The organism is Modestobacter italicus (assembly GCF_000306785.1).
Taxonomy (GTDB): Bacteria; Actinomycetota; Actinomycetes; order Mycobacteriales; family Geodermatophilaceae; genus Modestobacter; species Modestobacter italicus.
Genome location: NC_017955.1, coordinates 1,412,100 through 1,468,054, shown reverse-complemented (window position 1 = coordinate 1,468,054; position 55,955 = coordinate 1,412,100). Strand labels below are relative to the sequence as shown.

Here is a 55,955-nt window from a genome sequence, read left to right as displayed (position 1 = left end):
TCGACGGCATCCGGGCCCTCAACGAGCTCGGCGTCGGCGTGCACAACCCGCACCAGTGGAACGTCGACTTCCAGCTCGCCCGGACGGTGGAGACGGCGCGGCGCACCGACCCGCAGGGCCTGCTCAACCCCGGCAAGCTCAACCCCGACTACGCCGGCCCGACCAAAGGCGCCGTCTCGTGAGCGCGGCGGTGGAGCTGTTCGACCTGCACGCCGACGGCACACCGCCCGCCGACCCGCTGACCCTGGCCCGCGAGTGGCTGCCCGCCGACGACGAGCCGGACCGCCCGCAGGTGACCCTCGGGACGCTGGGGACCGACGGCTGCCCGGACGCCCGCACCGTGCTGCTGACCGCGTTCGACGAGACCGGGTTCGCCTTCCACACCTCCGCGGCCAGCCGGAAGGTGGCCGAGCTGGCCGCCCTCCCCCGGGCCAGCATGGTGGTGCTCTGGCCCGGGTTCACCCGCCAGCTGGTGCTGCGCGGGGAGGTGGTGCCCGATGCCGCGGAGTCGGTCGCCGCGGCGTGGGCCGCCCGCTCGGACCACCTGCGCCGGCTGGCCTGGTGCAACACCGACGAGCTGGCCGCGCTGAACCGCGACGAACGCCTCCGCCGGTGGGCGGCCGCTCCGGTGGGGCCGCTCCGGACGCAGGCACCCAGCTGGGTCGGCTACCGGCTGCAGCCGGTGGAGCTGACCTTCTGGGCCGGCGGCGTCGACTCCGCGAGCCGCCGGCTGCAGTACCCTCGGACCGCCGACGGGTGGCGCTGGCGGCACCTCGCCGGCTGACGGCGGTGTGGCGGCCAGGGACCCCGGGTAGCGGACCCCAACGGCCGAGCCAAGGCCCGGCGAGCAGCGTGACTGCGACCGACGCCAGGAGCAGCAGTGCCCGAGAGCCCGCCCACGTACCACCCCGGCCAGATCGTCCCGGCGAGCGGCATCTACCGCTGCGACGACGCGTGCAGCCACAGCTACGAGTCCACCGACGTGAAGGGCCACCGGTTCCCGCCCCTGCCGCACGGGTGCGGCGGCACGGGGTGGGTGCTGGAGCGGGCGGCCGGCCACCGCTGAGGGCTCGGTAGCGTCAAGCAGCGTTGAAGTTCAGCGTCTTGATGTTGAAGGCGATGGCGTTGGGTGGGCGTAGGGACTGGGTCAGTGTGGTCCACGCCGGGTGGTCGGTCATCTGGGCCAGCTTCACGGTCAGCAGGTCGCGTAGGCCTTCGATGGACCAGCGGCTGCCGCCGATGTCGGTGCGGGCGTTGAGTTCGCGCATGACCCGCTCGAGGACACCGGAGCCGAGTTCGGGTCCGCCGAGGTGGGCCAGGCGGGCGCGGAGTTCGGGGCGCAGGCAGGTGAAGACCTGGTCGCGGGCGCCGGCGAGCAGCTCACCGGCGGCGTGGTGGCCCTCGGCGGTGACACTCGCGGTGAAGGCGTCGTAGGCGGCCAGCGCCTGGGCGTGGGTGAGGCGTTCACGGGCGACCCGGTGCAGAAGGTCGGTCAGCTCGGTGCGCCTGGTGTTGGCCCAGGCTGCTGGTGCCTTGTCGGCGTAGAGGGCCCAGCGCAGTGCGCGGGGCAGGTGCCACCAGCAGCGCTGGATCGGCACGTCGGGCCACAGCGTCTGGGCCAGCGTGGTGATCGCCAGTTCACCGTCGACGACGACCATCGCCGGCGGGCGCAGGTCGCGGAGCTGGTCGGCCATCGCCGACCACGGTTGGCCCACGGTCAGCCCGAGCAGGGTCGTGGTGGCCCGCCGCCGCCGGCGCGGCCCGCCCCTCCCGGTCACGCCCAGGGCGATGTTGCCGTTGACGCCCAACCGGCGCCGCCCCGCACGCATCCCGGTGCCATCGAAGATGACCACCTGGGCACCGGCGGGCGCTCCGGGCACGTCCGGGCGCCCGACGCCATCGAGCAGCGGCGCCAGATCGGCCACCGCGGCATGCGCCCGCCCGGCCGAGCCCGGCAGCCCGAAGGAGGCGGCGACCGCACCGGCCCGGGCGAAGGACATCTGCGTGGCCAGCTCGGCCAGTTCCACCATCAGCCGGTCGGTGCGCCTCTTGCCCGACAGATCCAGCAGCAGGAGCAGTGGGGCGAACACCCGCCGGCAGGACCGGCAGCCGACGTTGGCCAGCCGGATCTCCACCACCCCCGCGGCGGTGCTGAACTTCCGCAGCCGGGTGCGCTTGCCCTTGCGCTCGAAGTCGCTCATCACCCCACACCCCGGGCAGCCGAACGGCGCCGGCAGCTCCCGCACCGGCAGCCACTTCCGGCCACACACCCGATCGATGAGCCTGTCCTGCAGCTCCTCCAACGCCGCAGCCAGGGCTGCCGCCGGCAGTTCCTCGCGCATCGCCACCGCCCATGCCTCCAGCTGCGACCAGCTCAGCGACCCACCGAGCTCAGGCAGCTCCGCGGTCAGGGCGAGAGTAGTGACCGGCATGTGATGACTCCTCGGAACCGAGAGCCATCACCTCAAGTCAAGATCCGAGAACTTCAACGCTGCCCCGTGCTACCGAGGGCTCAGCCAGCGGCGCGCTCCCCCGGCGGCACCCAGCCGATGGCCGGGGCGACGTGCCGGACGACGGTCTCCAGCAGCCGGGCGTTGTACTCCACGCCGAGCATGTTGGGCACGGTCAGCAGCAGTGTGTCGGCGTCCCGGACGGCGGCGTCCTTGGCCAGGTCCTCGGCCAGCTGGTCGGGCTCACCGACGTAGCTCTTGCCGAACCGGGCGCGCACCCCCTCCAGGAGGCCGACCTGGTCGCCGCTGCCGCGCTCGGAGCCGAAGTACTGCCGGTCCAGGTCGCTGGTGATCGGCATGACGCTGCGGCTGACCGAGACCCGCGGCTCGTGCTCCCAGCCGGTCTCGGCCCAGGCCGCGCGGTAGAGCGCGATCTGCTCGGCCTGCAGCTCGTCGAAGGGCACCCCGGTGTCCTCGCTCAGCAGCGTGGAGCTCATCAGGTTCATCCCCTGCTGCGCGGTCCACACCGCGGTGCTGCGGGTGCCCGATCCCCACCAGATGCGCTCCCGCAGGCCCGGGGACTGCGGCTGGACCGCGAGCCGGCCGGACGCCCCGCCGGTCATCCGCGGGTCGGCGTCGACCACGGTGGCGCCGCTGATCGCGGCCAGGAACAGGCCGGTCTTCTCCCGGGCCAGCCCGGCGTCGTCGCCGTCCGCCGGCGGGACGTAGCCGAACGCCTCCGAGCCGCGCAGCGCGGTCTCCGGTGACCCGCGGCTGACCCCGAGCTGCAGGCGCCCGGCGCTCAGCAGGTCGGCGGACGCGGCCTCCTCGGCCATGTACAGCGGGTTCTCGTAGCGCATGTCGATCACGCCGGTGCCCAGCTCGATCCGGGAGGTCCGCATCGCCATCGCGGTCAGCAGCGGGAACGGCGAGGCCAGCTGCCGGGCGAAGTGGTGCACCCGCACGTAGGCGCCGTCCAGGCCGAGCTCCTCGGCGGCCTCTGCCAGCTCGACGCTCTGCACCAGCGCGTCCCGCCCGGTCCGCACCTGCGAGCCCGGGATGGGCTGCCAGTGCCCGAAGGACAGGAAACCGATCCGCTTGTCCACCGCACTCACCTCTCGTCGTGTTCGCGGGCTGGAGCACCGGCGGGGCCCGCGGTGTTCCCGGACGGCCGGCGGGATGGGATCGGCCGGTGCGCGCGTTGCCCGCTGTGTCCACCGGCACACCGACCCGAGGAGCACCACATGCGCGCCACCGTCGACGGCACCGTCATCGCCGAGGCCCCGGAGTCCGAGCTCGTCCGGATCGAGGGCAACTGGTACTTCCCGCCGTCCGCGGTCGCGCCGGGCGCGCTCAGCGAGAGCCCGACGCCCTACACCTGCCCGTGGAAGGGCCCGGCCCAGTACTGGGACGTCGTCACCCCGAAGGGCACCACGAAGGACGGCGCCTGGAGCTACCCCGACCTCATGCCCTCGGCGGTGGACCGCGTGGGCACCGACTTCGCCGGCTACGTGGCGTTCTCCCCGGGCGTGACCGTCAGCGAGGGCTGACCGCGCCCGACCCGCACGGTCCCCGCGGCGGGCGTACGGTCGGTGCTCGGTCGAAGCTCCGGCCGCACGCACGCCCGCGGAGGCGTCCGCGACCCGGAGCCCACGGGTCGCCCACCCCCGCGCTGCACCGTGGGGAGCCCCCCGTGCTCGCTCTGACCGAGATCCCCTGCCCGCTCGACGAACCGGCCTCGCTGACCGTCTCCGTCCAGTGGTCCTGCGCCACCGTGGTCCTCTCCGGTGAGCTCGACCGCGACCGCGCCCACCACCTCGTCGATGCGCTCGCCGGGCTGGCCGGCACCGACCAGCCGTGCTGGGTGGTCGACGCCACCGCCGTGACCTGGTGCGACGCCGGCGGCCTGCGGGCGCTGGCCGCGGCGCACGCCCTGGCCGTGGCGCACGGTCGCGAGCTGCGGCTGGTGCGGGCCAGCCGGTGCGTCGACCGGCTGCTGCGGCTCAGCGGGCTCGACCGGCAGCTCGCCGGCTGACCGCGACACGCCGGTGCCGCGGTGCGCGGAGGGCGGGTCTGGCGTGTCGCGACCGGTTCCGAATACGGTCGGTTCCGGAGCTGAACGAGGCTCCCGCACGACCGTCCGCGCGGCCAGCACCGCCGCCGGACGCGCCGCCCCCTGCCACCGGGAGAACCGTGGTCACCTCGTCCCCCTCGACCGGGCCGTCCCCGGTCGACCCGTCGTCCCTCGCCGTCTCGGTCGACCTGCCCCACGCCCGGGTGCGGGTGGCCGGCGAGCTGGACCGGGACTCCGCCCACCACCTGCTCGAGGCCGTGGAGATCCTCGCCACGCGTGCCGACCGGAGCTGGCAGCTGGATGCGGCCGACGTCACGTTCTGCGACGCCGGTGGGCTCCGCGCGCTGACCGGTGCGCACGCGATCGCCGCCGCGCACGGGCGCAGCCTGCGGCTGGTGCGCCGCAGCCGCCCGGTCGCGCGGCTGGTCTCCCTCATCGGGGAGGACGAGGTCTTCCCGCCCGCTGCGCCGTCCCGGCGCCGTGCGGCGCGCATCCGGTGTGGCACGACGAGCACCCCGTGACCGGAGTGGTTTCTCCTCACCGTGAGTGACGGCACGAACACTTGACTGCGGCCCGGGTTCCCGGGCTGACGGCGCGGGATGGGCCACCCTGTCCCGGTGACCCTCTCCGCCCCCGAGTCGTCCGGCGCCTCCGGGCCCACCGGCGCTGCCGGGCAGCGGCTGCGTGCAGCCGACGTGCTGCTCGCCGACCGCGGTCAGCTCTTCCGCGCCCTGTTCCTCGCCGCGCCGATCGCCAAGGCCGTCGTCTCCCCCGACGGGCACCTGCTGGTCGCGAACCGGGCCATGTGCGAGCTCACCGGGCGCACCTCCGGTGCCCTGGTCGGCCGGCACCTCGACCTGCTCACCCACCCGGACGACGTGCCGGTGGGCGACCGCGCGACCGAGCACGTGCCCGGCACCCCGCTGCTCGACCCGCAGCTCGAGGTCGTCGGTGAGCGCCGGCTGCGGCGGGCCGACGGCGAGAGCATCTGGGTGCACCAGTCCCAGGAGCTGGTCCACCGCAGCAACGGCGAGCCGCAGTTCGTGGTGGTCGCGATGGTCGACGTCACCGACCGCCGGCGCGTGGAGGAGGACCTGGTCCGCCGCGCGTACACCGACGCCCTGACTGGGCTGCCCAACCGCCGCGCGCTGACCGAGCGGCTGCAGCGCGCCCTCGCCGTCTCCCGCCGCCGCGGCACCTCGGTCGGCCTGCTGCACCTGGACCTGGACCGGTTCACCGCCGTCAACGACTCCCTCGGCCACGAGGGCGGTGACCAGCTGCTGTGCCAGGTCGCCGACCGGCTGCGCTGGAGCACCCGGGTCGAGGACACCGCGGTCCGCTTCGGGGCCGACGAGTTCCTCGTGCTGGCCGAGGAGGTCGAGGACGTCGAGGCGCTGCGCACGCTCGCCGACCGGCTGCTCTCCGTCCTGGACGAGCCGTTCCACGTGCTCGACCGGGAGATCACCCTGTCGGCCAGCGTCGGCATGACGCTCGGCTCGGACCTCGCCCCGGAGGCGCTGCTGCGCCAGGCGCACAGCGCCCTCGCCCGGGCCAAGGCCAGCGGTGGCCGCGGCCGCGTCGAGGTGCACGACGACGCCGTCGGCGAGGGCTACGTCGACCAGCTGCAGCTGGAGACCGACCTGCGGCACGCGCTGGAGGCCGGTGAGCTGCGGTTGTTCTACCAACCGATCGTGGCGCTGTCCGACGAGCACCTGCTCGGCTACGAGGCCCTCATCCGCTGGCAGCACCCCACCCGCGGGCTGCTGCCGCCCGGCGCGTTCCTCTCCGCCGCCGAGGACAACCGGCTCACCTCCCGGCTGGGCGCCTGGGTGCTGCACCAGGCCTGCTGGGACGCCGCCGGCTGGGACGCCGACCTGCGCGTGCACGTCAACATCTCCGCCCGGCACCTGGCCGAGCCCGGTTTCAGCGAGCTCGTCGCCGACGCCCTGGCCGAGTCCGGGCTGGCCCCGGAGCGGCTGGAGCTGGAGATCACCGAGTCGACGGCGCTCTTCGCCGCCGACGCCACGCTGCACGCCGTGGACACGGTCACCGAGACCGGCGTGACGCTGGCGCTGGACGACTTCGGCACCGGCTACTCGGCCATCACCGCGCTGCACCGGCTGCCCATCCACACGCTGAAGATCGACCGCTCCTTCGTCGCCGACGTGGTCGCCGAACCGGCCACCGCCGCCCTGGTCCAGGGCCTGCTCCAGCTGGGGCAGGGCATGGGCCTGCAGGTCATCGCCGAGGGCATCGAGGACGGCGAGCAGGCCCGCTGGCTGCGCGAGCACGGCTGCTCGATGGCCCAGGGCTACGCCTTCGGCCGCCCGGCTCCGCTGCCCGCACGCGAGCTCGAGGAGCTGCCCGACCTCGACACCGACCGGCCGGCCGCGGTGGCCGGGACCGCCGACGTGGCCCCGGTGCCGGTCAGCGAGCTGCACGACCCGACCGAGGACGAGTGGGGCCCCGAGGCCGACACCGGCCCGAGCCTGCGCTCGGCCGCCGTCCCCCAGCTGGACGCCTTCGTCCTGCCGGCCACGACCGTGCTCCCCGCATCGCCGGCGGACACCGGCGAGCTGCCCGAGGTCGAGGACGTCGAGATCGAGGACGTCGAGGTCGTCGAGGCCGAGCCGGCCGAGGACGCGCCGGCTGAGGCCAGCGAGGCCGAGACCGTCGAGCGGGCAGCGGAGCCCGCGCCGGAGCCCGGTTTCGACCCCGGGGTCTTCCGGCCGTCCCGCGCCTTCCTCGAGCTGCGCGAGCTGCTGCGGGCCAACGGCGCCGCCGACATCGCCGGCGTGCCCGAGCCGCGGGAGCCCGTCGCGTTCGGCGACCTGCGGTCGCTGACCGACGATCCGACCGACTTCTCCGGGCTGCGGCCGTGGCTGGAGTCCTTCCAGCAGCGGCTCGGCCCGCGCACCGGCGACGTGCCGCAGGTCGGCGACCGGACCTGAACGCGGCTCGAGCCGGCCGGCGAGGACGCCGGTCGGCTCGAGCACCCGCCGCACGGGCGGGAGGGGTCCCTCTGCCGGGTCCGCGCGGAGCGCGGGGCAGAGGTCCTCGCGTTACTTGGTCTCGACGGTGATCGTCGAGGTGCCGATGACCAGGCCGCCGGCGAGGGCGTCGGTCTTGAAGGTGGAGTTCAGCAGCCCGGCGGCCTCGTCGGAGAGCTTGACGGTGGTGCCGTCGAGCACGGCGGAGCCGTCGGCGCCCATCGTCGGCGCGGACAGCGTGCTGCCGTCGAGGTTGAACAGCGGCGCGTTGGGGGCGGCCAGCTCACCGTTGACGGTCACGTCGCCGAAGAGCCGGGCGGGCTTGCCCGGGTCGATGGCGAAGTTGCTCAGCTCGACGGTGGTCCCACCGGCGGCCAGGGTCAGGCCGCTGCCGTCGTGGAAGATGACCCCCTGGACCCACGGGCGGTAGCCGGACTCGCGGTCGTACAGGGTCACGGTGCCGCCGGTGATCGGGAAGTCGACGACGCCGGTCGTGCCGTCGAGGGTGGCGGTGCCGGTGACGCCCGGGGTCAGGCCCAGCGTGCCGAGCGCGCTGACGAAGCCCGAGTCGAGGGTGACGGCGGTGTCGCCGCCCGGGATGGCGCGGACGACCGCGGCGGGCTTGGGCACCGAGACCGAGCTGCTGGTCGAGTCGGCGGCCTGGGCGGTGTCGACGTCGTTGGTCCCGCAGGCGGACAGCCCGATGACGGCGCTGAGCGCGGCGGCGGCGACGAAGCCCTTGCGAGTGGCGCTCTTGCGGTTCATGTCTGACTCCAAGTCGTGAGCGAGTGACGCAACGACAGGAGTTCGGGGTCAGCACCCGGACCGGATGGGTCCCCAGGTCACGAATCGATCACGGACGAGAAGGTGGTGTCCAACCGTTCGAGCTGCGGCCGCTTGGCCGCCCGCCCGTCGCCCGAGGACCGGCCGCGCAGCCGGCGACCGACCCACGGCACCACGAAGCCGCGCACCCAGGCCAGCTCCTGCGCCAGCACCTCGCGGGCCGGCCGCGGCGGGCCTTTCTCCAGCGGCGTCCGCCAGTCGGTGCCGTCCCCGGCCACCGGCACCCCGAGCGCGGCCGCCGCGGCCAGCGCCGTCCGCCGGTGCCCCTCGGCGGTGAGGTGGATCCGGTCGCCCGGGTCCCACAGCCGGGCGTCCTGGAGCCAGGCCGCTCCCCACTGGTCCAGCACCACGGCGCCCTGCCGCGCGGCGATCGACCAGAGATGGGCGTTGAAGACCGCGACCCGGCCTCGGGTGCGCCGGATGATCGGGGTCTGCCGGGGGTCGACGCCGGTCGCCAGCAGCACGTCGGCACCGGCCCGCCGGAACGAGACGACCGCCGCCTCCAGGTCCGCGGCGAGCCGGTCCGGGTCGGCGCCCGGGCGGAGCAGGTCGTTGCCGCCGGCCACCAGGCTCACCAGGTCCGGCCCCGCGGCCAGCGCCACCGGCACCTGCTCGGCGAGCACCTGCGCCAGCAGCCGGCCGCGGATCGCCAGGTTGGCGTACTCGACGGCCCCGGACGGCGCGGCGGCGGCGAGGTGCCCGGCCAGCCGGTCCGCCCAGCCCCGGTAGGCGTCCGGGCCGGCGGGGTCCGGGTCGCTCAACCCCTCGGTGAACGAGTCCCCCAGCGCGATGTAGCGCTGCCACGTCCGACGGTCGCTGCCCGGCTGCACGTCCCCTACTGCACCACGCCCCCGTGCCCGCACCGACCGGGGGTCCCGGCCCGCTCGTGCTCTGCTGCCTGGCAGGCAGCAGAGCACGAGCGTCCCCCCGGGTCCCGTGGCGGAACGCACATCCCCCGGTCACGCGCCCGACACGAGGGACGGCGAGGATCGGCGGTCATGCGCACCGACGTGGCCTGCTCCCTCACCGTCTCCTCCCCCGTGCCGGCGACCGCGCTGCTGCAGGTCGCCGTCGCCGCCCCGGCCGGCGAGCAGCTGACCGTGCTGACCGACGGACGGCCGGTGCCCACCGAGGAGATCGCCGTCCCCGGCGCCCGCGTGCACCGGCTGGAGCTCGGCGCCGGCGAGTCGACCATCGCCTACACCGCGCACGTCGAGTCCGGCGGCAGCCCCCGCGAGGTGACCCCGGCGGAGTGGGCCGAGTACCTGCGCCCCAGCCGCTACTGCCCCTCGGACCAGCTCGAGGGGTACGCGGGCACCGAGTTCGACCGGACGACCCCGCGGGCCCGGCTGGTCGCCGACGTCGCCGCCTGGGTGGGCCGGCGGCTGGTCTACACCTCGGGCTCCAGCCGGCCGGTGGACACCGCCGTCGACACCCTGCTGCTGGGCCAGGGGGTCTGCCGCGACTACGCGCACCTGACCATCACGCTGCTCCGCGCACTGGAGGTGCCCGCCCGGCTGGTCGCCGTCTACGCCCCCGGGCTCTCCCCGATGGACTTCCACGCGGTCGTGGAGGCCGACGTGGACGGCGTGTGGCAGACCGTGGACGCCACCCGGCTGGCACCGACGTCGTCCCTGGTCCGGATCTGCTCCGGCCGGGACGCCGCCGACACCGCGTTCCTCTCGCTCTTCGGCGGCCGGGCCACGCTGGGCGCGATGACCGTCACCGCCACGGTCGACGGCGACCTCCCCGCCCCGGACGACGAGCCGTTCCCGCTGCCCTGAAAGCCCGCCCCTCGTCAGCTCCCGGTCGGGGTGACCCCGAACATGAGCACCCGCCGGTCGATGTCGTAGTGGACCGTCGCGGTGTTCGTCAGCAGGTCCTGGAGGTTGTCGGCGTCGTCAGGGTCCAGCGTGAGCACCTCTTCCCACGCTCCCTGGTCGAGGACGAGCTGCAGGGTGTAGGTGCCCGGCTTGCCTGCTTCCCCGGCCGTCCAGCTGAACTGGTAGTGGGTCAGCTGGCGCACCTTGACGCTGTTGTCGGTGACGGGCTGCGGTACCTCCGGCATGGCTGCTCCTCCGCTCGTGGCCACCAGGGCGTGACCTGGGTCACATCCTGCACCAGGTCGGTACCCAGGCCCAGCCTGCGCTCCGAGGTCAGCCAGGCAGCCCGAGCTCGGTCAGCCGGCGCTCGAGGAAGGCGCGCTCGGCACCGTTGCCGGCCAGCTCGACCGCCGCGGCGTAGGCCTGCTCAGCATCGGCCCGCCGGTCCAGCCGGCGCAGCAGGTCGGCCCGGACAGCGTGCACCAGGTGCCCGGGCAGGCTGAGCTGCTCGACCAGCGCCAGCCCGGCCGCGGGCCCCGCCACCTCCGCGACCGCCACGGCCCGGTGCAGCGCCACCACCGGGGTGGGGGTCAGCGCGAGCAGCAGGTCGTAGAGCGCGACGACCTGCCGCCAGTCGGTGTCGGCAGCGGTCGGGGCGTCGCTGTGCACCGCGTTGACCGCCGCCTGCACCTGGTAGGGCCCGGGCTCGCCGCGGCGCAGGCACTCCCGGACCAGCGCCTGCCCCTCGGCCACCAGCGCCCGGTCCCAGCGTCGGCGGTCCTGGTCGGCCAGCAGCACCAGCTCGCCGTCGGCGGTGGTCCGGGCCGGCCGGCGGGACTCGGTGAGCAGCATCAGCGCCAGCAGGCCGGTCACCTCCGGCTCGTCGGGGAGCAGCTCGTGCAGCAGCCGGCCGAGCCGGATCCCCTCGGCGCAGAGGTCGGCGCGGCCCAGCGCCTCCCCGGCGCTGGCGGTGTGGCCCTCGGTGAACACGAGGTAGACCACCGCCAGCACCGGACCGAGCCGTGCGGGCAGCTCGTCGGCGCCGGGCACCCGGTACGGGATGCGGGCGTCGCGGATCTTCGCCTTCGCCCGCACCAGCCGCTGGGCCATGGTCGGTTCGGGCACCAGGAAGGCGCGGGCGATCTCGGCGGTGCTGAGCCCGCCGATCAGCCGCAGCGTGAGCGCCACCTGGGCCGGCGGCGCGAGCGCCGGGTGGCAGCAGGTGAACACCAGCCGCAGCCGGTCGTCGGACACCGCGCCGACGTCCACCGGCTCGTCGCGGGCGTGCAGCAGCGCGGCCTGGGCGTGCCGGTCGTCGCGGGAGGCCTCCCGCCGGAGCCGGTCGACGGCGCGGTGGCGGGCCGTGGTGATGATCCAGCCGGCCGGGCTGGGCGGGACGCCGTCCTCCGGCCAACGCTGCACCGCCGTGGTGAACGCATCGGCGACCGCCTCCTCGGCGACGTCGACGTCCCCGAAGACCCGCACCAGGACGGCGACCGCGCGGGCGTACTGCTCGCGGAACACCTGCTCGACCGCCTGCTCGACCGGCACGCCCGGGGTCACTCCCCGCCCTGGAAGGGGCGCACCTCGATCGGCAGCCGGGTGGCCCGGGCCAGCTCCGTACCCCAGCGGAGCGCCACGTCCAGGTCCGGCGCCTCGATGATCGTGAAGCCGCCCAGGTGCTCCTTGCCCTCGGCGTAGGGCCCGTCGGTGGTGAGTACCTCGCCGTCGGCGACCCGGACGACGGTGGCCGTCTTCGGGGCGTGCAGGCCGCCGGCGAACACCCACACGCCGGCCTCGCGCATCTGCCGGTCGACCTCGCCGACGTCGGCCATGATCCGGTCGAGGTCCGGCGGCAGCGTGCCGTCACCGGTGGGCTCGACGACGCTGAGCAGGTACTGGGTCATGGGGTGCTCCTCCCTGGCGGAACCGGCCCGTCGCCGGCTCTCACCCTCTGTACGAACGGCACCGCCCCGGATCGACAGCCCCGCTCACTCGGGAACGGCCGGTTGCGGCGCGTGCGGCGGCCGCAGGTCGTCGGGCACCAGCTCGACCAGCTCGTCGGGCAGCAGCGGCAGGTCGAGCAGGGAGAGCTTCACCCGGCTGCGGTCGGCGGCGCGGGAGTCGGTGATCCGGACGAGCAGCCCGGCGTCCGGGCGGGTGGTCACCTCCACCACGTCCCCGACCGCGCACTCGCCGGACCAGACGCCGTCGATCTCCATGGCCGGCCGGCCGCCGGTGATCTCCAGCGACAGCGGCTCGGCCGGCCCCACCATGACCGTGCGGCTGATCCCGCTCATCGGCGCCGACGGGGTGACCAGCACGCCCTCCGCGCCCGGGCTCATCACCGGTCCGCCGGCGGCGTAGTTGTAGGCCGTGGAGCCCATCGGGCTGGACACGATGAGGCTGTCGCAGCGGTACCGGCCGTACCGCCGTCCGGACACCGACAGCACGCCCTCCACCTGACCCTGGCCCGGCACCCGGGCGAGGACGACGTCGTTGAACGCGACCGCCTCCCAGCCCGGCCCGCGGACGACCAGGCAGCTGCGCGGCTCGATCGTCGAGCGCCCCTCGGCCATCGCGGTCAGCGCGCCGTCCAGCTCGCGCGCCTCCACCTCGGTGAGGAAGCCCAGCCGGCCGAAGTTGACCCCCAGCACCGGCACCGGCTTGGCCGCCACCAGCCGCATCGCCCCGAGCAGCGTGCCGTCGCCGCCGAGCGCGATCAGCCCGTCGACGCTGCCGGCGAGCTCCTCGACGTCGACCGGGGTCACGCCGCGCAGCCCGAGCCGCTCGACGTCGGCGGCCGCGGCGACCAGCTCGACCTCGTGGGTCGAGGTCCAGGCGGCCACCTGACCCACCGCCCCGCCGCAGTTGCGGACCGGGTGCAGCACCAGCCCGATCCGGCTGCCGTCGTGCACCGGTCAGCCCCGCCAGGTCTCGAGCAGGCGCAGCCACACCTCGCTGATCGTGGGATAGGAGGGGACGGCGTGCCAGAGCCGGCTGATCGGCACCTCGCCGACCACCGCGATCGTCGCCGAGTGGAGCAGCTCGGCCACGCCCGGGCCGATGAAGGTGACCCCGAGCAGCACCTCCCGGTCGGTGTCGACGACGGCGATCGCCGTCCCGGTGTAGCCGTCGGCGTAGACGCCCGCGCCCGCGACGCCGCCGATCGCGTACTCGACCACCCGGTGCGGCAGTCCCTGCTCCTCCGCCTGCGCGGCCGTCAGCCCCACCGCCGCCACCTGCGGGTCGGTGAAGACGACGCTGGGGGTGGCCCGGCGGTCGGCGGTGGCCACGGACGGCGACCAGTCGCCGAGGTCCACCTGCTCGCCGCGGGCGCGGGTCACGATGGCGTGGCCGGCCTGCCGGGCCTGGTACTTGCCCATGTGGGTGAGCAGCGCGCGGCCGTTGACGTCGCCGACGCCGTAGAGCCACGGCACACCCGCCACCTGCAGCGTCTCGTCGACCTCCAGGTACCCGCCCGGCTCGAGCCCGACGGTCTCCAGGCCGATGGCGTCGGAGTTCGCCGTCCGGCCGGTCGCGACGAGCACCTCGTCGCCGCGGACCTCCTCGTCGCCGCAGCCGAGCACCACCTCGCCGCCCTCCCGCCGGGCGGAGTCGACCCGGGTGCCGAGCCGCAGGTCGACGCCGAGCGCGCGCAGCGAGGCGGCGACCGCGTCGCCGGCGGCGGGCTCGAGGTCGGGCAGCACCCGCTCGCCGTGCTGGAGCAGCGTCACCGAGGCGCCCAGCTGCTGCCAGGCGGTGGCCATCTCGCAGCCGACGTAGCCGCCGCCGAGCACCAGCAGCCGGCCCGGCGCCTCCTTGGCGCTGGTCGCCTCCCGCGGCGTCCAGGGCTGGATGTCGGCGAGCCCGTCGACCGGGGGGACGGCGGCCCGGGAGCCGGTGCAGACCGCGACCGCGTGCCGGGCGACCAGCACGAGCTCGGTGCCGTCGGGCTGGGCGACCACGACCCGCTTCTCCCCCGCCAGCCGCCCGTGCCCCCGGACCAGCGCGATGCCGGCCCCGTCGACCCAGCTCACCTGGCCGGCGTCGTCCCAGTGGCTGGTGAAGTCGTCGCGGCGGGCCAGCGTGGCGGCGACGTCCTGCTCGCCGGTGACCGCCTCCGCCGCACCGCGCACGGCGCGCGCCGCGGCGATGGCCTCGCTGCCCCGCAGCAGCGTCTTGCTGGGCATGCACGCCCAGTAGGAGCACTCCCCGCCGACGAGCTCGCTCTCCACGAGGACGGCGGTGAGGCCACCCCGCACGGCGATGTCGGCGACGTTCTCCCCGGTCGAACCGGCGCCCAGGACGATGACGTCGTACGTCTGCTCCGCGTCTGTCACCCGGCCATCCTGTCTGTTGTGCTCCACTGACCGCCATGCCGGTCGATCCCGCGGAGTACTCAGCCGCCCTGCGCCAGTACGCCGCCGGCGTCGTGCTGCTGACCGTGCGCGACGACATCGACGACGTCGGGACGACGGTGACCTCGGTGATGAGCGTGTCCGCCGACCCGCCGCTGGTGGCGATCGGGCTGGCCGCCGACGGCTACCCGGCCGAGGTGCTGCAGTCCGTCGGGTCCGGCGTGCTCAACGTGCTGGCCGCCGACCAGGCGATCCTGGCCAGCCGGTTCTCCTCCGCGGGGCGGCCCTCGGCCCGGCACCTGCTGGAGTCGGTGCCCTGGCAGCGGGCGCCGGTCAGCGACGCGATCGCCCTCGACGGGGCGCTCGCCGCGCTGGACTGCCGGGTCGCCTCGGTGGTCGAGGCGGGCAGCCACGTGCTGGTGCTGTTGTCGGTCGAGGCGCTGCCGGTGCTCGCCGCCGAGGGCGACCCGCTGCTGCGGCTGCGCGGCCGCTGGACCGACGGCGCCGGCCACCCCCTCCGCCGTCCCTGACGCCGAAGGCGCGCCTCTGGCGGTCGTCCTAGCCGCCAAGAGCGCGCCTTCGGTGGTGGAACGCAGGGCGGGGAACGCGGGCGTCACGTGCCGGGGTTAGCGTCAGGACCGATGCCCGCCATGCCCGCTCCGTCCGAGTCCGCCCTGCGCCGCGCCCTGGTCCGCGCCGATCGCGGGGTGACCCTGGACGCCACCGAGGCCGAGACGCTGCTGCACGCCCGCGGGCTGGCCGAGGGCGAGCCGCTGGACCGGCTGCTGACCGCCGCCTCCCGGGTCCGCGACGCCGGGCTGGCCTCGGCCGGGCGCCCCGGGGTGGTCACCTACAGCCGCAAGGTGTTCATCCCGCTCACCCACCTGTGCCGCGACCGCTGCCACTACTGCACGTTCGTGACCACGCCCGGGCAGCTGCGCGCCGAGGGCAAGGCACCGTTCCTGTCGCCGGACGAGGTGCTGGAGATCGCCCGCCAGGGCGCCGCGCTGGGCTGCAAGGAGGCGCTGTTCACCCTCGGCGACCGCCCGGAGGAGCGCTGGCCGGTCGCCGCCGAGTGGCTCGAGGCGCACGGCTTCGACTCCACGCTGGGCTACCTCCGGGCGATGTCGATCCGGGTGCTGGAGGAGACCGGGCTGCTCCCGCACCTCAACCCCGGCGTGCTCAGCTGGGAGGAGATCCAGCGGCTCAAGCCAGTCGCCGCCTCGATGGGCATGATGCTGGAGACGACCGCGACCCGGCTGTGGTCCGAGCGCGGCGGCCCGCACTTCGGCAGCCCCGACAAGGAGCCCGCCGTCCGGCTGCGGGTGCTCGAGGACGCCGGCCGCTCCGCCGTCCCGTTCACCACCGGGGTGCTGCTGGGCATCGGCGAGGACTATGCCGAGCGGGTCGACGCGATCCTGCAGATCCGGGCCTCCGCGCGCCGGCACCAGCACGTGCAAGAGGTCATCGTGCAGAACTTCCGGGCCAAGCCGCGCACCGCGATGGCCGCCCACGACGACCTCGGCCTGCAGGAGTACGTCGCCGCCGTCGCGGTCAGCCGGCTGGTGCTCGGACCCGCCGCCCGGGTGCAGGCACCGCCGAACCTCTCCGACTCCACCGAGCTCGGCCTGCTGCTGCGCGCCGGGGTCGACGACTGGGGCGGGGTCTCGCCCCTGACGCCGGACCACGTCAACCCCGAGCGGCCCTGGCCCCACACCGACAAGCTCGCCGCGCTCACCGCCGAGGCCGGCTTCACGCTGCGCGAGCGGCTGGTCGCCCAGCCGGGCTACGTCCTGCAGCCCGAGCCGTGGCTGGACCCGCGGGTGCGCCCGCACGTCGTCGCCCTCGCCGGCCCCGACGGCCTGGCGGTCGAGGGCCGGCTGCCGGTCGGGCTGCCGTGGCAGGAGCCGGACGAGGCCTGGACGTCGAGCGGCCGGGTCGACCTGCACGTCGAGGTGGACACGGTCGGGCGCACCGGCGACCGGCGCAGCGACTTCGACGCCGTGTACGGCGACTGGGCGGAGCTGCGCGAGGCGACCACGTCCGCCCGGGACGGGCACTCCACCGCGATCGCGGCCGGCGACCCCGAGGTGCACGCCGCGCTGCGGCACGCCGAGACCGACCCCGCCGGGCTGAGCGACGCCGAGTACCTGGCGCTGCTGGGCGCCGACGACACCGACCTGGAGGCGCTCGCGGCGCTGGCCGACGCGGTCCGCCGGGACGTCAACGGCGACGACGTCACCTACGTGGTCAACCGGAACATCAACTTCACCAACGTCTGCTACACCGGCTGCCGGTTCTGCGCGTTCGCCCAGCGGCGCACCGACGCCGACGCGTTCACCCTGTCGATGCGGCAGGTCGGCGACCGGGTCGACGAGGCGTGGGCCGGCGGCGCGACCGAGATCTGCATGCAGGGCGGCATCCACCCCGACCTGCCCGGCACGGCGTACCTCGACCTGGCCCGGGAGGTGAAGTCCCGCCGTCCCGACATCCACCTGCACGCCTTCTCCCCCATGGAGGTGGTGAACGGGTCGGCGCGCACCGGGCTGAGCTACCGCGACTTCCTCACCGCGGCCAAGGAGGCCGGGGTGGACAGCCTGCCCGGCACGGCGGCGGAGATCCTGGACGACGACGTCCGGTGGGTGCTGACCAAGGGCAAGCTGCCCGCCGCGGCCTGGCTGGAGATCGTCAAGACGGCGCACCAGGTCGGGCTGCCGACCACCTCCACGATGATGTACGGGCACGTCGACACCCCCGCGCACTGGGTGGCCCACCTGCGCACGCTGGCCGCCCTGCAGGACGAGACGGGTGGCTTCCGGGAGTTCGTGCTGCTGCCCTTCGTGCACCACAACGCCCCGATCTACCTGGCCGGGGTCGCCCGTCCGGGGCCGACGAACCGGGAGAACCGGGCGGTGCACGCCGTCGCGCGGCTGCTGCTGCACGGCCGGATCGACAACGTGCAGACCTCCTGGGTCAAGCTCGGCGACACCGGCACGCAGGCGATGCTGAACGGCGGCGCCAACGACCTGGGCGGCACGCTGATGGAGGAGACCATCAGCCGGATGGCCGGGTCGGGCAACGGGTCGCTGAAGACGATCGCCGAGCTGGAGGCGATGGCCGCCGCCATCGGCCGCCCGGCCCGGCAGCGGACGACGGAGTACGGGACGCCCAGCGCCGAGCGGATGGCCACCGCCCGCACCGACGCCGGCCGGGCCGCGCTCACCCTCAAGCTCGTCTGAGGCCCGCGCTCAGGCTCCCAGCACCGCCGCGAGCTGACGGGTGTCGACGTACTGCTGGAACCTGACCACCTTGCCCTCCCGCAGGTCGCAGACGTGCAGCGCCTGGGCATCCAGGGGCCGACCGGTCGCGAGGGCCCTCGTCGCGCGGTACCGGCACTGCACGACCACGGTGTCGCCGTCGGTGAGGAACCGGTCGAGGTCGATGCGGAAGCCCTCGTAGGCCCGGCCGAGCGGCACGAAGACCTCGTCGACGACCTCCTGCGGTCCGCGCAGCGGCCGGCCCGGGTACCACGGGTGCCCCTCGGCCTCGTTCCACTCGACCCGGTCGTCCATCAGGGCGATCACGGCAGGCACGTCCCCACGGCCGAAGGCCTCGTAGGCGCCCCGCATCACGGTGACGTTGTCGGTGGCTGCTCGCGTCATGGACGCCTCCTGGCCCCGTGTGGGGACTCGACGGTAGGACCCGGTGAGGGTCCGTCGACGGCCTCCGTCGATGAACAGCTGGACGATCGCCGGACCACCGGCAGTCCTGACGCTCGGTGACCGGTCGCATCGCCTCGCTGGCCTGCCAGCGCCGAGCGGATGGCCACCGCCCGTCCCGACGCGGCCGGCGGGCGCACACCCGCTCGATCACCTCGGCCTGACGAGCACGCGCCCGGTCGGGCCGCCTGCCCGCTGCGCGTCCCGCGCCCTGCCGGTGTTCCCGCGCGGACTCCTCGGACGCATCGATACAGTGCCGCAATGTGAGGTGCGCCACTGCACCTCCGCTGACGCAACAGGCAGGTCTGCATGCTCTACGCCGCGTACGAAGTGCACCGTCGCTTGACCTCACCGGCGGTGGCGGTCTCCGCGAGGACCGCCCGGGTGCTGAGCGCGCTGCCCGCGCCGCTCGCCGCGCCCGGCGTCCGGCACCTCCGGGCTGCCTGCGACATCGTCGCCCATGCCCGGCCGACGCACGACCGGCCGGCGTTCGGCATCGACTCCGTGCCGGTCGGCGGCCGACCGGCCGAGGTGTCCGAGCACCCGGAGACGAGCACACCCTTCGCCACGCTGCTGCACTTCCGGAAGCCGTCGGTCACCGGGCAGCCCCGGGTGCTCGTCGTCGGGCCCATGTCCGGGCACTTCACGACGCTGATCCGGCCGGCCATCCGCACCCTGCTGTCCGACCACGACGTGTACGTCCTGGACTGGCACAACGCCCGGGACGTCCCTGTCGAGGACGGCCGCTTCGGGCTGGACGAGTACATCGAGCACGTCATGGACGCGCTCCGCCACCTCGGCCCCGGCTGCCACGTCGTCGCCGTCTGCCAGCCCGCCGTCCCGGTGCTCGCGGCCGTCGCACTGCTGGCCGCCGCCGGCGACGAGGCCCAGCCGCGCAGCCTGACCCTGATGGCCGGACCGGTCGACACCCGGGTCAACCCGAACCGGCTCAACACGATGGCCGCGACCAGGCCGCTGACGTCCTTCGAACGCCGGTTCATCGACAGGGTGCCCGCCCGGTACCCCGGCGCCGGGCGCCGGGTCTACCCCGGCGTCGTCCAGCTGACCGCGTTCATGTCGATGAACCCCAAGCGGCACCTGAGCGCCCACGCCCGTCTCTACCGGGACCTGGTCGCCGGTGAGACCGCGCGAGCCGCCAGCACCCGCGCCTTCTACGACGAGTACGGCGCCGTGATGGACGTCCCGGCCGAGTTCTACCTCGAGACGGTCGGCCGCATCTTCCAGGACAACGACCTCGCCACCGGCACCTTCACCTGGCGCGGCACCCCGGTCGATCCCGGGGCCATCTCCGGCACGGACCTGCTCACCGTCGAGGGCGCCGACGACGACATCTGCTCCCCCGGGCAGACCCAGGCCGCGCACGCCCTCTGCACCGGCATCCCGGCCGACCGCAGGCACCACCACCTGCAGCCGGGGGTGGGCCACTACGGCGTGTTCAGCGGTTCCCGCTGGGACGCCGAGGTCCACCCCGTGGTCCGCGACTTCATCGCCGGGGCCGACGAGGCCCGGCCGATGGCCTCGCCGGCCTGACCGCCCGATGCCCGACGGAGGGCGCACCGGGGAGCCGGGAGCGGCCGGGACCGCGCCGGTGACCGCGGTGGACCCGGGCGGCCCCCGCGCCGCCGAGCAGGCCTGGCGGCGGTTGCGGCCGCAGCTGGCCGCCGACGCGGAGGCCGCGCTGGGGGCGGCCGAGGCCGACGCCTTCCTGACCCGGGTCGAGGTCGCGCTGGTCGACGTGCACGCCCCCCTCGTCGCGCTCTACGGCCAGCGGGCCGACCCCGAGGAGCTGCTGGACCGCGCCCTGCGGCTGGTCCTCGCGGCCGCCGCCGAGCGGCCGGCGGAGCTGCGGGTGCTGGACCGGCGCCGGGAGATCGACCCGCACTGGTTCCAGCGCGAGCGCATGCAGGGCTACGTCTGCTACGTCGACCGGTTCTGCGGCACGCTCGGCCAGCTGCCCGCCCGGCTGGACCACCTCGCCGAGCTGGGCACCACCTACCTGCACCTGATGCCGCTGCTGCGGCCGCGCGAGGGCGAGAACGACGGGGGCTACGCGGTCGCCGACTACCGCGAGGTCGACCCCCGGCTGGGCACGATGGCCGAGCTCGAGGCGGTCGCCGCGGCGCTGCGCCGGCACGACATGAGCCTGTGCATCGACCTGGTGCTCAACCACACCGCCGCGGAGCACCCGTGGGCGCGGGGCTGGCTGGCCGGCGACCCGGCCTACGCCGACTTCTACACCGCCTTCCCCGACCGCCGGCTGCCCGACGCGTACGAGGCGACCATCCCGGAGGTCTTCCCCGACCGGGCGCCCGGCTCGTTCAGCTGGGTGCCCGAGGCGTGCGGCGGCGCCGGCGGCTGGGTGTGGACGACGTTCTGGAGCTACCAGTGGGACCTCGACTACGCCAACCCCGAGGTCACCCTGGCGATGCTCGGTGAGATCACCTGGCTGGCCAACCGCGGCGTCGAGGTGTTCCGGATGGACGCCATCCCGTTCATGTGGAAGCGGCTGGGCACCAACTGCCAGAACCAGCCCGAGGTCCACGACCTGGTGCAGCTGCTGCACGCGCTGACCCGGGTCGCGGCACCGGCGGTGGTGTTCAAGGCCGAGGCGATCGTCGCGCCGGAGGACCTGGTGCCCTACCTGGGGGCGCACACCCGGGAGCGGCCGGAGTGCGAGCTGGCCTACCACAACCAGCTGATGGTGCTGCTGTGGAGCAGCGTGGCCGCGCAGGACGCCCGGCTGGCGATCGCCGCGCTGCGCCGGATGCGGCCGATCCCCACCGGCGCGAGCTGGGTGACCTACGTGCGCGGGCACGACGACATCGGCTGGGCGGTCAGCGACACCGACGCCGCGGCCATCGGCGCCGACGGTGACGCGCACCGGCGCTTCCTCAACGACTTCTTCTCCGGCCGCTTCCCGCACTCCCCGGCGAGGGGGGCGCTGTTCCAGGAGAACCCGCTCACCGGCGACGCCCGGATCTCGGGGACGGCGGCCTCGCTGTGCGGCATCGAGTCGGCCCTGGAGAAGGACGACGCCGCGGCCCTGGACCGGGGGGTGCGCCGGCTGCTGCTGATGTACTCGGTCGCCTTCTCCTTCGGCGGCATCCCGCTGCTCTACATGGGCGACGAGATCGGCATGCGCAACGACACCGGCTACCTGGCCGACCCCGAGCGCGCCCCGGACAACCGGTGGATGCACCGCCCGCCGATGGACTGGACCGCGGTCGGACGCCGGCACGACCCGGCGACGCTGGAGGGCCGGGTGTTCGCCGGGCTGCGCGAGATGGGCGAGGTGCGGCGCGCACTGCCGGCCCTGCGCGGCGGGGCCGAGCCGAGCGTGCTGACCGCGGGCAGCGACCGGGTGCTCGTCTGGCGGCGCCGGCACCCGCGCAGCGGCTCCTTCGTGGGCCTGGCCAACTTCGCCTCGATGCCGGCGGTCGTCGACGCCGACACGGTCACCGGTTTCGGCACCTACGCGCCGGTGCTCAGCAGCGACGGGCCGCTGGAGGTGCGGGGCCGCGGGCTCGTCGTCCCCGGGCTGGGGTTCGCCTGGTACGCCGAGCCCTGACGGACCGGCCGGTGGCGGCGGTGTGGGCCGCCGCCACCGGCCGTCGCGCTCAGCGGCTCCCGCCGCCGACCATCGGGTCGTCGCCGTCGCGGCGCACCGTCTGCTCGACGCCCTCGGTGGAGGACGGCGCGGTGTAGCCCTCGGCGTCGTGCTCCTCGATCAGCACGCCGTCGCGCACCGAGTCCGGCGGGGGCTGGTCGACGACGGTCACCGGCTGGCTCGCGGCCGGCTGCGGCGGCGGGACCGTCGCGGTCGCTTTTGGGGGCTCGCCCTCCGAGCCGCTCCGCGACGCCGCCACCGCGGCACCGGCGGCTGCGGCGACCGCGGCGGCACCGGCGACGACGGTCGTCGCCGACACCCCGGCCTTGCCGCTGTCGCCCCGCGACATCGCGGCGTCCTCGACACCGGGCGTGCCGGCGCTGACGCCGTGCTGGACGGTGCCGCGCCACGCCCCGCTCTCGTAGCCGGCGTCCTCGATGAACTCCTTGAACCGGGCCAGGTCGGACTTGGCCTGGCGCCCGACGATGCCGAGCGCGTCCCCGGCCTTCTCCACCACGCCCTCGGGCTCGTACTCCAGGGTCAGGTGGACCACCGTGGCGGCGGGCCCGGCCGGGGTGAACCGGACGGCGCCGGCGTTCGTCGCTCCCCCGGTGGCGGCCCAGGCGACCTTCTGGTCGGGGACCTGCTCGAGGACGGCGGCGTCCCACTCGCGCCGGACGCCGGCGATCTCGGCCACCCAGTGCAGCCGCTGGTCGCCGAGCTGCCGGACCTCCCTGACCCCGCCCATGAAGTGCGGGAACTCCTCGAACTGGGTCCACTGGTTGTAGGCGGTGCTGACCGGTACGTCGACCTGGATCGACTCCTCGACCTTGGTGGTCACGCTGTTCCTCCTTCGTCGCAGGACACTCGCTGCCCTGCGACCTACCCCACCTGCCCCGGCTGAAGCGCGGAGGTCAGCCGGCCTGCGGCGGCCGGCACCACAGCGCCTCGACGTCGCCGTCCAGCGCGAGGGCGCCGGCCCCGTGCGGCACGAGGAGGGTCTGGCCGGCGCCGACGGTCGCCGTCCACCCGTCGTCCGCCGCCCGGAGCCGACCCTGCCCCCGGGTGACCACCACGACCCCGAAGGAGGCGGCCAGGGGGTCTCCCCCCAGCACCCGGTCCACCCGGAAGAACTCCGCGGCGCGCTCGGGCAGCACGGGGCCCGGGCCGCGACGGCGGACGACGAGTGAGTCGATGCGCTCGGGCGACCAGCCGCTGAGGTCGGCGGCCTGCAGCGCCAGGTCGAACCCGAGCCCGAGGTGCCCGTCGCGCTCACCGTCGAGCGCGAAGCCCCGCCACTCCAGCAGGATGGACAGGTCCTCGGGCTCCTGGACCTCCACGAGGAGGACACCGGCCCCGATGGCGTGCGGGAGGCCGGCCGGCACCAGGACGGCGTCGCCCGGGGCCACCTCGACGCGGTGCATCGCGGCCAGCAGCACCTCGACGTCCTGCTCCGCCACGAGCCGGCGCACCTCCGCGGGCGCCAGGTCCCGGCGCAGCCCGAGGTGCACCTCCCCGCCGCGCAGGACGACCCACGCCTCGGTCTTGCCGTGCGCACGCTGCAGGTGCTCGGCGGCGAACGCGCCGTCCGGGTGGAGGTGGACCGGGAGCCGTTGCCCCGCGTCGAGCAGCTTGGTCAGCAGCATGGTGTCGGCCCCGAACCGGGCCACGTGCGCCGCCCCGAGCCAGCCGACCGGGTCGGCGGCGACCACGTCACGGAGCAGGCGGCCGTCGGGCAGCCGGGTCAACCCGAGCTCGTGCTCGCCGAACAGCGTCGTGCTGGACCCCACCCAGTCCTCGGGCAGGTTCCCGCCCACCCACGGCGTGCCCCGGAACTCGGCGATGCGCGCACCCCCGGCGTAGAAGCGGTCGGCGGGCTGGTTGGGGTCCAGGGTGAGCGGGACGAGCGGCATGCGGCGCCTCGGGTGCTGGTCGGGTGCGTGCGGACGGTGGGCGCGGGCCCGCGGTCAGGATGCCCTGCGGGTCCGCACCGCCGGCACGTCGGCTCCGGACGGCGGCGCGACCGCACGCGACACAGGACGGGACCTGCGTCACTCCCGCTCCTGAGCAGGGCTAATGTTGCCGCGCGCTGTACCGGCTACAGCGGCGTCCCGAGCCCGTGGACCCGCCGAGCCGCGCCCCCACCCCCGAGTGCGAGTCCAACGGAGGAACCACCATGCTGTCCCCCTTCCGGGCCCGGAAGACGTCCGCGGCCCTGGTCCTGCTCAGCGCGGTCGCGCTCAGCGCGTGCAGCAACGGCGACAACGCCGGTGGCAGTGGCGGCGGAGGTGGCGACGGCGAGGTGGACAAGGTCGGGCTGATGCTCCAGGACATCTCCAACCCGTTCTTCGCCTCGATGCAGAAGAGCATGGAGGACGCGGCGAAGGAGCAGGGCTTCGACCTGAACGTCCAGGACGGGCGGCAGGACCTCGGCACCCAGAACGACCAGATCGACACCTTCATCCAGCAGGGGATGGACCTGATCCTGCTCAACGCCGTCGACAGCAGCGGCATCGCCTCGGCCGTCGCCCGCGCCCAGGCCGCGGGCATCACCGTGGTGGCCGTCGACGTGGACGCCGAGGGCGCCGACGCCGCCGTCACCACCGACAACGTCGAGGCCGGCCGGCAGTCCTGCCAGGCCCTGGTCGACGCGCTGGGCGGCACCGGCAACATCCTCGTCGTCGAGGGCACCCCGACCACGGCACCGCAGGACCGGGTGAAGGGCTGCGAGGAGGTGCTCGCGGCCAACACCGGCGTCAAGGTGGTGGCCCGGCAGGCCGGCAAGAACGACCGCGCCAGCGGGCTCTCGCTGACCACCGACATGCTCACCGCCAACCAGGACGTGAAGGGCATCTTCGCCATCAACGACCCGGAGGCCCTGGGCGCCGACCTCGCCGTCCAGCAGGCCGGCCGCACCGGCGTGACGATCGTCGGCGTCGACGGCTCCCCCGAGGCGGTCACCGCCCTCGAGGACCCGTCCTCCAACTTCGCGGCGAGCGCGGCGCAGGACCCGGGCGGCATGGCCCTGAAGGCGCTGGAGGTCGGCCAGGGCATCGTCGCCGGCGACGAGCCGGCCGAGCGCGTGACCCTGCTGGCGCCCTCCCTCGTCACCAAGGACAACGTGGCCGACTACCAGGGCTGGTGACCCGGTCCGGCTGGCAGGAGGAACTCGTGAACGAGACCGCGACTCCGCTGCTCGAGGTGGCGGGCATCAGCAAGCGCTTCGGCGCGACGCTCGCCCTGTCCGACGTCAGCTTCGACGTCCGGGCGGGTGAGGTGCACGCCCTCATGGGCGAGAACGGCGCCGGCAAGTCGACGCTGATGAAGATCATCTCGGGCAACTACCAGCCGGACACCGGCACCATCCGGATCTCCGGGACCCCTGCCGTCATGGCGTCGCCGCGCGACGCCATGACGGCAGGCGTCGCGATCATCCACCAGGAGCTCAACACCATCCCGGACATGACGGTGGCCGAGAACCTGGCCACCGGCAACGAGCCGGCGCGCTTCGGCGTCCTCGACCGCCGGACGATGGTCGCCCAGGCCCGGGAGAAGCTCGCCCGGGTCGGCGCCCACATCGACCCCACCCGGCCGATCGGCCGGCTCAGCGTCGGCATGCAGCAGATGGTCGAGATCGCCCGCGCCGTCGCGGAGAACGCGAAGGTGCTGGTGCTCGACGAGCCGACGGCGTCGCTGTCGCGGACCGAGTCCGAGCAGCTGTTCGCGCTCATCCGGTCGATGCGCGACAGGGGCATGGGGCTGATCTACATCAGCCACCGCATGGAGGAGGTCTGGGAGCTCGCCGACCGGGTGACCGTCTTCCGCGACGGCAAGCTCATCGGCACCCGGGACATGCGCGCCGACGGCCCGGACCGGACCACCCCCGGTGACATCGTGCGGATGATGGTCGGCCGCGAGATCAGCGACCTCTACGTCCGCACCCCGCACCCGGCCGGGGAGGTCCGCCTCGACGTCCGCGACCTGACCGGTCCCGGCGGGATCGGTCCGGTCTCCTTCGACGTCCGCGGCGGCCAGGTGGTCGGGATGGTCGGCCTCATCGGCGCCGGCCGCACCGAGGTCGCCCGGCTCATCTACGGCGCGGACCGCTCCACCGGCGGCACCGTCTCGCTGGACGGCACCCCGTTGGAGGTGCGCAACCCGATCGAGGGGCTGCGCGCCGGGGTCGGCCTGCTCCCGGAGAGCCGCAAGGACCAGGCGCTGTTCCTGGACCTGTCGGTCAAGGACAACATCTCCATGTCCACGCTCAAGGAGCACAGCACCATGGGCGTGCTCCGCGGCGGACCGCTGGTGCGGGCCGTGCGCGGGGTCATGGAACAGCTCAAGGTGCGGTCCAACGCGCTCGGGCTGGAGTCGCGGGCGCTGTCCGGCGGGAACCAGCAGAAGCTGGTGCTGGGTCGGTTGCTGCTGCAGCGGCCCAAGCTGCTCATCCTCGACGAGCCCACCCGCGGCGTGGACATCGGCGCGAAGAGCGAGATCTACCGCCTGATCAACGAGATCGCCGGGACCGGCGCCGCCGTCCTGGTCATCTCCTCCGACCTGCCCGAGGCGCTCGGCATCAGCGACCAGCTGCTGGTGATGCGCGCCGGCCAGATCGTGGCCTCCCTCGACGCCCGCGGGGCGAGCGAGGAGACCGTCATGCAACACGCCACCGGCGTCTACGCAGACGACGCCGCCCCGACCGAGACCGCTGGGACCGCCCGATGAGCACGAGCACCACCACGCCCGCCGACCCCACCGTCCAGCCGCCGGAGAAGCGCGGCTTCCCCGTCGCCTACTGGTGGGACCGGGTCGGCATCTTCCTGGTCCTGCTGCTGCTGATCGCGCTGATGTCGGCGATCGCGCCGAACTTCCTGTCGGTCGACAACGCGGTCAACGTCGCCCGCTCGGTGTCGATCAACGCGATCCTCGCCGCGGGGATGACCGTGGTCATCCTGACCGCGGGCATCGACCTGTCGGTCGGCTCGATCCTCGCCGTGGCCGGGGTGGGCGGCGTCCTGCTGGCCACCAACGGGGTGCCGACGCCGCTGGCGCTGCTGGGCGGCATCGCGATCGGCGCGCTCTGCGGCGCGGTCAACGGCGCGCTCATCGCCTGGCTGGCACTGCCGGCCTTCATCGTGACGCTGGGCTCGCTGACCTACCTGCGCGGCCTGGCGTACTCGATGCTCGACGGCCAGCCGCTGGTGGCCACCGACCTAGGTTTCCGCGGCATCGGCAACGGCAGCATCGCCGGCATCCCGCAGCCGGTGGTCGTGATGCTGGTGGTCTACGTGGTGTTCTGGTTCCTGCTGGAGCGGACCCGGTTCGGCCGGCACGTGTACGCCGTCGGCGGCAACATCGAGGCGGCCCGGCTGGCCGGCATCAACGTCAAGCGGGTCCTGCTGTCGACCTACATGCTCTCCGGGGCAGCCGCCGGGGTCGCCGGGCTGATCTTCTCCGCACGGGTCCTGTCGGCCCAGCCGACGGCCGGCAACGGCTACGAGCTGGACGCGATCGCCGCCGTGGTGCTGGGCGGCACCTCGCTCGCCGGTGGCCGCGGCCGGATCTTCGGCACGCTGGTGGGTGCGGTGATCATCGGGGTGCTCTCCAACGGCCTCGTGCTGCTGGACGTCCCGTTCTTCTACCAGCTGATGATCAAGGGCGCCGTGATCATCATCGCCATCGCGCTGGACAGCCTGAAGCGGTTCGCCCGGTCGACCAGTTGACCTGGCCCCCGCCCACGACGCCCCCGCCCGGCCCGACCGTGCGGGGGCGTCGTGCGTCCGTGCCCCTGGCGTCGTCCAGCGGTGGTGCGGATCATGTCGGGGGACACCCGACCCCGAGCCCCGGAGGACCGCACGTGGCCGCCTCGCAGCAGGACCTCCCCGACGACTGGCACCGCCCGCTGCGGCACGTCCGGGCCGACGAGCTGTCGGCCGACACCGGCCAGACCGCGGGCATGACCCGCCGGGAGGCGGTGTCCGCGCAGACCGTCGGCGCCCAGCGGCTGTGGATGGGCCAGACGCACGTGGCCCCGCACACCGGCTCCGGCGACCACCACCACGGTGACTCCGAGACCGCCATCCACGTGCTGCGCGGGCACCCGGAGTTCGTCTTCGCCGAGGGTGGGGTGGAGGTCCGGCTGGCCACCGGGCCCGGTGACTACGTCTTCGTGCCGCCGTTCACCCCGCACCGCGAGGAGAACCCGCACGACGACGAGGCGGTGGTGGTGATCGCCCGCAGCAGCCAGGAGGCGATCGTGGTCAACCTCCCGGGCCTGCTCCCCGAGGGCCACGGCGCCGACGACTGACCAGCAGCGGACGTCGGACCCCGGCGCTAGCGTGACCGGCGTGACAGAGCCCGTCCGCCCGCCGTCCGAACTCGACCAGCTCGCCGACCGCTTCGTCGAGGACTACGCCGCCTCGCAGCCGACGGTGGCCACCTACATCGGTGTGCCCGGGCACGACGACCGCTGGCCCGACCTCACGCCCGACGGGCACGGCGCGCACGCCCAGCTGCTGACGGCGGCGATCGGCATGGCCGGGCGGATCGAGCCGGTCGACCGCCGGGACGACGTCGCGCGCAGCGCCCTGCTGGAGCGGCTGGGCGCCGAGCTGGCCCGCTACCAGGCCGGCTGGGCCCAGGCCGACCTGAACACCGTCGACAGCCCGCTGCAGGCCTTCCGCTCGTCGTTCGACCTGATGCCGACCGCGACCGAGCAGGACTGGGCCACCGTCGCCCGCCGGCTGACCGCCCTCCCGGCGGCGCTGGACGGCTACGCGGTCGGCCTGGAGTCCGCGGCCGGCCACGGCCGCACCGCCGCCGCCCGCCAGGTGCGGCTCGGCGCGCAGATCGCCCGCCGCTGGGCCGGCACCCCTGAGCGGCCCGGCTTCTTCGCCCGGTTCGCGGCCGGCGCACCCGCCGGGTCCGCCGGCCTGACCCGCGACCTCGAGCGGGCCGCGCAGCAGACCTCCGGCGCCCTGCTCGGCTTCGCCGACCGCATCGAGGGCAGCCTGCTGCCCACCGCGCCGGAGGCGGACGGGGTCGGCCGGGAGCGCTACGCCCTCGAGTCGCGCTACCACGCCGGGATCGACCTGGACCTCGAGGAGACCTACGCCTGGGGCTGGGAGGAGCTGGCCCGGATCGTCGCGGAGAAGGAGGCCGTCGCCGAGTCCATCGCCCCCGGGCAGGGCGTCGCCGGCGCCGTGGCCGCGCTGGACGCCGACCCGGCCCGCCAGGTCCGCGGCCGGGAGGCGCTGCAGACCTGGCTGCAGGAGACCGCCGACCGGGCGATCGCCGCCCTGGACGGCGTCCACTTCGACATCCCCGGGCCGGTCCGGCGGATCGAGGGCCGGCTGACCCCGACGTCCGGGGAGGGCGTGTACTACACGGCCCCCAGCGAGGACTTCAGCCGGCCCGGCCGGATGTGGTGGTCGCTGCCCGACGGCGTCACCGACATGACCACCTGGCGGGAGACCACGACGGTCTTCCACGAGGGCGTCCCCGGCCACCACCTGCAGATCGCCGAGACGGTGCACAACGCCGCGCTGCTCAACCGCTGGCAGCGGCTGCTGTGCGCCTGCTCCGGGCACGCCGAGGGCTGGGCGCTGTACTCCGAGCGGCTGATGGCCGAGCTCGGGTTCCTCGACGACCCGGGCGACCGGCTGGGCATGCTCGACGCCCAGGAGCTGCGCGCGGCCCGGGTGGTGCTGGACATCGGCGTGCACCTGGACCTGCCGATCCCCGCCGGGCGGGCCACCGGCGACCGGTGGACCTACGACGTCGCGTTGGCCTTCCTGCGCGCCCACGTCGACATGGAGGACGCGATGCGCGTCGACGAGCTGCACCGCTACCTGGGCTGGCCGGGCCAGGCGCCGGTCTACAAGGTGGGTGAGCGGGTCTTCCTCACCTGCCGGGAGCAGGCCCAGCTGCGCGGCGGGGCGGACTTCGACCTCAAGGCCTGGCACCGCGCCGTCCTCGACCTCGGCCCGCTGGGCCTCGCCCCGCTCGCCGCGGAGCTCGCCCGGATGTGACGAGCCTGCCGTCCGGCGGTCGTGCAGAACTGCCGGACGGCGCCGGCCGGGCCGTGTCCGCCGTGTTCCGGAGCCGTCCGGGAGGCGGGTCCGGGCCACGTCGAAGTGGACGAACCGACCCGTCACCGTCGGCAGAACCTGACGCCTCTACCGGCGCGTCGAGCCTCCTCGCCAGCACTCCTGAGGTGTCTGCGGCGGGTGTGACTGCTGGGACGGGGCGTAACGCCGACGACATTTGACCCGCCTGGACGACAGCCGTGTAATTCACCCAGCAGGTCACCGACGGTGACCCACGGCAGTCGTCGAGTGACGATCGCCGAACCGAGACGCAGGGGGACGCATCGTGAGCATCGCCGACGTGACGTGGATGGACGACTACCGGGCCGCCGCCGTGGAGGCCACCCCGGTCAGCTACGGGGCCGACGTGCTGGGCCTGGCGACGGTGTTCGACGCCGGCTTCCCCGGCATGGACGCCGAGGAGCAGGGCTGGCAAGAGCAGGCGCTCTGCGCCGAGACCGACCCCGAGGCGTTCTTCCCCGAGAAGGGCGGCTCGACCCGCGAGGCCAAGAAGATCTGCACCGGCTGCCAGGTCCGGTCCGAGTGCCTGGAGTACGCGCTGGCCAACGACGAGCGCTTCGGCATCTGGGGCGGCCTGTCCGAGCGCGAGCGTCGCCGGCTCCGTCGCCGCGCCAGCTGAACCGGCTGGTCACCCACGGGTGGCCGGCCCGGCTGGCAGGGGTAGGAAGGGCTCGTGCGAGCCATCTCCTACAGCCAGCCCGGTGGTCCCGACGTCCTGCAGCTCGGTGACCGCCCCACCCCCGACCCCGGTCCCGGTGAGGTCCGGGTGCGCCTGGCCTTCTCCGGCGTGAACCCCACCGACTGGAAGTCCCGCAGCAAGACCGAGCCCGGACCCGGCGGGCAGGTGCCCGACCAGGACGGCTCGGGCACCATCGACGCCGTCGGCGAGGGCGTCGACCCGGTGCTGGTCGGCGAGCGGGTGTGGATCTGGGAGGCCGCCTGGCAGCGGCCGCACGGCACGGCGGCCGAGTACACCGTCGTCCCGGCCCGCCAGACGGTGCTGCTGGGCCCGGACGCGTCGTTCGAGCTCGGCGCCAGCCTGGGCATCCCGTTCCTGACCGCGCACCGCTGCCTGACCGTCGCCGAGCACCTCCCCGACCGGATCGGCCCCGGCACCCTCACCGGCCGCACCGTGCTGGTCCAGGGCGGGGCGGGCGCCGTCGGCAACGCCGCGATCCAGCTCGCCCGCTGGGCCGACGCCACCGTCATCACGACCGTCAGCGGGCCGGACAAGGCCCAGCTCGCCGCCCGGGCCGGCGCCGACCACGTGGTCAACTACAAGGCCCAGGACGTCGTCGCCGAGGTCACGAAGATCGCCCCGCACGGCGTCGACGCGATCGTCGAGGTCTCCGCCGCCGCCAACGCCGCGGTCGACGCGCAGGTCGTCGGCCGGTACGGCTCGATCGCCATGTACGCCGACGACGGCGGCGCCGAGGTGACCATCCCGGTGCGCGCCCAGATGGCCCCGAACGCGCGCTGGCAGTTCGTGCTCGTCTACACCGAGCCGCGGCGGGCCAAGGAGCTCGGCGTCGAGGACGTCAACGCGGCGGTGCTGGACGGCGCCGTCCGCGTCGGTGAGGACGCCGGGCTGCCGCTGCACGTCTACCCGCTGGCCGAGACCGCCGCCGCCCACCAGGCCGTGCAGGACGGCGCCGTGGGCAAGGTCCTCGTCGACGTCACCGCCTGACGCAGTGGAGTCCCAGCGCATCACTTCCCGAGCGCTGGGACTCCGCTCGGCTCGGCCCGGCTCGCCCGGGGCAGCAGGACAGCGCGCAGCAGCAGCAGCCAGACCAGGGCGAACAGGGTGCTGGCGAGGACGTCGGTGGGCCAGTGCATCCCGCGGTAGAGCCGGCTGAGCAGCACGAACAGCGGCAGCGCCACCGCCAGCGACCAGCACAGGACCCGCAGCCGGAGGCCGGGCCGGGTGCGGCTCACACCCAGCGCCAGGCCGACCCACAGCGCGACGCTGGCCGCCGTGTGCCCGGAGGGGAAGCTCGAGGTCGGTGGCGCGACGTCCAACTGCGGGATCGGCGGGCGGACCCGGTCCAGCAGGGCTGCCGCCAGCAGGAAGAGCAGCGTCTCGCCGATCACGGCCAGCGCCAGGAAGAGCGGCAGCCGGGCGCCGTGCCGCCGCAGGGCCAGCACCAGGCACCCGGCGGCGGTGAGCGCGACGACGGTCGAGGTCGCGCCGAGCACCGTGCCCCAGCTCGACACGGTGTCCCAGGTGGGCGTGCGCCGGGCGAGGACGGCGTTCTCGAAGTCGAGCTCCTCCCGTTCCACCGGCCCGTCGTCGAGCACCCGGGTGATCATCAGCCCGAGCCCCAGCAGCAGCGCCTCGACCAGCAGGAAGGCGCCGACCACCGCGGCGACCAGGGTGCGCACCCCGCCGCCGACGCGGGCGCCGGCGAGCACCCCGGTGTCTGACCGGGACCCGGCACCGCTCATGGCTGCCTCCCTGCCTCCGGCACGCACCGCGCCCCACGGCGGGTGCGTGCCGGACACCATGGCAGCCCGGGGCCCCGGAGCGGGGCTCCGGCGTCCCCGTGCGGCTCAGCCGAGACCGAGCGAGCGGGCGATGAGCATGCGCTGCACCTCGCTGGTGCCCTCGCCGATCTCCAGGATCTTCGCGTCGCGGTAGAACCGGCCGACCGGGAACTCGTTCATGAACCCGTAGCCGCCGTGCACCTGCGCGGCGTAGCGGGCGTTCTCCATCGCCATCTCCGAGCTGTACAGCTTGGCGATCGACGCCTCGCGCTTGAACGGCTCGCCGCGCAGCATCTTCTCCGCGGCCCGGTAGTAGGCCAGCCGCGCGGTGGAGGCCCGCACCTCCATGTCGGCGATCATGAACTGCACCGCCTGGTTCTTGCCGATGGTCTGCCCGAACGCCTCCCGCTCGCCGGCGTACTTCAGCGACTCGTCCACGCACCCCTGGGCCAGCCCGACGGCCAGCGCGGAGATGGCGATCCGCCCCTCGTCCAGGATCGACAGGAACTGCGCGTAGCCGCGGCCCCGCTCCCCCACCAGGTTCGCCTCGGGCACCCGGACGTCGGTGAAGCTCAGCTCCCGGGTGTCGGAGGCGTTCCAGCCGACCTTGGAGTAGCGCTTGCCGACGGCGAAGCCCTCGGTGCCCGACGGGACGGCGATCGCGGAGATCTCCTTCCCGCCGTCGGCCTTGGTGCCGGTGACCGCGGTGACGATGACCAGCTCGGTCAGCTCGGTGCCGGAGTTGGTGATGAAGGACTTGGACCCGTTGACGACCCAGTGCCCGTCCTCCAGGCGCGCGGTGGTGCGGGTGGCGCCGGCGTCGGACCCGCCCCCGGCCTCGGTGAGCCCGAAGGCCCCGAGCGCCTCCCCGGCGCACAGCCGGGGCAGCCACTGCTGCTTCTGCTCCTCGGTGCCGAACCGGAAGATCGGCATGGCGCCGAGCGAGACGCCGGCCTCCAGGGTGATCGCCACCGAGCTGTCCACCCGGGCCAGCTCCTCCAGCGCCACGCAGAGGGTGAAGTAGTCCCCGCCCGAGCCGCCGTACTCCTCCGGGAAGGGCAGGCCGAAGAGCCCGAGCTCGCCCATCTGCCGCACGATGTCGGTCGGGAACTCGTCGCGCTCGTAGAACCCGCCGATCTGCGGGGCCACGACCTCGAGGGCGAACTCGCGGACGACCTTCCGCAGCGCCTCGGTCTCCTCGTCGAGCCGGTAGTCCAGCACGTCTACTCCTCCTCGCCCGGCGCCGGTGGGGTCACCACGGCCACCCGCTCGTCCAGCCGGACCTGGTGGCCGGCCGTCACCGGGAGCTCGGTGACCGTCCCCGTGACCGGGGCGGTCAGCACGTGCTCCATCTTCATCGCCTCGACGACGAGCAGCGGGGTCCCCGCCGCGACTTCGTCACCGAGGGACACCCGCACCACGGTCACCGTCCCCGGCATGGGGGCGGTCACCGTGCCGTCGGTCCCGGCCGCGGCGTCCGGGGGCGCCAGCCGCTCGTGCTCGCGCAGCGCCGCGACGTGGCCGTCGACGGCGATCCACACGGTGCCCGCGGCGTGCACCGCGGTGACGTGGGTGGTCACGTCGTCCAGGGTCACCGCGAGCACGTCGTCGTCCCGGCGGACCCGGGCGGCCATCGGCGGGCCGTCCGCGACCTGCACCTCGGCCGCCGCGGCCCGGCCGCGCACCCGCACGGTCACCGGCTGGCCGCCGGTGGCCTGCAGCCAGCGGACCGTCCAGGCCGGCTCGCCGAGCCGCCAGCCGGAGGTGTCGTCCCACGGGTCGGCGGCCCGGGCCGGCTCGGACTCCAGCAGCAGGGCGAGCGCGGCGGCCGCGTACACGTGCGGCGGGGGCGGGTCGGCGCGGGTCAGCGCCTCGCCGCGCCGCTCGATCAGCCCGGTGTCCAGCCGGCCGGCGACCACGTCGGGGTCGTTCAGCAGGTCGCGCAGGAACGTGGTGTTGGTGGCCACCCCGAGGACGGCGGTACCGCCCAGCGCCGTGACCAGCCGGGCCCGCGCGGTCTCCCGGTCCGGCCCCCAGGCGATCACCTTCGCGAGCATCGGGTCGTAGTCGGTGCCCACGACCCCGCCGACCCGCAGCGAGCTGTCCACCCGGATCCCGGGGCCGGCCGGCTCGAGCAGGCCCACGACGTCCCCGGCCTGCGGCAGGAACCCGCGGACCGGGTCCTCGGCGTAGACCCGGGCCTCGATGGCGTGCCCGTCCAGGACGACGTCGCTCTGCGCGATCGGCAGCCGCTCCCCCGCCGCGACCCGGACCTGCAGCTCCACCAGGTCCAGCCCGGTGACGCACTCGGTGACCGGGTGCTCGACCTGCAGCCGGGTGTTCATCTCCAGGAAGAAGAAGTCGTCCGGGGAGTCGGCGTCGACGATGAACTCGACCGTGCCCGCGCCGGTGTAGCCGACCGCGCGGGCCGCCTCCACCGCCGCGCCGCCCATCCGGGCCCGCATGCCGGTGGTCAGCAGCGGGGAGGGCGCCTCCTCGATCACCTTCTGGTGGCGGCGCTGCAGGCTGCACTCGCGCTCCCCGAGGTGGACCACGGTGCCGTGCGCGTCGCCGAAGACCTGCACCTCGATGTGCCGGGAGTTGCCCAGGTACCGCTCGACCAGCAGCGTGTCGTCGCCGAAGGAGCCCCGGGCCTCGCGGCGGGCGCCGGCGATCTGCTCGGTCAGCTCGTCGGGGCCGCGCACCACCCGCATGCCCTTGCCGCCACCGCCCGCGCTGGGCTTGAGCAGCACCGGGAAGCCGACCTCGATCGCGGCGAGCGCGACGGCGTCGTCGTCCATGCCGGGCTCGGTCCGCCCCGGGACGACCGGCACGCCGGCCGCCGCCACGGTCTGCTTGGCCCGGATCTTGTCGCCCATCGCCTCGATCGCGTCGACCGGCGGACCGATGAACACGATGCCGGCGGCCGCGCAGGCCCGGGCGAAGTCGACGTTCTCGGAGAGGAACCCGTACCCGGGGTGCACCGCCTGGGCGCCGGTGCGCCGGGCGGCGTCCAGCACCCGGTCGATCGACAGGTAGCTCTGCGCGGCCGGCGCCGGGCCGATCGGCACGGCGACGTCGGCGAGGCGGGTGTGCAGCGCGCCGATGTCGGCGTCGCTGTGCACCGCCACGGAGCGGATGCCCATCCGCCGCAGGGTCCGGATGACCCGGACGGCGATCTCGCCGCGGTTGGCGACCAGGACGGTCTCGAACACCGTCAGCACCCCCCGCGGGCGCGGAGGGCGCGCTCAGGCTGCTTTCGCGACCTTGACCAGCCGGCGCTTCTTGACCGTGTAGCCGGCCGGGAGGGTGCCCTCCGCGAGCGCGCGGAGCGGGCACCGGTCGCACCGGGGCTTGTCGACGCAGCACTTCTTCTTGGGCAACTTGGCCGACTTCCCCACGGGGTGAGGTTAGCCATGCCTTGCCTCCCCGTCGAGGCGTCGGGCGTGTCGCCCGCTACCGTGCGGGGGACGTCGTCCCACCGCACCGAGGAGCACCCATGGCCGCCGACGCCTTCGTCGAGAAGCTGAACGAGCAGATCGGCCACGAGTTCGCCGCGCACCACCAGTACATCGCCATCGCGGTGTACTTCGACGAGCTGACCATGCCGCAGATGGCGCAGCTCTTCTTCGACCAGGCGGTCGAGGAGCGCAACCACGCGATGATGATGGTGCGCTACCTGCTCGACGCCGACGCGCCCGTGGCCATCCCCGGCGTCGTCGGCCCGGTCACCACGTTCGAGGACGTGGTGACCCCCGTGTCGCTGGCCCTCGAGCAGGAGAAGCGGGTCACCCAGCAGATCAACGAGCTGATCGGCATCGCGCGGCGGGAGAACGACTACTCCTCCGACCAGTTCATGCAGTGGTTCATCAAGGAGCAGGTCGAGGAGGTCAGCAAGATGAGCGACCTGCTGGCCGTCGTCCGCCGGTCCGCCCACGACGTCGAGCAGATCGAGGACTACGTGAAGCGGGAGACCCTGCCCGAGGGCGTCGACCCCACCGCCCCGCGCATCGCCGGCGTCTGACCGTCCCCGGGGTCCGCCAGGAGCACGCTCTCGGCGGCACCCGGGGGCGCGGTCACATGCGGAAGACGCCATAGCCGACCTCCTCCAGGGGGGCGTTGGCGCACGCGGAGAGCGCGAGCCCGAGCACGGTCCGGGTCTGGGCCGGGTCGATGACCCCGTCGTCCCAGAGCCGGGCCGTGGCGTGGAACGGGTGGCCCTGCTCCTCGTACCGGTCGCGGATCGGCGCCTTGAACGCCTCCTCGTCCTCGGCCGACCAGTCCTGGCCGCGGGCCTCGAAGCCGTCGCGGCGGACCGTGGCCAGCACGCTCGCCGCCTGCTCGCCGCCCATCACCGAGATGCGCGAGTTGGGCCAGGTGAACAGGAACCGGGGCGAGTACGCCCGGCCGCACATCGAGTAGTTGCCGGCGCCGAACGAGCCGCCGATGACGACGGTCAGCTTGGGCACCCGGGCGGTGGCGACGGCGGTGACCATCTTGGCGCCGTGCTTGGCGATGCCGCCGGCCTCGTAGTCGCGGCCGACCATGAAGCCGGAGATGTTCTGCAGGAACAGCAGCGGGATCCTGCGCCGGTCGCACAGCTCGATGAAGTGCGCGCCCTTGAGCGCGGACTCGCTGAACAGCACGCCGTTGTTGGCGATGATCCCCACCGGGTGGCCGTGCAGCCGGGCGAAGCCGGTGACCAGCGTCTGCCCGTACAGCGACTTGAACTCGGCGAACCGGCTGCCGTCGACCAGCCGGGCGATGACCTCGCGGACGTCGTAGGGCGTGCGGGTGTCGACCGGGACGACGTCGTACAGGCTCTCCGCCGGGTACCGCGGCTCCTCGACCGGCTCGACGTCCCACGGGCGGTGCTCGCGCGGGCCGAGGGTGCCGACGATCTGCCGGACGATCTGCAGCGCGTGCGCGTCGTCCTCGGCCAGGTGGTCGGTCACCCCGCTGACCCGGGAGTGCAGCTCGCCGCCGCCGAGGTCCTCGGCGGTGACCTCCTCGCCCGTAGCGGCCTTCACCAGGGGTGGGCCGCCCAGGAAGATGGTGCCCTGGCCGCGGACGATGACCGCCTCGTCGCTCATCGCCGGCACGTAGGCCCCGCCGGCGGTGCACGAGCCGAGGACGGCGGCGATCTGCGCGACCCCGGCCTTGGACAGGTTGGCCTGGTTGAAGAAGATCCGGCCGAAGTGGTCGCGGTCGGGGAAGACCTCGTCCTGCAGCGGCAGGAAGGCGCCGCCGGAGTCGACCAGGTAGACGCAGGGCAGCTTGTTCTGCAGCGCCACCTCCTGCGCGCGCAGGTGCTTCTTGACCGTCACCGGGTAGTAGGTGCCGCCCTTGACGGTGGCGTCGTTGGCGACGACGACGACCTCCCGCCCGGACACCCGGCCGATGCCGGTGATGATCCCGGCGGCCGGCGCGTCGCCGTCGTAGAGGCCGTGCGCGGCCAGCGGCGAGAGCTCGAGGAACGGGCTGCCCGGGTCGAGCAGGGCGTCGACCCGCTCCCGGGGCAGCAGCTTGCCGCGGGCGACGTGCCGCTCGCGGGCCCGTTCCCCGCCACCGAGCGCGACCCGGGCCAGCTCGTCGGCCAGCCCGGCGGCCAGCGCGGCGTGGTGCGCGGCATTGCGCGCGGCCGCCGCCGGGTCTGCCGGCGGGGCACTGGAGAGCACCGGTGCGTCCACGGGCTGAGGTTAACCACGGTTCACTCTGTTGGTCCAGCGTGAACCGCGGTTAACCTCTTCGCGTGACCTCCCAGCAGGACAGCGCGCTGCACAGCGACGCGGCGAACCCGTCGCGGCGGGAGCAGATCCTGCGCGCGGCGGCCCAGCTGTTCGCCGAGCGCGGGTCCCGCGCGGTGGGGGTGGACGACGTCGGCGCGGCCGTCGGCGTCACCGGCCCGGCGATCTACCGGCACTTCGCGAGCAAGGACGCGATGCTCGCCGAGATGCTGCTGCGGATCAGCGAGCGGCTGCTGGCCGGCGGCACCGAGCGGATCGCGGCGGCCGGCGACTCCCCCGGAGCGCAGCTGCGCGCGCTGGTCGACTTCCACGTCGACTTCGCCCTGGACAACCCCGCGCTGATCACCGTGCAGGACCGGGACCTGGGGGCGCTGAGCGACCCCGACGCCCGGCGGGTGCGCCAGCTGCAGCGGAGCTACGTCGAGGAGTGGGTCGCCGTCCTCGCCCGGGTGCACCCCGACGCCCCGACGGCCGCCTGCCGGGCGCGGGCGCACGCGGTCTTCGGCCTGATCAACTCCACGCCGCACAGCGCGGGGCGGCTGGCCCGCCCGGCGATGGCCGCGCTGCTCGCCGACATGGCGGTGGCGGCGGCGACCGCCTAGTCCGAGCCGCCGACGTCCGGGAGGGACAGCCCGGAGCTGGCCAGCCCGTCCAGCGCCGAGGCGGTGCCGGCGGGGCCGGTCCAGGAGGTCTCGACGATGGTCACGGTGGTGTCCTGCTGGGCGCTGGCGTACTCCGCCCGGGACAGCTTCTCCGGGCCGCCGTCGTAGCGCACGCCCTCGCGGAGCAGGTCGTTGACGTTGCCGCTGCCGTCGGTGTCGGCCAGCGAGCGCAGCGCCTGCGCGTTGGCGACGTCGGGCATGGTCACCCGGGACAGCGAGACGACGGCGGGCTGGCCACCGGCGTCGGCCGACCACAGCGACCTGGTCAGGCCGGCGCAGTCGGAGCTGGCGAAGAACGCGGCGACGGCGTCGTAGGCGTGGCCCCGGCAGGTGTCGTCGACCTCGACCGCGCGCAGCGTGAAGGTGGTGCCGTTGACCACCTCGGTCGCCCCGACGGCGGGGCCGGCCGGGGCGGTCGTCGGGGCGGCGGCGCTGGTGGTCGCGGCCGGCTCGTCGGCGCGGGAGTCCTGCCCGCCGCTGCCCAGCGCCCAGAAGCCGACGCCGGCCACGACGAGCAGCAGCACGACCGCCGCGGCCACGACCGCGAGCGTGCGGCGCCGGTCCGGCGTCCCGGTGTCGGCGGCGGAGCTGCCGCCGGTCGGCGGGGGCCCGCCCACCAGGGGCCGGGGCCGCAGCTCCGGGGGCAGCTCGCGCGGCGGCCGGGACGGCGTGACGGCGACGGTCCCGCCGTCGCCGAACAGCCCGCCGATGCCCCCGGTGTCCTCGGCCGCCGGGCGCGGCTCGACCACGCCCGGCCCACCGGCCACCGCGGTCGCGGGCTCGCCGGTCAGCGCCAGGGTGTCCCCGGAGCGGGTCGGGCGCAGCTCCACCGGCACGGTGGGCTGGTACGTCGGCGCCGCGGGTCGGGCGGCCGGGGCGGGCGCCGGCGCGGCGGCGGCCGGCGCTGCCGGCTCGGGTGCGGCCCGCTCGGCCTCCTCCTGCGCCTGGACAGCCGCCGCCGCGACGCGTGCCGCGGCGGCCGGGTCGACCAGCGGGCCGGGCGGGACCACCCGCTGGACCCCGGCACCGGTCAGCGGTGCGGCGGCGACCCGGCTCGGGGAGGCGTTGAGCGCGGCCGGGGTCAGCAGGTCCGGACGGCGGAGCACGTAGGGCGAGTACGGGAAGCCCTCGCCGTTGAGCTCCTCGACGGTCGGGGTGCGGCCGGCGACGCCGAGGGCCTCGACCGCGGCGCGCACGTCGGCCGTCGTCCAGAGCCGGGGGTTGTCGGTGCCCGCGTAGCGGGCGGCCCGGGCCACGCCCAGCAGCAGCGAGCGCGGGTCGACCAGCGCGATCTGGTCGCCCTCGCCCAGGTCGCCGTCGGCGGGGACCAGGCCGGTGACCGGGCCGGTGAGCACGGTGAGCCGGGCGATCCGGCCGGGCTCCAGGCCGGCCTTGCGCAGCGTCACGGCCGCGTGCATGCCGGCGCTCATCAGGCCCTCGAGCGGGGTGGAACCGCCGCCGTCGAGCTGCAGGACGTCGCCGGGCCCGTCGTCGGGGCCGATCGTCCAGGCGCCGTCGGCGCGGGCGGTGACGACGCCGGAGTTCCGCTGCACCTCGACCACCCGGACCACGGCGACGCCCTCGGGCACGAAGAGCACCGCGTCGGCCTGGCGGCGCTCCATCGGCCCCTCGACCACCGGCAGCGAGGCCACGACGGCGCCGCGCACGCCGCTGCCGGTGTCCCAGCCGGCCAGCTCGGCGAAGAACGCACGCTCGGCCGCCGTCTGCAACGGCGTCGGCGTGAGGATCAGCACAGGCTCTCCAGGGAGGGACGGGCGGCGGGGGTGGGCGAGGGCCCGGCGGCGGTCGGCGCGGCGACGGCGCGGCAGCGGACCGGCCCGACGTTACGTCATCGGCCCGCCCGTTCCGGGCTCCCCGGGGGGACGCGCCGCCGTCCCCGGCCCGCTCGGGCGTGTCGGCTGCCCGGCCGCTGCGGCATGCCGGACCGGGATCGGCCGGATCGGCGCCGCTGGGCGGCTGCGGTGGCCGGACCTGCGTAGGGTCGCGCACGTGGCGGACAGTGCAACGAACAACCTGGTCTGGATCGACTGCGAGATGACCGGGCTCGACCTGGTCGGCGACAAGCTCATCGAGGTGGCCGTGGTGGTCACCGACTCCCAGCTCAACGTCCTGGACCCGGGGCTCGACGTGATCATCCACGCCGACGACGACGCGCTGGCCGGCATGGTCGACGTGGTCACCGAGATGCACGCCAAGTCGGGCCTGACCGAGGAGGTCCGCGCCTCGACGGTCACCCTCGCCGAGGCCGAGCAGCAGGTGCTGGCCTACGTGAAGCGGTTCGTCCCCGAGCGGCGCACCGCCCCGCTGTGCGGCAACTCGATCGGCACCGACCGGGGCTTCCTGGCCCGGGACATGCCGCTGCTCGACGACCACCTGCACTACCGGATGATCGACGTCTCCTCGATCAAGGAGCTGGCCCGGCGCTGGTTCCCGCGGGTCTACTTCGCCCAGCCGCCCAAGGGCCTGGCCCACCGCGCGCTGGCCGACATCCTGGAGTCGATCCGCGAGCTGGCCTACTACCGGCAGACGCTGTTCGTCCCGGCACCCGGCCCGGACAGCGCCGCCGCGCAGGCCGCCTCCGGTGCCGTGGTGACGGCCTTCGCCCCGCTGCTCGCGGCCGGCGCGGCCGACGCGGCACCGGCCGAGACCCCGGCCTCCGCAGAGGGCTGAGGCCCTCCGGTATCGTGGGCGCGTCCACCGGGCCGGCTCTCGCCAGCCGCCCGGTGTGCATGGTGGGTGTAGCTCAGCTGGTAGAGCGCCAGGTTGTGATCCTGGATGTCGCGGGTTCAAGTCCCGTCACTCACCCCGACGAGGCCCTGGTCGGTTCCCCGACCAGGGCCTCTGCCGTGTCCGGGCCCGGGTCCGGCGGTCAGCCCAGCCAGTCGACCCGGCCACCGTGCGGCGCGGTGTGCGCCAGCGGCCGGCCGTCCAGCGACAGCACGAAGTACGGTCCCCACCCGCCGGGGTGCGGCTCGCCCGTGCCGGGCACCATGCCGGCCCCCTCCTGCGCCACCCAGCGCACCGGCAGGCCGCGCACGGTCTCCACGAACGCCGCCCGGCGGGACGCCTCGACGTAGGGCAGCACCGCGGTGTGCAGCACGACCGGCGTCGCGCCGGCGGGCACCAGGGCCAGGGCGTCGGGCAGCCGGTCGAGCAGGTCCCCGGTCAGCAGCTGCGGCGGCTCCTGCGCGGCGATCGCGGCGGCGGCGTCGAGCCGCTGCAACCGCTCGGCCTCGACCGGTCCGGGCCAGACCAGCGCCCGCAGCCAGGCGAGGTCGTCGGGGTCGGTGACGTCGAGCGGGGCGAGGTCGACCCCGATCCGGGCGACGACCTCGGGAACGGCGGCCGGCACCGGCACCGCGCCGCTCGTCGTGCACCGCAGCAGCACCGGGCCGGGCGGGCCGACCGGGCGGCCGTCGTAGCGGTAGCCGTACCGGTCGGGGTAGAGGCACAGCCCCGCCGACGCCCCCACCTCGACCAGCGCCAGCGGCCCGTCGATCGCGGCGAGCGCCGGGAGCAGCGCGGCGCAGCGCGCCGGCTCGTTGGTCTGCGTGGCGCGGTCGAGCACCGTGGCGCGCAGCCGCTCGGCGTCGGCGGCGACCCGGTCGTGCAGCTCGGCACCGTCGGCGGGGACGCCGCCGAGGAACCGCAGCGCGGCGAGGAGCAGCGTCGGGTGCCGCTTGCCCGCCGGGAGGTCGGCCAGGAAGGCCAGCACGTCCCGGTCCCCGGCCACGGCCGCCGCCAGCGCCGAGTACCGCGGCGACTCCCCGGCGGACTCCCCGGCGAAGGCCCGGTAGCCCGCCGCCAGCCGCTCCTGGCCCGCGTCGTCGGTCACGCCGCCATCGTGCCCGGCGTGTGCGGCACGCCGGCGCGGGCACTCCCGGCCGGTGCCGTTCGACTCCGTCCTCGTCGTCCGCCGTACCTCCGACCAGCTGTGGGAGGTCGTCGAGCCGCTGGTCTACCGCGGCCGGCGGGACACCTTCGTCGTCCCGGACGGCTTCCTGACCGACTTCGCGTCCGTGCCCCGCGTGGTGGTGTGGCTCATCCCCCGGTTCGGCCGCTACACGCCGGCCGCGGTCCTGCACGACTGGCTGGTCACCACCGGCCTGACCACCGGGGTCGTCTCCTCGCGGGACGCCGACGGCCTGTTCCGCCGGGTGCTCCGCGAGCTGGGCGTGCCGCCGGTGCGCCGCTGGCTGATGTGGTGCGGCGTCCGCTGGGGCGCGCTGGCCTCCCCGCTGCGGCGGCCGGGCTGGTGGCCGGACGCGCCCCGGGTGCTGGCGCTGTCGGTGCTGGCCGCGCCGCTCGTCGTCCCGCCGGCCGTGGTCACCGCCGGGGCGCTGGCGGTCTACGCGGTGGTGGAGACCGCCGTGACCGCGGTCGTCCCCGGCGCCGACCGACGCGGCGACCGGGGCATGCGGCTGTAGGCCCGGGCGGTCAGCTCAGCGCGCTGCCGGCCTTCCAGTCCTCCCACGGGACGGCCCAGTCGTAGATGTCGCCGTCGGCCGGGCCCAGCGTGTCGCCGACGGACCCGACGACCTCGACCACGTCTCCCGGGACCGAGAAGTCGTAGAACCACTGCGCCCGCTCGTCGGTGAGGTTGATGCAGCCGTGCGAGACGTTGGCCGAGCCCTGGGAGGCCACCGACCACGGTGCGCCGTGCACGAACTCGCCGTTGTTGGAGATCCGGGTGGCGTACCGGACGCCCTCGGCGCGGTAGCCGCCCGGTGCGTCGACGGCCAGGCCGAAGGTCGAGGAGTCCATCGTGATGGTGTCGAACTTCTCCAGGACGACGTGGGCGCCATTGTGCGTCGGGTTGGCGTCGCTGCCGGCGCTCATCGGATAGGTCTGCACGACCTTGTCACCGTCGTAGACCGTGAGCGTGTGCGTGCCGGCGTCGGCCACCGAGACGTGCTTCGCACCGACGGAGAAGGAGACCGTGCGGTCCTTCTCGCCCCAGACGCCGTCACCGAAGTCGACGCCGTACAGCTGCGCGTCGAGGGTGACCTCGGTGTCGGCCGGCCAGTACGTCGACGGGCGGAAGTGCACCTCGCTGTCGCTGACCCAGTTCCACACGCCGTCGGTGGGCGTGGAGCTGGTGACCCGCAGGTGGCTCTCGACGGCGGCCTCGTCGGCCACCGGCTCGTCGAAGTAGACCCGGATGGGCATCCCGACGCCGACCGTGGTGCCGTCGAGCGGGCCGATGCCCGGGGTGGACAGCGTCGCGGGGGTCACCGTGGTGAACGTGGAGGTCGACGTCGTCTCGTCGTCGTCGGCGTTGGCAGCGGTCGCCGTCACGGTGTAGCTGGTGCCGTAGCCCAGCGGCTGCTCCGGCGTCCACAGCGTCTTGGCCGGGTCCTCGGGAGCGGGGCCGACACTGCCGGGGACCGCGGCGCCCGCGCCGTCGGTGACCGTGACGTCGCCGAGGTCGCCGCCGGTGACGCCCACCTCGAGCGGGGTGGTCGGGGACACGTCGACGGCGCCGTCGGCCAGGCTCAGCGAGAGCTGGGCCGGCGTGGCGGACGACTCCGGTGCGCCGGTGCCCTCCGCGGCCCCGGACGACGACGAGCCCTGGCAGCCCGCCAGCAGCGCCAGCGACGCGGCCATGAACACTGCGGCGATCCCTCTCGCCTGCTGCCGACCCACGACGACCTGCCCCTCTGGCGGCGCGCGCCCGGGCCGGGACCGTCCCGGGGGCGACGTGCACGTCCCAGTGTCCACTCATCGGCAGACCTGGTGGTTGTCGGGCGGGAGGATCTGCCTCCGGCCCCCCGGACGGCGACGCCCGGTCGGCGTGTACAGTTCTCCACTGTTGCCCGGCCGCGCCGGACGACACGCGCCATTAGCTCAATTGGCAGAGCAGCTGACTCTTAATCAGCGGGTTCGGGGTTCGAGTCCCTGATGGCGCACCACGCACGACACCGGGCCTGACCTGCGGTTCCCCTCCGCAGGCCGGGCCCTCGTGCTGTTCCGGACGGTCCGCTGCCCGGGAGGAGCGCGCACAGACCGCGGCAGCAGGACCGAGGTCCGCCGATGAGTGTGATCTGCGCGACGGTCTCGTGCCGGGAGGCGGTCAGAGCACCTGGACCAGGCGGCCACCGTCCGCGCGGAGCGCGGCGCCGTTGGTGGCCGAGGCGAGCGGGCTGGCGAGGTACGTGACCAGGCTCGCCAGCTCGGCGGGCTCGAGGAAGCGCTGCACGAGCGAGCTGGTGTTGCCGGCGGCGATGGCGGCCTTCACGTCCTCCTCCGGCAGCTGCTGCAGCTCCGCCACGTGGCGGACGGCGCCCGCGACACCGTCGCTGTACGTCGGGCCCCCGAGGACCGTGTTGACCGTGACCTCGGTGCCCCGCGTGAGCTTGGCGAGGCCGTTGCTGAGTGCGAGCACCGCGGCCTTGCTCACCCCGTAGTGCAGCATGTCCGCCGGGACGTCGACCCCGGACTCGCTGCTCACCATGACGACGCGTCCCCACCCCCGCTCGAGCATGCCCGGCAGCAGCTGCCGGGACAGCCGCACGGCGCTCATCAGGTTGACGTCGAGGACGCTGCGCCAGTCCTCGTCCGTGATCGCCGCGAAGGGCTTGACCTCGAAGACCCCGACGTTGTTCACCAGGACGTCGACGTCGCCGACGGCCTCGAGCAGGCGGCCGACCTGGCCGTCGTCCGCGACGTCGCCGGCGACCCCCGACACCTCGACGCCGTGCCGCTCCTCCTGCAGGCGGCGCACGGCGGCTCGGACGCCGTCGGGCGTGCGGCCGTGGAGGACGACAGCAGCACCCTCGGCCGCGAGCGACCGGGCCACGGCGTAGCCGATCCCCCGCGTCGAGCCGCTGATGAACGCCCGCTTGCCCCGCACCTGCAGGTCCATGTCCGCCCCACTCCCCACCGTCTGACTTGCCTGAGCAAGTGACGGTACAGGTGACTTGCTCGAGCAACTGACATAGCGTGCGGGCATGCGCCGCCTCCGCCGTCCGGGACGATGAGCGAGCACCCCGACCCAGCCGGGTTCGAGGCCGACGAGCTGCTCACCTGGTCCGGCCTGGCCACGGTGCTGGAGTGGCTGCCGCCCCTGCTGGACGCCCAGCTGCAGCGCGACACCGGCCTGACGCACTTCGAGTACGGCCTGCTCTACGCGCTCTCCTCCGCCCCCGACCGGACCCTGCGCCTGAGCGTGCTGGCGGGCTACACGAGCAGCTCGCTGACCAGGCTGTCGCGCGCCGTGACCCGCCTGGAGCGACGGGAGTGGGCCCGCCGGACGACCGACCCGACGGACGGGCGCTACACGCTGGCGACCCTCACCGACCTCGGGCAGGTCACGGTCGACCGGGCCACCCCGGGGCACGTCGCGACCGTCCGGCACCTGGTCCTCACGCCCCTGACCGCAGCCCAACGCCGGCAGCTCCGCGACATCACCCAGCGGATCCTCGGCGCGGCCGGCCCCGGGCAGCCCTGGCGAGCGCCCACGGAGGAGCCCCCGCCCGACCCGGACGACCGCCGCTGAGCCCGACGACCCGGACCGCCGGGCGTGGCTCGACCCCCGGGTGGCCTCGGCACAGGGGCACGGCGCAGGCTGGAGCGGTGGCGAACATGGTCGGCCTCCGGCCGCGACGACCGGGTACGGACGACGACGGCGGAGGCGCGCAGGACCGGCTGACCGGCCCGCTGCACGCCGTCGACGGCGTGGCCGGTCGGGCCGCCGCCGAGCAGCACACCGACGTCCAGGCGCTCTGCGGCGAGTGGGTGCAGGTCGTCCCGGTGGAGGACGTGCCGGACGACGCCGGCCTCTGCCCCGCCTGCCAGTACGGGGACTGAGCGAGGGAGGCGGCCCGGTGGCCGTCGTCTCGACCACCGGGCCTGGGACGGTCGCGCGCCGGCACGTGACCACTCCCTGCTCGCGTCCTGCCCGCCACGGCCGTGTCCGAACCGGCCGGGGCAGGGTTCAGGCCGTTCCGGAGCCGTCGAGGTCGAACGCGCCGGTGAGCACCAGCTCCTCGGCGACCAGCCGCACCTTCCGGTTGCGGCGCATCGAGACCTGCACGAGCGCCTGGAACGCCTGGTCGGCGGTCAGCTTGTAGCGCTCCATGAGGATCCCCTTGGCCTGGTCGATCACCGCCCGGGACTGCAGGGCGGCCTCCAGGTTGCCGGCCAGGTCGCGGGCGCTCTCGTAGGCGTGCATGTTCGACAGCGCCACGGCGGCGTAGGGCGCGAACCGCTGCGCCGCCGCCCGCGCGTGCTCGTCGAAGGCGTACGGCTCGCGGGCGTAGGTGTTCAGCGCCCCGGCGACGCCCTCGGCGACGGGCAGCGGCACCGACAGCGAGCTGCCCGACCCGTGCTCCCACGCCGACCGGGCGTAGTCCGGCCAGCGCTGGTCGGTGCGTGCGTCCGGGATCTCGGTCAGCTCCCCTGTGGCGGCCGCGTGCAGGCACGGCCCGTACCCGCGGCCGTACTGGCTCTCGTCCAGCTCCGTGGCGAGCCGGCCGGTGGAGACGGCGGTGCTCGCCCGGTCGTTCTCCAGCAGGGAGATCGAGCACTCGGGCTCCCCCGGCAGCACCTGCTTGGCCAGCTGGACGACGGTCTCCAGCACCGACTGCATCGAGTGCTCGCGCAGCGGCAGGGTGCCGAGCCGCTCCAGCGCCTCGGCGGCGCGGTCAGGGGTACGGGCGTGGCCCTCAGCGGTGGACATCGACGTCTCCGGTCTTCGCGCACCGAGGTGGCAGCCTCGGCAGGACTCCACGGTGGAGCCCGGCTGGCGCGCCGCTGTCTGACGCCGACCCCCCCGGACACCGGGGACGACCGCTCCTCCAACCTACCCGTGCCCCGCCCCGCCGGGCACGAGCGCGCCCGCCGCCGGGCTCGGCCCCGCTCTGCTGACTATGCTCCTCGGGCACAGCGCGTCACACAGCCGGCGTGCGGCACACAGGTCCTCGGACCTGCCTCACCGGACCCTCGGGACCACCAGGGTCCGGCACCCGCCGGCACGAGCTGTCCGGTGCCTGACGACGCCGGAGTCATGACGTGAGCCGCCCCACCCCCGAGCCTGACGAGCTGGCGCAGCTGGCCTTCGACGAGCTCGGCCAGATGTCCTTCGCCGACCACTCGCTGACCTCGGTGCTGCAGAAGGTCACCGACCTCGCCGCCCGGGTGCTGCCGGGCGAGGCGGTCACCTCAGTCACCATCCTCTCCGACGGCCGGCCCGCGACCGTCGCCTCGAGCGGCCCGCTGGCCCTGGAGCTGGACCACGCCCAGTACCGGCGCGGCAGCGGGCCGTGCCTGGAGGCCGCCCGCAGCGGCTCGGTCACCGAGGTGCTGGACACCAGCACGGAGGAGCGCTGGGGCACCTTCACCCGGCTGGCCGCCGAGCGCGGCTGCCGGGCGATCCTGTCCTTCCCGCTGCCGCCTCAAGAGCTCATCACCGGCGGGCTCAACGTCTACGCCCGCACCGCGCAGCCGATCGACCCCGGCACCCGCGACACGGCGGCCCGCTTCGCCGCCTACGCCGTGGTGCCGGTGTCGAACATGTACCTGTACGAGACCGCGGTCGAGCGGGCCGGGCACCTGGCCGCCGCGCTGGACTCCCGGGCGCTCATCGACCAGGCCAAGGGCATCCTGATGGAGCGCTTCAAGCTGAGCGCGGACCAGGCGTTCTCCGCCCTGGCGAAGGTCTCCATGGAGAGCAACACCAAGGTCCGCGACGTCGCCGCCCGGTTCGTCGAGACCGGGGAGCTCCCCCGCGGATGACCGGGGCGCCCCCGGAGCGGCAGGATCGGGGCATGGCGCAGCGCAGCGGGTCCGGACTGGTCACCGAGACGCGGGGGCACGTCCGGCTGCTCACCCTGGACCGGCCGGAACGGCGCAACGCGCTGTCCAGCGCGCTGCAGGCCGACCTGGTGGCGGAGCTGCTCGACTGCGCCGCGGACGGCGAGGTCCGGGCCGTCGTGCTCACCGGGAACGGCCCGGCCTTCTGCGCGGGGTTCGACCTCAAGGAGATCCGCGAGCTCGACGAGCGCGGGGAGTCCTTCCGGCCGCCGATGGACCGCCCGGGGCGCAGCCTCTTCGAGGTGCTCAGCGAGACCTACGTGCCGGTGGTCGCCGCGCTCACCGGGCACGCCGTGGCCGGGGGCTTCGAGCTGGCGCTGGCCTGCGACATCCGGATCGCCGCCCCCGGCATCCGGCTGGGCCTGCCGGAGGCGACGATCGGCATGGGCGCCAACTACGGCTCGGTGGTGCTGTCCAAGCGCATCCCGACCGGCATCGCGCTGGAGATGCTGTTCACCGGCGACCCGGTGAGCAGCGAGGAGGCCGCCCGCTGGGGGCTGGTCAACCGCGTCGTCCCGGCCGAGGAGGTGCTGCCCGAGGCGCTCCGGCTGGCCGAGCGGATCGCGGCGAACGCCCCGCTGTCGGTGCGCCGGATGAAGGAGACCGCGGTCAAGGGGCTCGACCTGCCGCTGGCCACCGCACTGCGGCTCGACGTCGGGCCGAACCCCTACCTCAGCGAGGACCGCAAGGAGGGCATCGCCGCCCGGCTGGAGAAGCGGGCTCCCCGCTGGTCGGGCCGGTGAGGGAGAGTGGGGAGGTGAGCGCGACCCCCGAGTCCCCCGCCGATGCCGGCGTCCGGCTGGCCCAGGAGCACCTGCGGCTGGTCGAGGCCGGTCACCCCGACGACGCCGCGGCGCTGCTGGACGGGCTGACCGACGCCCGCGAGCTGGTCTTCGCCGGCGCCGGGTTCACCACGCTGGCCCGCCGCACCGGCCGCACCCTGCCCACGGCGATGCGCGCCCAGGCGAGCACCCGGCAGATCCGGCTCGGTCAGCTGCGGGACGCCCACCGGGGGGACGTCGAGGGGCTGCGCACCTGGCTGCGCGAGGCGGCCGAGGAGCTGGTCACGGTGACCCAGCTGGCGGAGGCGGCGCGGCTGCGGCTGGGTCCGCCGTCGTCCTACGGAGCGCCCGGGGCAGGGTGACCGCGACCGGCAGCACCGCCGCCAGCAGGACGGCGACGAGCACGTAGGTGACCGGCAGGCCCAGCTGCGCGGCGACCGCGCCCACGGCGAGCGCGCCGACCGCGGTGCCGGTGTCGAAGCAGGCGTTCCACACGGCGCTCACCGTCGCCGTCCGGCCCTCCCCTGCCCGGGCCAGGGCGAGGACCAGGGTGAGGTTCTGCACCGCTCCGTAGCCGGCGCCCAGGGCCGCCGAGCCGGCCAGCACCGCCGCGCCGCCGCCGTCGGTGCGCAGCCCCAGCGCGACGAGCAGCAGGCCGGCGACCCCGAGGGCCAGCGCCCCCGGCAGCAGCACCCGGGCACCGGACCGGTCGGCGAGCACGCCGGCGCCCCAGCGGCACACCGCGGTGCCCAGCCCGAAGGCCAGCAGCGCCGCGGCGGCCAGCACGCCGTCCGGGCGCTCGATCGGCAGGAACGTCACCAGACCCCCGCCGGCGAGGGTGACCACGAGCAGGAGCAGCGAGGGCAGCGCGGCCGCCCGGACGGCGGCGCGGGAGCTCCCGGCCCGCTCCGGCTCCGCCGGCCGGCCGATCGCCCGCACCAGCCCCGGGACGAACACCACGGCCAGCACCGGCGCCGCGGCCAGCCCGGCCACGACCGGGAAGTGCCCGGCCAGGGTCAGCGCCGTCCCACCCGGGACGGCGGCCAGCGTGGGCAGCGAGATGGCCAGGCCGTAGATGCCGATCGACTCCCCGCGCCGCGCCGCGGGCACGGCCTGCGCGGCGAGCGTCGAGCCGAGCACGGTGAGCACCGCGAAGCCGATCCCGCGGGCCACCGAGACGACGGCGAACCAGCGGACGTCGTCGGCGAGCAGGTACAGCGGCGAGGGCGCCCCCATCGCGACCAGCCCGACCACCAGCACCGGCCCGGCGCCCAGCCGGGCGACCAGCGCGGGGACCGCCGCCTGGGCGAGCACCGTCGCGACGAGGAAGACCGTCGTCACCGAGCCGGCCGCGGTGAGCCCGGAACCGAGCCCGGCGGCGTGGGCGGGCAGCGCCGACAGCAGCAGCGAGTAGCTGAGGAAGCCGAGCACGTTGAGCCCGACCAACGACCGGATCGCGGGCAGCCGCCAGAGCGAGGTGCGTCGCTGCACCACCGTCACGGGCCCTGGTCCTCCAACCGCCCGGTGGTGACCCCTACGGTCAGCGCATGGACTCTCCGCCCAGCATCCCGGCGACCACCTCCATCGTCGTCATGGGGGTCTCCGGCTCCGGCAAGACCAGCGCCGCCCGCGAGCTCACCCGGCAGCTGGGCTGGGAGTACATCGAGGGTGACGACCTGCACCCGGAGGCCAACGTCGCCAAGATGGCGGCCGGGCACCCGCTCGACGACGAGGACCGCTGGCCGTGGCTGCGGCGGATCGCCGAGGTGATCGGTGAGCACGAGGCCGCCGGCACCTCGCTGGTGCTCACCTGCTCCGCGCTCAAGCGCAGCTACCGCGACCTGCTCCGCGACGGCCACCCCTCGGTCTGGTTCGCCCACATGCAGGTCTCCCAGCAGGTGCTCGCCGACCGGCTGGCGCAGCGCACGGGCCACTACATGCCGCCGTCCCTGCTGGACAGCCAGCTGGCCACCCTGGAGCCGCTGGCCGAGGACGAGCCCGGCGACGTCATCGCCGGCGACGGCCCGCTCGACCAGAGCATCGCCGAACTGCTCACCGACCTCCGCAGGGAGCGGGCACTGGACGGACTCAGCCAGGGCTGACACGCCCGATCCGACGCGACCCCTGGGGATCGTGAGGAGTGGGGCCCGGAGGGTCCCGCGACCGAGCGACGAAGCGGCTCAGCGGCCGTCGGGGACGGCCGCTGGCCGCGGTGCGGCCCGAAGGGTCGCCATCAACGCATGTGCGGGTAGCGGTGGTCGGTCGCGGGGGCGAAGGTCTCCTTGATCGACCGGGTGCTGGTCCAGCGCTGCAGGTTCTGCGGCGCGCCGGCCTTGTCGTTGGTGCCCGACGCGCGGCCGCCACCGAAGGGCTGCTGGCCGACGACCGCCCCGGTCGGCTTGTCGTTGACGTAGAAGTTGCCGGCGGCGTGCCGCAGGAACCGCTGCGCGTGCGCGATCGCCGTCCGGTCCTGCGCGATGACCGAGCCGGTGAGGGCGTAGGGCGCCACCGACTCCATCTGCGCCAGCACGGTGTCGTAGTCGGCGTCGTCGTAGACGTGCACGGCGAGGACCGGGCCGAAGTACTCGGTGGTGAACACCTCGTGCTCGGGGTCGGTGCCCTCGATGACCGTCGGCCGGACGAACCACCCCTCGCTGTCGTCGGCCGTGCCACCGGCGACGACGGTCAGCGCGTCGTCGCCCCGCGCGGCGTCCAGCACCTTCGACAGCTTCGCGAAGGAGCGGCCGTCGATGACCGCGCCCATGAAGTTCGAGAAGTCGGTGACGTCGCCCATCGGCAGCGCCTCGGTGGTGGCGATCAGCTCGTCGCGGACCTTCGCCCACAGGCTGCGGGGGACGTAGGCGCGGGAGGCCGCGGAGCACTTCTGCCCCTGGTACTCGAACGCGCCGCGGATCATCGCGGTGCGCAGCACGTCTGGGTCCGCCGAGGGGTGGGCGACGATGAAGTCCTTGCCGCCTGTCTCGCCGACGATCCGGGGGTACCCGCGGTAGGAGGCGATGTTCTCCCCCACCGTGCGCCACAGGTGCTGGAAGACCGGGGTCGAGCCGGTGAAGTGGATGCCGGCCAGGTCGCGGTCGGCGAGGACGACGTCGGAGACCGCGATCCCGTCACCGGGCAGCATGTTGATCACGCCCGGCGGGAGCCCGGCCGCCTCCAGCAGCCGCATGGTGAGGTGCGCGGCCAGCTGCTGGGTCGGCGCCGGCTTCCAGACCACGGTGTTGCCCATCAGCGCCGGCGCGGTCGGCAGGTTGCCGGCGATGGCGGTGAAGTTGAACGGCGTGACCGCGTACACGAAGCCCTCGAGCGGGCGGTGGTCCACCCGGTTCCACACCCCCGGGCTGGACGCCGGCTGCTCGGCCATGATGCCCCGGGCGAAGTGCACGTTGTAGCGCCAGAAGTCGATCAGCTCGCAGGCGGCGTCGATCTCGGCCTGGTAGGCGGTCTTGCTCTGGCCGAGCACGGTCGCGGCGTTGAGCGTCTGCCGCCACGGACCGGCCAGCAGGTCGGCGGCCTTGAGGAACACCGCGGCCCGGTCGTCGAAGGACAGCTCCGACCAGCCCGGGGCGGCCTGCTTGGCGCAACGGACGGCGTCCTCGGCGTCGGCGGCGGTGGCCGCGGCCGACGTCCCGAGCACCTGGGTGTGCCGGTGCGGGGCGACGACGTCGAACGCCGCGCCGCGAGCCATCCGCTGCTCCCCGCCGATGGTGGCGGTCAGCTCCAGCGGGTCGGCGGCGAGCTCGGTGAGCCGCTGCTGCAGCTCCGCTCGCTCCGGCGAGCCGGGGGCGTAGTCCTTCACGGTCTCGTTGCGCGGCGCGGGGACCTGGGTGACGGCGTCCATGGGGGTGCTCCTCAGCGGTGGACGGATCGCCAAGAGCACGCTCTTGGCGGAAGAGGCGGGTTCAGGAACGGGTGGCGAGGGAGCGGAGGAAGAACTGCAGGTTGGCGGGGCGCTCGGCCAGCCGGCGCATGAAGTAGCCGTACCAGTCGGCGCCGTAGGGCACGTACGCGCGCACGGTGTGCCCGGCGGCGGCCAGCCGGACCTGCTCGTCGGGACGGATGCCGTAGAGCAGCTGGAACTCGTAGCTGTCGGGGGTGCGGCCGGTCTCGGCGACCAGGGCGAGCAGCCGCTCGATCATGGCCGGGTCGTGCGTGCCGGCCATCGGGTGGCCGCCGCCGCGGACGAGCACCTCCAGGCAGCGCGCGTAGGCGGCGTCGACGTCGGCCTTGTCCTGGAACGCCACGCCCGCCGGCTCGCGGTAGGCGCCCTTGACCAGCCGCACCCGCGACCCGGGGACGGCGAGGGTCCGGGCGTCGTCCTCGGTGCGGTGCAGCATCGCCTGCAGCACCGCGCCGGTCCCCGGGTGGTCGCGGCGCAGCTCGGCCAGGACGGCGAGGGTCGAGTCGACCGTCGCGGAGTCCTCCATGTCGAGGGTGACCGTGGTGCCCATCGCGGTGGCCGCCTCGACGACCGGGCGCACCAGCTGCAGCGCCACGTCGTGGCCGCCGATCGGCAGCGCCTGGCCGAACGCCGACAGCTTCACCGACACCTCGGCCCGCCGGCCCAGCTGCAGCGGCGCGAGGCCGTCGAGCAGCGCCAGGTAGGCGTCCCTGGACCGCGTGGCCGCGGCGCGGTCGGGCACGTCCTCGCCGAGGTGGTCCAGGGTCACGGCGATGCCGTCGGCGGCCAGCGCGCGGACGACGTCCAGCGCCTCGGGCAGCGTCTCCCCCGCGACGAAGCGGTCGACGACCCGGCGGGTGACCGGCGTGCCGGTGACCACGCGGCGGAGGGCGGGACGGCGGGAGGCGGCGAGCAGGGCCTTCTGGGTGAGCACGACGACCTCCGGCTGGACGGTGACCTGACCAGAACGCTAGGGACGGCGACCGCCGCCGCGCCAGCGACAGATGTCCGGACTCGCCGGGTTCTCCTCGTACGATCGTCTGAACGGCGAGGGGAGCACCCGGTGCGCGACGACCTGCAGGACCTGGTGGACGAGGTCTCCCGCGTGCTCGGCGCCCCGGCGACGCTGGAGGACCGCGAGTTCACCCTGCTGGCCTTCTGCGCCCACGACGGCACCGGCCCGGCCACCCCGGGCGCGACCATGGACGCCGTCCGCGCGCGGTCCATCCTCGGCCGCAGTTCCACCCCCGACGTGCGGGCCTGGTTCGAGAGCCACGGCATCACCGCAGCGACCGGCCCGGTGCGGGTGCCGGCCGACCCCGACGCCGGCATCCTCACCCGGCTCTGCGTCCCGGTCCGGGCCGACGGCCGCCTGCACGGCTGGCTGTGGCTGCTCGACGAGGGCCGCACCGACGTCGGCGACCCCAGCGCCCCGGGGCTGCCCGAGGCCGTGCTCCTCGCCGCGGAGGCGGGGCGGCTGCTGGCCGAGGGGCGCCCCGGCGCCGACGACCTGTCCGCCGCGCTGCGCGCCGTGCTGACCGGCCCCGCTCCGCAGCGTGCGGCCCGGTCGCTGGCCGACGCGCTCGGCCCGGCCAGCGCGGTGACCCTGGTGGCACTGCTCCCCGCGGCTCCCGGGCTGCCGGTCGGCTGGGCCCCGCCGGGTGCCGGCGCGGTCTCCGCGGTGCTCGCCGGTGGCGCGGAGGTGGCGGTGCTGCTGCCGCTGCCCGGGGACGGCGACCCCCCCCCGGCCGGTGCGCTCAGCGGCGCCGCCCTCGGCGGGCTGCCGCCGGGCAGCACCGCCGGGGTGGCCGCCGCCCGGACCGGCTGCGGGGACCTGCCCGCGCAGTGGCACGAGGCGCGCACCGCGGCCCGGGTGGCGTCCGTCGACCCGCGGTTCGCCCCGGCGGCGTCCTGGTCGGAGCTCGGTGCCTGGCGGCAGGTCGCCGCGGTCGGCGACCCGGACCCGTCGCTGGCGAGGCTGCTGGCCGACCCGGTGCTCACCCGGACGGCGGGGACCTGGCTGGACTGCGCCGGCAGCCCGCAGCGGGCCGCCACCGAGCTGTGCATCCACCGCCAGACGCTGTACTACCGGCTCGGCCGGATCGAGGAGCTCACCGGTCTCGACCTCGCCGACGGCGCCGACCGGCTGCTGCTGCACCTGGGGGTCCGTGCGGCGCGGCTCACGTCCGCGACCCGCCGGAGCGAGGACGCCACCACCGACCGTGACCTAAGCTCATGACCACGACAGCACGCGCGTCATCCCCGTCGGGGTACCGCGACACGGATGACGGGACCGGGGTGACCGAAGACGACGTCCTGCGCCGCCTGCGCACGGAGACCGCGGCCGAGCACCGGGCTGTCGAGGACTCGCTGGACCTGCTCTCCCCCGCCCTGACGCGCGACCGGCTCGTCGACGTCCTCACCCGGATGCACGGCTTCTGGCGGGCCGCGGAGGCCGGGCTCGACGACTGGGCCGCCGCCGAGCCGGCCGACGCCGACGGCGTCGGCTGGGCGCACCGTCACCGGTCCCA

56 protein-coding genes and 2 tRNA genes (2 of these 58 cut by a window edge) are annotated in these 55,955 nt (G+C 74.8%); 33 read left to right on the top strand and 25 right to left on the bottom strand.

Annotation, left to right across the window (positions count from 1 at the left end; all coding sequences use genetic code 11):
- The 3 genes from MODMU_RS07170 to MODMU_RS07160 all read left to right on the top strand — a co-directional run.
- On the top strand, positions 1 to 182 hold the end of the coding sequence (locus tag MODMU_RS07170; RefSeq protein WP_014739536.1) for an FAD-binding oxidoreductase. Its footprint begins 1,162 nt before the window's first position; only the last 182 of its 1,344 coding nucleotides appear in the window; the start codon falls outside the window, past its left edge; its stop codon occupies positions 180 to 182.
- Positions 179 to 784, top strand: coding sequence for a pyridoxine/pyridoxamine 5'-phosphate oxidase (locus tag MODMU_RS07165; RefSeq protein ID WP_014739535.1), 606 nt, complete (start codon positions 179 to 181; stop codon positions 782 to 784). Before MODMU_RS07170 ends, MODMU_RS07165 begins: the two co-directional genes overlap by 4 nt.
- 96 nt (positions 785 to 880) lie before the next feature.
- Positions 881 to 1,066: a hypothetical protein gene (locus MODMU_RS07160; protein ID WP_014739534.1), complete on the top strand. Its 186-nt coding sequence runs from the start codon at positions 881 to 883 to the stop codon at positions 1,064 to 1,066.
- 13 nt (positions 1,067 to 1,079) lie between these two features.
- Here the strand turns inward: MODMU_RS07160 and MODMU_RS07155 are convergent, their stop codons facing one another.
- Positions 1,080 to 2,432: a transposase gene (locus MODMU_RS07155; protein WP_014738960.1), complete on the bottom strand. Its 1,353-nt coding sequence runs from the start codon at positions 2,430 to 2,432 to the stop codon at positions 1,080 to 1,082.
- A gap of 80 nt (positions 2,433 to 2,512) precedes the next feature.
- Positions 2,513 to 3,556: an LLM class flavin-dependent oxidoreductase gene (locus MODMU_RS07150; RefSeq protein WP_014739533.1), complete on the bottom strand. Its 1,044-nt coding sequence runs from the start codon at positions 3,554 to 3,556 to the stop codon at positions 2,513 to 2,515.
- Between MODMU_RS07150 and MODMU_RS30425 the strand changes: the two genes are divergently transcribed.
- The 4 genes from MODMU_RS30425 (at position 3,521) to MODMU_RS07130 (ending at position 7,475) form a co-directional block, all read left to right on the top strand.
- A complete protein-coding gene (locus MODMU_RS30425; protein WP_488225876.1) occupies positions 3,521 to 4,000 on the top strand; it encodes a DUF427 domain-containing protein in 480 nt (159 codons plus the stop codon). The genes MODMU_RS07150 and MODMU_RS30425 overlap by 36 nt on opposite strands.
- 143 nt (positions 4,001 to 4,143) lie before the next feature.
- Positions 4,144 to 4,485: an STAS domain-containing protein gene (locus MODMU_RS07140; protein WP_014739531.1), complete on the top strand. Its 342-nt coding sequence runs from the start codon at positions 4,144 to 4,146 to the stop codon at positions 4,483 to 4,485.
- A 158-nt stretch (positions 4,486 to 4,643) separates the two neighbouring features.
- A complete protein-coding gene (locus tag MODMU_RS07135) occupies positions 4,644 to 5,045 on the top strand; it encodes an STAS domain-containing protein (RefSeq protein WP_014739530.1) in 402 nt (133 codons plus the stop codon).
- 96 nt (positions 5,046 to 5,141) lie between these two features.
- On the top strand, positions 5,142 to 7,475 hold the full coding sequence (locus MODMU_RS07130) for an EAL domain-containing protein (protein ID WP_014739529.1): 2,334 nt from the start codon (positions 5,142 to 5,144) through the stop codon (positions 7,473 to 7,475).
- A 111-nt stretch (positions 7,476 to 7,586) separates the two neighbouring features.
- On the opposite strand, the gene MODMU_RS07125 is transcribed toward MODMU_RS07130, so the two are convergent.
- Both MODMU_RS07125 and MODMU_RS07120 read right to left on the bottom strand, forming a co-directional pair.
- Complete coding sequence (locus MODMU_RS07125; protein WP_014739528.1) at positions 7,587 to 8,279, bottom strand: hypothetical protein; 693 nt, start codon at positions 8,277 to 8,279, stop codon at positions 7,587 to 7,589.
- Positions 8,280 to 8,356: 77 nt separating this feature from the next.
- Positions 8,357 to 9,187, bottom strand: a complete 831-nt coding sequence (locus MODMU_RS07120; protein WP_014739527.1) for an SGNH/GDSL hydrolase family protein — start codon at positions 9,185 to 9,187, stop codon at positions 8,357 to 8,359.
- Between the two features lie 168 nt (positions 9,188 to 9,355).
- Between MODMU_RS07120 and MODMU_RS07115 the strand changes: the two genes are divergently transcribed.
- Positions 9,356 to 10,141, top strand: coding sequence for a transglutaminase-like domain-containing protein (locus tag MODMU_RS07115; RefSeq protein WP_014739526.1), 786 nt, complete (start codon positions 9,356 to 9,358; stop codon positions 10,139 to 10,141).
- 14 nt (positions 10,142 to 10,155) lie between these two features.
- On the opposite strand, the gene MODMU_RS07110 is transcribed toward MODMU_RS07115, so the two are convergent.
- The 5 genes from MODMU_RS07110 to MODMU_RS07090 form a co-directional block, all read right to left on the bottom strand.
- A complete protein-coding gene (locus tag MODMU_RS07110) occupies positions 10,156 to 10,425 on the bottom strand; it encodes a hypothetical protein (protein ID WP_014739525.1) in 270 nt (89 codons plus the stop codon).
- 88 nt (positions 10,426 to 10,513) lie between these two features.
- Positions 10,514 to 11,731 carry an RNA polymerase sigma factor gene (locus tag MODMU_RS07105; protein ID WP_014739524.1) on the bottom strand — a complete coding sequence of 406 codons (1,218 nt, stop codon included), beginning with the start codon at positions 11,729 to 11,731 and terminating at the stop codon, positions 10,514 to 10,516.
- 8 nt (positions 11,732 to 11,739) lie between these two features.
- Positions 11,740 to 12,087, bottom strand: a complete 348-nt coding sequence (locus MODMU_RS07100) for a YciI family protein (RefSeq protein ID WP_014739523.1) — start codon at positions 12,085 to 12,087, stop codon at positions 11,740 to 11,742.
- An 84-nt stretch (positions 12,088 to 12,171) separates the two neighbouring features.
- Entirely contained in the window at positions 12,172 to 13,098 is a 927-nt protein-coding gene (locus tag MODMU_RS07095; RefSeq protein WP_014739522.1) for an NAD(+)/NADH kinase, read from the bottom strand.
- A gap of 3 nt (positions 13,099 to 13,101) precedes the next feature.
- Positions 13,102 to 14,523: a dihydrolipoyl dehydrogenase family protein gene (locus MODMU_RS07090; RefSeq protein WP_014739521.1), complete on the bottom strand. Its 1,422-nt coding sequence runs from the start codon at positions 14,521 to 14,523 to the stop codon at positions 13,102 to 13,104.
- Positions 14,524 to 14,558: 35 nt separating this feature from the next.
- On the opposite strand from MODMU_RS07090, the gene MODMU_RS07085 reads away from it, so the two are divergent.
- Positions 14,559 to 15,071: a flavin reductase family protein gene (locus MODMU_RS07085; protein WP_014739520.1), complete on the top strand. Its 513-nt coding sequence runs from the start codon at positions 14,559 to 14,561 to the stop codon at positions 15,069 to 15,071.
- 120 nt (positions 15,072 to 15,191) lie between these two features.
- Positions 15,192 to 17,780, top strand: coding sequence for a bifunctional FO biosynthesis protein CofGH (locus MODMU_RS07080; RefSeq protein WP_231851779.1), 2,589 nt, complete (start codon positions 15,192 to 15,194; stop codon positions 17,778 to 17,780).
- A gap of 9 nt (positions 17,781 to 17,789) precedes the next feature.
- On the opposite strand, the gene MODMU_RS07075 is transcribed toward MODMU_RS07080, so the two are convergent.
- Positions 17,790 to 18,203 (bottom strand): nuclear transport factor 2 family protein, encoded by a 414-nt coding sequence (locus MODMU_RS07075; protein WP_014739518.1) that lies wholly within the window; start codon positions 18,201 to 18,203, stop codon positions 17,790 to 17,792.
- Positions 18,204 to 18,569: 366 nt separating this feature from the next.
- Between MODMU_RS07075 and MODMU_RS07070 the strand changes: the two genes are divergently transcribed.
- Both MODMU_RS07070 and MODMU_RS07065 read left to right on the top strand, forming a co-directional pair.
- A complete protein-coding gene (locus tag MODMU_RS07070) occupies positions 18,570 to 19,811 on the top strand; it encodes a polyhydroxyalkanoate depolymerase (RefSeq protein WP_014739517.1) in 1,242 nt (413 codons plus the stop codon).
- Between the two features lie 58 nt (positions 19,812 to 19,869).
- Positions 19,870 to 21,849 (top strand): alpha-amylase family protein, encoded by a 1,980-nt coding sequence (locus MODMU_RS07065; protein ID WP_014739516.1) that lies wholly within the window; start codon positions 19,870 to 19,872, stop codon positions 21,847 to 21,849.
- A gap of 49 nt (positions 21,850 to 21,898) precedes the next feature.
- Here MODMU_RS07065 and MODMU_RS07060 read toward each other — a convergent pair whose 3' ends face one another.
- Entirely contained in the window at positions 21,899 to 22,729 is an 831-nt protein-coding gene (locus MODMU_RS07060) for an SRPBCC family protein (protein ID WP_014739515.1), read from the bottom strand.
- A 73-nt stretch (positions 22,730 to 22,802) separates the two neighbouring features.
- Entirely contained in the window at positions 22,803 to 23,801 is a 999-nt protein-coding gene (locus MODMU_RS07055; protein ID WP_014739514.1) for a class I mannose-6-phosphate isomerase, read from the bottom strand.
- A gap of 263 nt (positions 23,802 to 24,064) precedes the next feature.
- Between MODMU_RS07055 and MODMU_RS07050 the strand changes: the two genes are divergently transcribed.
- The 7 genes from MODMU_RS07050 (at position 24,065) to MODMU_RS07020 (ending at position 31,683) form a co-directional block, all read left to right on the top strand.
- A complete protein-coding gene (locus MODMU_RS07050) occupies positions 24,065 to 25,033 on the top strand; it encodes an ABC transporter substrate-binding protein (protein ID WP_014739513.1) in 969 nt (322 codons plus the stop codon).
- 26 nt (positions 25,034 to 25,059) lie between these two features.
- Positions 25,060 to 26,613, top strand: a complete 1,554-nt coding sequence (locus tag MODMU_RS07045) for a sugar ABC transporter ATP-binding protein (RefSeq protein ID WP_014739512.1) — start codon at positions 25,060 to 25,062, stop codon at positions 26,611 to 26,613.
- Positions 26,610 to 27,611 carry an ABC transporter permease gene (locus MODMU_RS07040; protein WP_014739511.1) on the top strand — a complete coding sequence of 334 codons (1,002 nt, stop codon included), beginning with the start codon at positions 26,610 to 26,612 and terminating at the stop codon, positions 27,609 to 27,611. The genes MODMU_RS07045 and MODMU_RS07040 overlap by 4 nt, the downstream gene beginning before the upstream one ends.
- Before the next feature lie 134 nt (positions 27,612 to 27,745).
- Positions 27,746 to 28,195: a cupin domain-containing protein gene (locus MODMU_RS07035; RefSeq protein ID WP_014739510.1), complete on the top strand. Its 450-nt coding sequence runs from the start codon at positions 27,746 to 27,748 to the stop codon at positions 28,193 to 28,195.
- A 40-nt stretch (positions 28,196 to 28,235) separates the two neighbouring features.
- Positions 28,236 to 29,918, top strand: a complete 1,683-nt coding sequence (locus MODMU_RS07030) for a DUF885 domain-containing protein (RefSeq protein ID WP_014739509.1) — start codon at positions 28,236 to 28,238, stop codon at positions 29,916 to 29,918.
- Between the two features lie 466 nt (positions 29,919 to 30,384).
- On the top strand, positions 30,385 to 30,615 hold the full coding sequence (locus MODMU_RS07025; RefSeq protein WP_041796126.1) for a WhiB family transcriptional regulator: 231 nt from the start codon (positions 30,385 to 30,387) through the stop codon (positions 30,613 to 30,615).
- A 54-nt stretch (positions 30,616 to 30,669) separates the two neighbouring features.
- Entirely contained in the window at positions 30,670 to 31,683 is a 1,014-nt protein-coding gene (locus MODMU_RS07020) for an NADPH:quinone reductase (RefSeq protein WP_014739507.1), read from the top strand.
- Positions 31,684 to 31,703: 20 nt separating this feature from the next.
- Here the strand turns inward: MODMU_RS07020 and MODMU_RS07015 are convergent, their stop codons facing one another.
- From MODMU_RS07015 to MODMU_RS28380, 4 genes are all read right to left on the bottom strand, one after another.
- Positions 31,704 to 32,441, bottom strand: a complete 738-nt coding sequence (locus MODMU_RS07015; protein WP_014739506.1) for a phosphatase PAP2 family protein — start codon at positions 32,439 to 32,441, stop codon at positions 31,704 to 31,706.
- A 105-nt stretch (positions 32,442 to 32,546) separates the two neighbouring features.
- Positions 32,547 to 33,701, bottom strand: a complete 1,155-nt coding sequence (locus MODMU_RS07010; protein WP_014739505.1) for an acyl-CoA dehydrogenase family protein — start codon at positions 33,699 to 33,701, stop codon at positions 32,547 to 32,549.
- A 2-nt stretch (positions 33,702 to 33,703) separates the two neighbouring features.
- The gene (locus tag MODMU_RS07005) at positions 33,704 to 35,695 is read right to left on the bottom strand and encodes an acetyl-CoA carboxylase biotin carboxylase subunit (protein WP_193375761.1); all 1,992 of its coding nucleotides are present in this window, start codon (positions 35,693 to 35,695) and stop codon (positions 33,704 to 33,706) included.
- Positions 35,696 to 35,728: 33 nt separating this feature from the next.
- Positions 35,729 to 35,881, bottom strand: coding sequence for a hypothetical protein (locus MODMU_RS28380; RefSeq protein WP_014739503.1), 153 nt, complete (start codon positions 35,879 to 35,881; stop codon positions 35,729 to 35,731).
- 98 nt (positions 35,882 to 35,979) lie between these two features.
- Between MODMU_RS28380 and MODMU_RS07000 the strand changes: the two genes are divergently transcribed.
- Entirely contained in the window at positions 35,980 to 36,504 is a 525-nt protein-coding gene (locus MODMU_RS07000; protein ID WP_014739502.1) for a ferritin, read from the top strand.
- A 52-nt stretch (positions 36,505 to 36,556) separates the two neighbouring features.
- Here the strand turns inward: MODMU_RS07000 and MODMU_RS06995 are convergent, their stop codons facing one another.
- Positions 36,557 to 38,170: a carboxyl transferase domain-containing protein gene (locus tag MODMU_RS06995; RefSeq protein WP_014739501.1), complete on the bottom strand. Its 1,614-nt coding sequence runs from the start codon at positions 38,168 to 38,170 to the stop codon at positions 36,557 to 36,559.
- A gap of 62 nt (positions 38,171 to 38,232) precedes the next feature.
- On the opposite strand from MODMU_RS06995, the gene MODMU_RS06990 reads away from it, so the two are divergent.
- Positions 38,233 to 38,829 carry an SACE_7040 family transcriptional regulator gene (locus tag MODMU_RS06990; protein WP_014739500.1) on the top strand — a complete coding sequence of 199 codons (597 nt, stop codon included), beginning with the start codon at positions 38,233 to 38,235 and terminating at the stop codon, positions 38,827 to 38,829.
- On the opposite strand, the gene MODMU_RS06985 is transcribed toward MODMU_RS06990, so the two are convergent.
- Positions 38,826 to 40,643 carry a hypothetical protein gene (locus MODMU_RS06985; protein ID WP_014739499.1) on the bottom strand — a complete coding sequence of 606 codons (1,818 nt, stop codon included), beginning with the start codon at positions 40,641 to 40,643 and terminating at the stop codon, positions 38,826 to 38,828. The genes MODMU_RS06990 and MODMU_RS06985 overlap by 4 nt on opposite strands.
- A 256-nt stretch (positions 40,644 to 40,899) precedes the next feature.
- On the opposite strand from MODMU_RS06985, the gene orn reads away from it, so the two are divergent.
- Together orn and MODMU_RS06975 are read left to right on the top strand one after the other, a co-directional pair.
- On the top strand, positions 40,900 to 41,580 hold the full coding sequence (gene orn / locus MODMU_RS06980; RefSeq protein WP_014739498.1) for an oligoribonuclease: 681 nt from the start codon (positions 40,900 to 40,902) through the stop codon (positions 41,578 to 41,580).
- Between the two features lie 62 nt (positions 41,581 to 41,642).
- A tRNA-His gene (locus tag MODMU_RS06975) sits at positions 41,643 to 41,715 on the top strand.
- A 64-nt stretch (positions 41,716 to 41,779) separates the two neighbouring features.
- Here the strand turns inward: MODMU_RS06975 and MODMU_RS06970 are convergent.
- Positions 41,780 to 42,745 (bottom strand): DUF2332 domain-containing protein, encoded by a 966-nt coding sequence (locus MODMU_RS06970; protein ID WP_014739497.1) that lies wholly within the window; start codon positions 42,743 to 42,745, stop codon positions 41,780 to 41,782.
- Between the two features lie 52 nt (positions 42,746 to 42,797).
- On the opposite strand from MODMU_RS06970, the gene MODMU_RS06965 reads away from it, so the two are divergent.
- Positions 42,798 to 43,337 carry a DUF1353 domain-containing protein gene (locus tag MODMU_RS06965; protein ID WP_014739496.1) on the top strand — a complete coding sequence of 180 codons (540 nt, stop codon included), beginning with the start codon at positions 42,798 to 42,800 and terminating at the stop codon, positions 43,335 to 43,337.
- Between the two features lie 10 nt (positions 43,338 to 43,347).
- Here MODMU_RS06965 and MODMU_RS06960 read toward each other — a convergent pair whose 3' ends face one another.
- Positions 43,348 to 44,517: a L,D-transpeptidase gene (locus MODMU_RS06960; protein WP_051144140.1), complete on the bottom strand. Its 1,170-nt coding sequence runs from the start codon at positions 44,515 to 44,517 to the stop codon at positions 43,348 to 43,350.
- Positions 44,518 to 44,746: 229 nt separating this feature from the next.
- Between MODMU_RS06960 and MODMU_RS06955 the strand changes: the two genes are divergently transcribed.
- A tRNA-Lys gene (locus MODMU_RS06955) sits at positions 44,747 to 44,822 on the top strand.
- Positions 44,823 to 44,983: 161 nt separating this feature from the next.
- On the opposite strand, the gene MODMU_RS06950 is transcribed toward MODMU_RS06955, so the two are convergent.
- On the bottom strand, positions 44,984 to 45,775 hold the full coding sequence (locus MODMU_RS06950; protein ID WP_014739494.1) for an SDR family NAD(P)-dependent oxidoreductase: 792 nt from the start codon (positions 45,773 to 45,775) through the stop codon (positions 44,984 to 44,986).
- Between the two features lie 111 nt (positions 45,776 to 45,886).
- On the opposite strand from MODMU_RS06950, the gene MODMU_RS06945 reads away from it, so the two are divergent.
- Both MODMU_RS06945 and MODMU_RS06940 read left to right on the top strand, forming a co-directional pair.
- Positions 45,887 to 46,408, top strand: coding sequence for a MarR family winged helix-turn-helix transcriptional regulator (locus MODMU_RS06945; RefSeq protein ID WP_014739493.1), 522 nt, complete (start codon positions 45,887 to 45,889; stop codon positions 46,406 to 46,408).
- Positions 46,409 to 46,485: 77 nt separating this feature from the next.
- The gene (locus MODMU_RS06940) at positions 46,486 to 46,719 is read left to right on the top strand and encodes a hypothetical protein (RefSeq protein WP_014739492.1); all 234 of its coding nucleotides are present in this window, start codon (positions 46,486 to 46,488) and stop codon (positions 46,717 to 46,719) included.
- A gap of 127 nt (positions 46,720 to 46,846) precedes the next feature.
- Here MODMU_RS06940 and MODMU_RS06935 read toward each other — a convergent pair whose 3' ends face one another.
- Positions 46,847 to 47,590: a GAF and ANTAR domain-containing protein gene (locus MODMU_RS06935; RefSeq protein WP_014739491.1), complete on the bottom strand. Its 744-nt coding sequence runs from the start codon at positions 47,588 to 47,590 to the stop codon at positions 46,847 to 46,849.
- Positions 47,591 to 47,922: 332 nt separating this feature from the next.
- On the opposite strand from MODMU_RS06935, the gene MODMU_RS06930 reads away from it, so the two are divergent.
- Genes MODMU_RS06930 through MODMU_RS06920 form a run of 3 tightly spaced genes read left to right on the top strand, consistent with a single transcriptional unit; the run spans position 47,923 to position 49,867 of the window.
- Positions 47,923 to 48,645 (top strand): GAF and ANTAR domain-containing protein, encoded by a 723-nt coding sequence (locus tag MODMU_RS06930; protein ID WP_014739490.1) that lies wholly within the window; start codon positions 47,923 to 47,925, stop codon positions 48,643 to 48,645.
- A gap of 32 nt (positions 48,646 to 48,677) precedes the next feature.
- The gene (locus MODMU_RS06925; protein ID WP_014739489.1) at positions 48,678 to 49,466 is read left to right on the top strand and encodes an enoyl-CoA hydratase/isomerase family protein; all 789 of its coding nucleotides are present in this window, start codon (positions 48,678 to 48,680) and stop codon (positions 49,464 to 49,466) included.
- Between the two features lie 14 nt (positions 49,467 to 49,480).
- A complete protein-coding gene (locus tag MODMU_RS06920) occupies positions 49,481 to 49,867 on the top strand; it encodes a hypothetical protein (RefSeq protein WP_014739488.1) in 387 nt (128 codons plus the stop codon).
- On the opposite strand, the gene MODMU_RS06915 is transcribed toward MODMU_RS06920, so the two are convergent.
- Positions 49,788 to 51,005 (bottom strand): MFS transporter, encoded by a 1,218-nt coding sequence (locus MODMU_RS06915; protein ID WP_014739487.1) that lies wholly within the window; start codon positions 51,003 to 51,005, stop codon positions 49,788 to 49,790. The genes MODMU_RS06920 and MODMU_RS06915 overlap by 80 nt on opposite strands.
- A 47-nt stretch (positions 51,006 to 51,052) precedes the next feature.
- Here MODMU_RS06915 and MODMU_RS06910 point away from each other — a divergent pair, with 47 nt between their 5' ends.
- Positions 51,053 to 51,607: a gluconokinase gene (locus tag MODMU_RS06910; protein ID WP_014739486.1), complete on the top strand. Its 555-nt coding sequence runs from the start codon at positions 51,053 to 51,055 to the stop codon at positions 51,605 to 51,607.
- A gap of 131 nt (positions 51,608 to 51,738) precedes the next feature.
- Here the strand turns inward: MODMU_RS06910 and pruA are convergent, their stop codons facing one another.
- Entirely contained in the window at positions 51,739 to 53,364 is a 1,626-nt protein-coding gene (gene pruA / locus MODMU_RS06905; RefSeq protein ID WP_014739485.1) for an L-glutamate gamma-semialdehyde dehydrogenase, read from the bottom strand.
- A gap of 61 nt (positions 53,365 to 53,425) precedes the next feature.
- A complete protein-coding gene (locus MODMU_RS06900) occupies positions 53,426 to 54,358 on the bottom strand; it encodes a proline dehydrogenase family protein (protein WP_014739484.1) in 933 nt (310 codons plus the stop codon).
- 129 nt (positions 54,359 to 54,487) lie between these two features.
- Here MODMU_RS06900 and MODMU_RS06895 point away from each other — a divergent pair, with 129 nt between their 5' ends.
- Both MODMU_RS06895 and MODMU_RS06890 read left to right on the top strand, forming a co-directional pair.
- The gene (locus MODMU_RS06895) at positions 54,488 to 55,663 is read left to right on the top strand and encodes a PucR family transcriptional regulator (RefSeq protein WP_014739483.1); all 1,176 of its coding nucleotides are present in this window, start codon (positions 54,488 to 54,490) and stop codon (positions 55,661 to 55,663) included.
- A gap of 59 nt (positions 55,664 to 55,722) precedes the next feature.
- Positions 55,723 to 55,955, top strand: the beginning of a protein-coding gene (locus MODMU_RS06890; protein WP_014739482.1) for a biliverdin-producing heme oxygenase. The gene runs 397 nt beyond the window's last position; only the first 233 of its 630 coding nucleotides appear in the window; its start codon is at positions 55,723 to 55,725; its stop codon lies off the right edge, out of view.

Excerpts from the sequence above, each read along its gene's own strand:
- MODMU_RS07100 (WP_014739523.1), bottom strand. The coding sequence starts at position 12,087 with ATGACCCAGTACCTGCTCAGCGTCGTCGAGCCCACCGGTGACGGCACG.
- MODMU_RS07015 (WP_014739506.1), bottom strand. The coding sequence starts at position 32,441 with ATGAGCGGTGCCGGGTCCCGGTCAGACACCGGGGTGCTCGCCGGCGCC.
- MODMU_RS07055 (WP_014739514.1), bottom strand. The coding sequence starts at position 23,801 with ATGCCGCTCGTCCCGCTCACCCTGGACCCCAACCAGCCCGCCGACCGC.
- MODMU_RS07085 (WP_014739520.1), top strand. The coding sequence starts at position 14,559 with ATGCCGGTCGATCCCGCGGAGTACTCAGCCGCCCTGCGCCAGTACGCC.
- MODMU_RS06960 (WP_051144140.1), bottom strand. The coding sequence starts at position 44,517 with ATGGCCGCGTCGCTGGCGCTGCTGGCGGGCTGCCAGGGCTCGTCGTCG.
- MODMU_RS07050 (WP_014739513.1), top strand. The coding sequence starts at position 24,065 with ATGCTGTCCCCCTTCCGGGCCCGGAAGACGTCCGCGGCCCTGGTCCTG.
- MODMU_RS07080 (WP_231851779.1), top strand. The coding sequence starts at position 15,192 with ATGCCCGCTCCGTCCGAGTCCGCCCTGCGCCGCGCCCTGGTCCGCGCC.
- MODMU_RS07110 (WP_014739525.1), bottom strand. The coding sequence starts at position 10,425 with ATGCCGGAGGTACCGCAGCCCGTCACCGACAACAGCGTCAAGGTGCGC.
- MODMU_RS06950 (WP_014739494.1), bottom strand. The coding sequence starts at position 45,775 with ATGGACCTGCAGGTGCGGGGCAAGCGGGCGTTCATCAGCGGCTCGACG.
- MODMU_RS06925 (WP_014739489.1), top strand. The coding sequence starts at position 48,678 with ATGGCGCAGCGCAGCGGGTCCGGACTGGTCACCGAGACGCGGGGGCAC.
- MODMU_RS07115 (WP_014739526.1), top strand. The coding sequence starts at position 9,356 with ATGCGCACCGACGTGGCCTGCTCCCTCACCGTCTCCTCCCCCGTGCCG.
- MODMU_RS07040 (WP_014739511.1), top strand. The coding sequence starts at position 26,610 with ATGAGCACGAGCACCACCACGCCCGCCGACCCCACCGTCCAGCCGCCG.
- pruA (WP_014739485.1), bottom strand. The coding sequence starts at position 53,364 with ATGGACGCCGTCACCCAGGTCCCCGCGCCGCGCAACGAGACCGTGAAG.
- MODMU_RS06945 (WP_014739493.1), top strand. The coding sequence starts at position 45,887 with ATGAGCGAGCACCCCGACCCAGCCGGGTTCGAGGCCGACGAGCTGCTC.
- MODMU_RS06935 (WP_014739491.1), bottom strand. The coding sequence starts at position 47,590 with ATGTCCACCGCTGAGGGCCACGCCCGTACCCCTGACCGCGCCGCCGAG.
- MODMU_RS06910 (WP_014739486.1), top strand. The coding sequence starts at position 51,053 with ATGGACTCTCCGCCCAGCATCCCGGCGACCACCTCCATCGTCGTCATG.
- MODMU_RS07000 (WP_014739502.1), top strand. The coding sequence starts at position 35,980 with ATGGCCGCCGACGCCTTCGTCGAGAAGCTGAACGAGCAGATCGGCCAC.
- MODMU_RS07125 (WP_014739528.1), bottom strand. The coding sequence starts at position 8,279 with ATGAACCGCAAGAGCGCCACTCGCAAGGGCTTCGTCGCCGCCGCCGCG.
- MODMU_RS07155 (WP_014738960.1), bottom strand. The coding sequence starts at position 2,432 with ATGCCGGTCACTACTCTCGCCCTGACCGCGGAGCTGCCTGAGCTCGGT.
- MODMU_RS07025 (WP_041796126.1), top strand. The coding sequence starts at position 30,385 with ATGGACGCCGAGGAGCAGGGCTGGCAAGAGCAGGCGCTCTGCGCCGAG.
- MODMU_RS07070 (WP_014739517.1), top strand. The coding sequence starts at position 18,570 with ATGCTCTACGCCGCGTACGAAGTGCACCGTCGCTTGACCTCACCGGCG.
- MODMU_RS07075 (WP_014739518.1), bottom strand. The coding sequence starts at position 18,203 with ATGACGCGAGCAGCCACCGACAACGTCACCGTGATGCGGGGCGCCTAC.